At 69.8% G+C, this 57,371-nt stretch carries 47 protein-coding genes and 1 pseudogene (2 of these 48 cut by a window edge); 20 read left to right on the top strand and 28 right to left on the bottom strand.

Annotated features, from left to right (window positions below; translation table 11 throughout):
- The 9 genes from ACWD3I_RS10720 to ACWD3I_RS10680 form a co-directional block, all read right to left on the bottom strand.
- On the bottom strand, positions 1-650 hold the 5' portion of the coding sequence (locus tag ACWD3I_RS10720) for an FkbM family methyltransferase (RefSeq protein ID WP_365393774.1). Its footprint begins 139 nt before the window's first position; 650 of the gene's 789 nt are visible here — the first part of the coding sequence; the start codon lies at positions 648-650; its stop codon lies off the left edge, out of view.
- Positions 647-856 (bottom strand): Trm112 family protein, encoded by a 210-nt coding sequence (locus tag ACWD3I_RS10715; RefSeq protein ID WP_266892872.1) that lies wholly within the window; start codon positions 854-856, stop codon positions 647-649. Before ACWD3I_RS10715 ends, ACWD3I_RS10720 begins: the two co-directional genes overlap by 4 nt.
- A complete protein-coding gene (locus ACWD3I_RS10710; RefSeq protein ID WP_365393892.1) occupies positions 853-1,761 on the bottom strand; it encodes a hypothetical protein in 909 nt (302 codons plus the stop codon). The genes ACWD3I_RS10715 and ACWD3I_RS10710 overlap by 4 nt, the downstream gene beginning before the upstream one ends.
- A 23-nt stretch (positions 1,762-1,784) precedes the next feature.
- A complete protein-coding gene (locus ACWD3I_RS10705) occupies positions 1,785-2,540 on the bottom strand; it encodes a class I SAM-dependent methyltransferase (protein ID WP_365393773.1) in 756 nt (251 codons plus the stop codon).
- Complete coding sequence (locus ACWD3I_RS10700) at positions 2,537-3,883, bottom strand: condensation protein (protein ID WP_365393772.1); 1,347 nt, start codon at positions 3,881-3,883, stop codon at positions 2,537-2,539. Before ACWD3I_RS10700 ends, ACWD3I_RS10705 begins: the two co-directional genes overlap by 4 nt.
- Complete coding sequence (locus ACWD3I_RS10695; protein WP_365393891.1) at positions 3,880-8,082, bottom strand: DUF3367 domain-containing protein; 4,203 nt, start codon at positions 8,080-8,082, stop codon at positions 3,880-3,882. Before ACWD3I_RS10695 ends, ACWD3I_RS10700 begins: the two co-directional genes overlap by 4 nt.
- Positions 8,079-8,819, bottom strand: a complete 741-nt coding sequence (locus tag ACWD3I_RS10690; RefSeq protein ID WP_365393771.1) for a class I SAM-dependent methyltransferase — start codon at positions 8,817-8,819, stop codon at positions 8,079-8,081. The genes ACWD3I_RS10695 and ACWD3I_RS10690 overlap by 4 nt, the downstream gene beginning before the upstream one ends.
- Positions 8,816-9,967 carry a glycosyltransferase family 4 protein gene (locus ACWD3I_RS10685; RefSeq protein ID WP_365393770.1) on the bottom strand — a complete coding sequence of 384 codons (1,152 nt, stop codon included), beginning with the start codon at positions 9,965-9,967 and terminating at the stop codon, positions 8,816-8,818. The genes ACWD3I_RS10690 and ACWD3I_RS10685 overlap by 4 nt, the downstream gene beginning before the upstream one ends.
- 199 nt (positions 9,968-10,166) lie before the next feature.
- Positions 10,167-11,144, bottom strand: coding sequence for a DUF3068 domain-containing protein (locus ACWD3I_RS10680; RefSeq protein ID WP_365393769.1), 978 nt, complete (start codon positions 11,142-11,144; stop codon positions 10,167-10,169).
- Between the two features lie 173 nt (positions 11,145-11,317).
- On the opposite strand from ACWD3I_RS10680, the gene ACWD3I_RS10675 reads away from it, so the two are divergent.
- A complete protein-coding gene (locus ACWD3I_RS10675; RefSeq protein WP_199924585.1) occupies positions 11,318-11,470 on the top strand; it encodes a hypothetical protein in 153 nt (50 codons plus the stop codon).
- Positions 11,471-11,482: 12 nt separating this feature from the next.
- Entirely contained in the window at positions 11,483-12,706 is a 1,224-nt protein-coding gene (locus ACWD3I_RS10670) for a helix-turn-helix domain-containing protein (protein ID WP_365393890.1), read from the top strand.
- Positions 12,707-12,724: 18 nt separating this feature from the next.
- On the opposite strand, the gene ACWD3I_RS10665 is transcribed toward ACWD3I_RS10670, so the two are convergent.
- Both ACWD3I_RS10665 and ACWD3I_RS10660 read right to left on the bottom strand, forming a co-directional pair.
- Positions 12,725-14,005, bottom strand: coding sequence for a TerD family protein (locus ACWD3I_RS10665; protein WP_365393768.1), 1,281 nt, complete (start codon positions 14,003-14,005; stop codon positions 12,725-12,727).
- An 82-nt stretch (positions 14,006-14,087) separates the two neighbouring features.
- Positions 14,088-16,136: a TerD family protein gene (locus ACWD3I_RS10660; RefSeq protein WP_365393767.1), complete on the bottom strand. Its 2,049-nt coding sequence runs from the start codon at positions 16,134-16,136 to the stop codon at positions 14,088-14,090.
- A gap of 251 nt (positions 16,137-16,387) precedes the next feature.
- On the opposite strand from ACWD3I_RS10660, the gene ACWD3I_RS10655 reads away from it, so the two are divergent.
- Positions 16,388-17,161: an IclR family transcriptional regulator gene (locus tag ACWD3I_RS10655; protein WP_365393766.1), complete on the top strand. Its 774-nt coding sequence runs from the start codon at positions 16,388-16,390 to the stop codon at positions 17,159-17,161.
- Positions 17,158-18,015, top strand: coding sequence for an SMP-30/gluconolactonase/LRE family protein (locus ACWD3I_RS10650; protein ID WP_365393765.1), 858 nt, complete (start codon positions 17,158-17,160; stop codon positions 18,013-18,015). Before ACWD3I_RS10655 ends, ACWD3I_RS10650 begins: the two co-directional genes overlap by 4 nt.
- A 19-nt stretch (positions 18,016-18,034) precedes the next feature.
- Here the strand turns inward: ACWD3I_RS10650 and ACWD3I_RS10645 are convergent, their stop codons facing one another.
- From ACWD3I_RS10645 to ACWD3I_RS10635, 3 genes are read right to left on the bottom strand one after another with little or no spacing between them, the layout of a single operon-like run.
- Complete coding sequence (locus ACWD3I_RS10645) at positions 18,035-19,438, bottom strand: NAD(P)/FAD-dependent oxidoreductase (protein WP_365393764.1); 1,404 nt, start codon at positions 19,436-19,438, stop codon at positions 18,035-18,037.
- Complete coding sequence (locus tag ACWD3I_RS10640; protein WP_365393763.1) at positions 19,431-20,660, bottom strand: MAB_1171c family putative transporter; 1,230 nt, start codon at positions 20,658-20,660, stop codon at positions 19,431-19,433. Before ACWD3I_RS10640 ends, ACWD3I_RS10645 begins: the two co-directional genes overlap by 8 nt.
- Complete coding sequence (locus ACWD3I_RS10635) at positions 20,657-21,247, bottom strand: toxin-antitoxin system, toxin component family protein (protein WP_365393762.1); 591 nt, start codon at positions 21,245-21,247, stop codon at positions 20,657-20,659. The genes ACWD3I_RS10640 and ACWD3I_RS10635 overlap by 4 nt, the downstream gene beginning before the upstream one ends.
- Before the next feature lie 236 nt (positions 21,248-21,483).
- Between ACWD3I_RS10635 and ACWD3I_RS10630 the strand changes: the two genes are divergently transcribed.
- From ACWD3I_RS10630 to arfA, 5 genes are all read left to right on the top strand, one after another.
- Entirely contained in the window at positions 21,484-22,833 is a 1,350-nt protein-coding gene (locus ACWD3I_RS10630) for an extracellular solute-binding protein (protein WP_365393761.1), read from the top strand.
- Positions 22,830-23,768 (top strand): carbohydrate ABC transporter permease, encoded by a 939-nt coding sequence (locus ACWD3I_RS10625; RefSeq protein ID WP_365393760.1) that lies wholly within the window; start codon positions 22,830-22,832, stop codon positions 23,766-23,768. Before ACWD3I_RS10630 ends, ACWD3I_RS10625 begins: the two co-directional genes overlap by 4 nt.
- Complete coding sequence (locus ACWD3I_RS10620; protein ID WP_365393759.1) at positions 23,765-24,622, top strand: carbohydrate ABC transporter permease; 858 nt, start codon at positions 23,765-23,767, stop codon at positions 24,620-24,622. Before ACWD3I_RS10625 ends, ACWD3I_RS10620 begins: the two co-directional genes overlap by 4 nt.
- Entirely contained in the window at positions 24,619-25,590 is a 972-nt protein-coding gene (locus ACWD3I_RS10615; protein ID WP_365393758.1) for an arabinan endo-1,5-alpha-L-arabinosidase, read from the top strand. The genes ACWD3I_RS10620 and ACWD3I_RS10615 overlap by 4 nt, the downstream gene beginning before the upstream one ends.
- Before the next feature lie 67 nt (positions 25,591-25,657).
- Positions 25,658-27,169 (top strand): arabinosylfuranosidase ArfA, encoded by a 1,512-nt coding sequence (gene arfA, locus ACWD3I_RS10610; RefSeq protein WP_365393757.1) that lies wholly within the window; start codon positions 25,658-25,660, stop codon positions 27,167-27,169.
- A gap of 4 nt (positions 27,170-27,173) precedes the next feature.
- Here arfA and ACWD3I_RS10605 read toward each other — a convergent pair whose 3' ends face one another.
- Entirely contained in the window at positions 27,174-28,304 is a 1,131-nt protein-coding gene (locus ACWD3I_RS10605; protein ID WP_365393756.1) for a hypothetical protein, read from the bottom strand.
- Positions 28,305-28,317: 13 nt separating this feature from the next.
- Positions 28,318-31,266 (bottom strand): glycoside hydrolase family 35 protein, encoded by a 2,949-nt coding sequence (locus ACWD3I_RS10600; RefSeq protein WP_365393755.1) that lies wholly within the window; start codon positions 31,264-31,266, stop codon positions 28,318-28,320.
- 92 nt (positions 31,267-31,358) lie between these two features.
- Here ACWD3I_RS10600 and ACWD3I_RS10595 point away from each other — a divergent pair, with 92 nt between their 5' ends.
- Positions 31,359-31,817 carry an RrF2 family transcriptional regulator gene (locus ACWD3I_RS10595; RefSeq protein ID WP_365393754.1) on the top strand — a complete coding sequence of 153 codons (459 nt, stop codon included), beginning with the start codon at positions 31,359-31,361 and terminating at the stop codon, positions 31,815-31,817.
- A gap of 127 nt (positions 31,818-31,944) precedes the next feature.
- Positions 31,945-32,853: a sulfite exporter TauE/SafE family protein gene (locus tag ACWD3I_RS10590; RefSeq protein WP_365393753.1), complete on the top strand. Its 909-nt coding sequence runs from the start codon at positions 31,945-31,947 to the stop codon at positions 32,851-32,853.
- Positions 32,854-32,898: 45 nt separating this feature from the next.
- Here the strand turns inward: ACWD3I_RS10590 and ACWD3I_RS10585 are convergent, their stop codons facing one another.
- Positions 32,899-33,771: an intradiol ring-cleavage dioxygenase gene (locus ACWD3I_RS10585; RefSeq protein ID WP_365393752.1), complete on the bottom strand. Its 873-nt coding sequence runs from the start codon at positions 33,769-33,771 to the stop codon at positions 32,899-32,901.
- A gap of 226 nt (positions 33,772-33,997) precedes the next feature.
- Here ACWD3I_RS10585 and ACWD3I_RS10580 point away from each other — a divergent pair, with 226 nt between their 5' ends.
- Complete coding sequence (locus ACWD3I_RS10580) at positions 33,998-34,648, top strand: DUF4360 domain-containing protein (protein WP_365393751.1); 651 nt, start codon at positions 33,998-34,000, stop codon at positions 34,646-34,648.
- A gap of 93 nt (positions 34,649-34,741) precedes the next feature.
- Here ACWD3I_RS10580 and ACWD3I_RS10575 read toward each other — a convergent pair whose 3' ends face one another.
- A complete protein-coding gene (locus ACWD3I_RS10575; protein WP_365393750.1) occupies positions 34,742-35,407 on the bottom strand; it encodes a DUF4232 domain-containing protein in 666 nt (221 codons plus the stop codon).
- A gap of 219 nt (positions 35,408-35,626) precedes the next feature.
- Positions 35,627-36,394: an intradiol ring-cleavage dioxygenase gene (locus ACWD3I_RS10570; protein ID WP_365393749.1), complete on the bottom strand. Its 768-nt coding sequence runs from the start codon at positions 36,392-36,394 to the stop codon at positions 35,627-35,629.
- A 220-nt stretch (positions 36,395-36,614) separates the two neighbouring features.
- Between ACWD3I_RS10570 and ACWD3I_RS10565 the strand changes: the two genes are divergently transcribed.
- Positions 36,615-37,355 carry a class I SAM-dependent methyltransferase gene (locus tag ACWD3I_RS10565; RefSeq protein ID WP_365393748.1) on the top strand — a complete coding sequence of 247 codons (741 nt, stop codon included), beginning with the start codon at positions 36,615-36,617 and terminating at the stop codon, positions 37,353-37,355.
- 106 nt (positions 37,356-37,461) lie between these two features.
- On the top strand, positions 37,462-38,814 hold the full coding sequence (locus ACWD3I_RS10560; protein WP_365393747.1) for a DUF3500 domain-containing protein: 1,353 nt from the start codon (positions 37,462-37,464) through the stop codon (positions 38,812-38,814).
- Positions 38,815-38,858: 44 nt separating this feature from the next.
- Here ACWD3I_RS10560 and ACWD3I_RS10555 read toward each other — a convergent pair whose 3' ends face one another.
- Positions 38,859-39,281 carry a hypothetical protein gene (locus ACWD3I_RS10555; RefSeq protein ID WP_365393746.1) on the bottom strand — a complete coding sequence of 141 codons (423 nt, stop codon included), beginning with the start codon at positions 39,279-39,281 and terminating at the stop codon, positions 38,859-38,861.
- 218 nt (positions 39,282-39,499) lie between these two features.
- Here ACWD3I_RS10555 and ACWD3I_RS10550 point away from each other — a divergent pair, with 218 nt between their 5' ends.
- Positions 39,500-40,468 carry an arabinan endo-1,5-alpha-L-arabinosidase gene (locus tag ACWD3I_RS10550; protein ID WP_365393745.1) on the top strand — a complete coding sequence of 323 codons (969 nt, stop codon included), beginning with the start codon at positions 39,500-39,502 and terminating at the stop codon, positions 40,466-40,468.
- Positions 40,450-41,883, top strand: coding sequence for a family 43 glycosylhydrolase (locus ACWD3I_RS10545; RefSeq protein WP_365393744.1), 1,434 nt, complete (start codon positions 40,450-40,452; stop codon positions 41,881-41,883). Before ACWD3I_RS10550 ends, ACWD3I_RS10545 begins: the two co-directional genes overlap by 19 nt.
- Before the next feature lie 61 nt (positions 41,884-41,944).
- On the opposite strand, the gene ACWD3I_RS10540 is transcribed toward ACWD3I_RS10545, so the two are convergent.
- The 8 genes and pseudogenes from ACWD3I_RS10540 to ACWD3I_RS10505 all read right to left on the bottom strand — a co-directional run bounded on the left by ACWD3I_RS10540 (position 41,945) and on the right by ACWD3I_RS10505 (position 52,167).
- Positions 41,945-43,540, bottom strand: coding sequence for a pyridoxal phosphate-dependent aminotransferase (locus ACWD3I_RS10540; RefSeq protein ID WP_365393743.1), 1,596 nt, complete (start codon positions 43,538-43,540; stop codon positions 41,945-41,947).
- A gap of 179 nt (positions 43,541-43,719) precedes the next feature.
- Positions 43,720-44,769 (bottom strand): annotated as a pseudogene (locus ACWD3I_RS10535) (aldose epimerase family protein); the annotation flags it as partial.
- Positions 44,770-44,832: 63 nt separating this feature from the next.
- Complete coding sequence (mmsB, locus tag ACWD3I_RS10530) at positions 44,833-46,077, bottom strand: multiple monosaccharide ABC transporter permease (protein WP_327716893.1); 1,245 nt, start codon at positions 46,075-46,077, stop codon at positions 44,833-44,835.
- Positions 46,074-47,624, bottom strand: coding sequence for a multiple monosaccharide ABC transporter ATP-binding protein (gene mmsA, locus ACWD3I_RS10525; RefSeq protein ID WP_365393742.1), 1,551 nt, complete (start codon positions 47,622-47,624; stop codon positions 46,074-46,076). Before mmsA ends, mmsB begins: the two co-directional genes overlap by 4 nt.
- A 44-nt stretch (positions 47,625-47,668) precedes the next feature.
- Positions 47,669-48,775, bottom strand: a complete 1,107-nt coding sequence (chvE, locus tag ACWD3I_RS10520; protein ID WP_365393741.1) for a multiple monosaccharide ABC transporter substrate-binding protein — start codon at positions 48,773-48,775, stop codon at positions 47,669-47,671.
- Between the two features lie 140 nt (positions 48,776-48,915).
- Positions 48,916-49,884 (bottom strand): hypothetical protein, encoded by a 969-nt coding sequence (locus ACWD3I_RS10515; RefSeq protein WP_365393740.1) that lies wholly within the window; start codon positions 49,882-49,884, stop codon positions 48,916-48,918.
- A 121-nt stretch (positions 49,885-50,005) separates the two neighbouring features.
- Positions 50,006-51,010, bottom strand: a complete 1,005-nt coding sequence (locus tag ACWD3I_RS10510; protein WP_365393739.1) for a zinc-dependent alcohol dehydrogenase — start codon at positions 51,008-51,010, stop codon at positions 50,006-50,008.
- Entirely contained in the window at positions 51,007-52,167 is a 1,161-nt protein-coding gene (locus ACWD3I_RS10505) for a mandelate racemase/muconate lactonizing enzyme family protein (RefSeq protein ID WP_365393738.1), read from the bottom strand. Before ACWD3I_RS10505 ends, ACWD3I_RS10510 begins: the two co-directional genes overlap by 4 nt.
- Before the next feature lie 340 nt (positions 52,168-52,507).
- On the opposite strand from ACWD3I_RS10505, the gene ACWD3I_RS10500 reads away from it, so the two are divergent.
- The 4 genes from ACWD3I_RS10500 to ACWD3I_RS10485 all read left to right on the top strand — a co-directional run.
- The gene (locus tag ACWD3I_RS10500) at positions 52,508-53,527 is read left to right on the top strand and encodes a LacI family DNA-binding transcriptional regulator (protein WP_365393737.1); all 1,020 of its coding nucleotides are present in this window, start codon (positions 52,508-52,510) and stop codon (positions 53,525-53,527) included.
- Between the two features lie 144 nt (positions 53,528-53,671).
- The gene (locus ACWD3I_RS10495) at positions 53,672-54,676 is read left to right on the top strand and encodes an ABC transporter substrate-binding protein (protein ID WP_266892963.1); all 1,005 of its coding nucleotides are present in this window, start codon (positions 53,672-53,674) and stop codon (positions 54,674-54,676) included.
- 847 nt (positions 54,677-55,523) lie between these two features.
- Complete coding sequence (locus ACWD3I_RS10490; protein ID WP_307031385.1) at positions 55,524-57,062, top strand: sugar ABC transporter ATP-binding protein; 1,539 nt, start codon at positions 55,524-55,526, stop codon at positions 57,060-57,062.
- Positions 57,059-57,371, top strand: partial view of an ABC transporter permease gene (locus ACWD3I_RS10485; RefSeq protein WP_365393736.1) — the beginning only. The gene runs 773 nt beyond the window's last position; the window shows 313 of its 1,086 coding nt (coding positions 1-313); the start codon lies at positions 57,059-57,061; the stop codon falls past the right edge of the window. Before ACWD3I_RS10490 ends, ACWD3I_RS10485 begins: the two co-directional genes overlap by 4 nt.

Raw genomic sequence — 57,371 nt, 5'->3', positions numbered from 1 at the left:
TGGTGGGCCTCCAACGGGAAGGCGCTCAGCCGCACCCAGTCGCGGCCCGGCAGCACCCAGCCCTCGTAGCCGAGCAGGGACAGATACGTCACCACCGGGGCGATCGGCTGGATACGGGACTCCAGCTCGATGAAGAGGGCCGGGCGGTCGCGCGTCAGGATGCCGGTCGCGCCGCGGAGGACCGCGAGCTCGCTGCCGTCGACGTCGACCTTGACGAAACCGACGTCCTTGAGGCCGAGTTCGTCGAGGGTGATGCAGCCGACCGAGAGGGCCTGGGCGTGGATGTCACGGCGGACCAGGGAGGAGACGCCCCGGTCGCCCGCGTCACGCGCCGGCAGCCACAGGCGGGCCTGGCCGGGGCGTTCGGCCGCGGCGGCCTGGACGACCCGGACGTTGGGCGGGGCGGTCGCCGCGAGAAGCCGGGCCAGGTGGGGGACCGGTTCCACGGTCACCACCCGGCGTGCCCGCCTCGACAGCCGGCGCGTCCACGGGCCGTACCAGCCGCCGACGTCCACGGCGGTGCCGCAGCCGGCCGGGCACAGCTCGCCGAGTCGCGCCAACTCCGGTTCGAAGCGCGGGTACACGGCCCGGGCGACGGCGGCGACCAGCCGGGTGGGCAGCAGCGGGGCGACCTTCGCGGCCAGGGTCATGGGCTCATCCGCTTGAGCAGTTCCTCGTGTTCGTCGTCCGAGACCTGTTCCCCGGACGACGGCAGCAGCTGCGGGATGCCGTCCACCACCGGGTAACGGCGGTGCAGGCGCGGGTTGTAGAGGACCTCGTCCGGTACGACGAGGTGCAGCGGACCCTTGTCGAGCGGGCACGCCAGTATCTGGAGCAGCGGGTCGTCGGGTTTCATGGGGGTGTCAACTCCTTGGTACCGATGGGGGGTTGGGCGGCTCTCCGGTCGTGCTTGGGCATGGACAGCAGCACGGAGACGGCGAGGGCGGTGCCGGCCAGCCGCAGCGCGAGCCGCAGCGGGTCGTGCGGCAGCGCCTCGCCGAACGACAGCGTGCCGAGCACCGCTGTGAACAGACAGGTCACCGTCGTGCACACCGGGACGATCAGTGAGGCCCGGCAGCGCTGGAGCGCGGCCTGCGACATGACGAGCCCGAACGCGCCGGTGAAGAGGAGGAGATACGGATAGGGGGAGCGAAGGAGGTCGATGACCGCTCCTCCGAGGCCGCTCGACGTCAGATAGCTCGACACGCCCTTGATGGCGAGCGAGCTCACGCCGTACAGCAGGCCCACCGCCACGCCGTACTCGACGCCGGTCGTCGGCATCCGGTGCCGATGGCAGGCGCGGCGCTCGGCGGACCCGTACAGCCACACGCCCGCCGCCAGCGACGGCACGCACACCAGCAGGATCAGCGGGTACGGGGCGGCCTGGCTGACGGTGTCCGCGCGCTCGTCCAGCGACAGGACGACCATCAGCAGTGCGGCGAGGATCGCCCCGAGGGCGTACCGCTCGCGCCCCGTCGTCTCCTCGCCCAGCAGCCGCGCCGACAACAGGACCAGCAGGACGAGACCGGAGACGAAGATGCCCTGCGCGGCGGCGATCGGCAGGGTCCGGTAGACGATCAGCTGTGCACCGAACCCGGCGAACAGCGCGAGCGAACCCCCGATCCACAGCGGGCTGCCGAGCACCAGCCGCAGCAGCCGGGCGGGTTGCCGGATCGACACCTCGGGCAGGGAGCTGAGCGCCCGTTTCTCCAGGACGAAACCGATGCTGTACAGGGTGTTCGCCACCAGGGCCGCCGCCACTCCCCACCACATGGCCAGGCCCCCTAGGTCTTCCGCGCGTGCAACAGCAGGATCGAGGCGAGAGACGGTCTGCGGCACGCCAGCCGGTCGAGCGGCCGCATGGGACGCGGTACGCCGTGGAAGGGCGCCCCTTCCAGTCGTACGACCGTGAAGCCGGCCGCGGCGACGAACTCCCGCAGCGCACGGGCGGTGTAGAGCCGCAGATGCCCCACCACCTCCCGGCCCGGGCGGCCGTGGATGGCACGCAGGCTGACCTCGGAGAACACCGGCTGCACGCCGGCCAGCAGCAGGGCACGGTTGTACCAGGCGGCCAGGTTCGGGGTGGACAGCATGAGATGGCCCCCCGGGCGCAGGACCCGGCGGATCTCGTCCAGTGCCGAGTCCGGGTCGACGAGATGCTCGATCACCTCGCTGAACAGCACGGCGTCGACGGACTCGGCGCCGAACGGCAGCCCGCCGTCGCCGAGTTCGCCGCGGACCGTGTACGGCAGCCGGGTGCGGGCGCGGCGCAGGGCGTCCTGGGACCAGTCGACGCCGACGAGACGGTGGCCGGGGAGCAGGGGGGCGGCGACCGCGGCGGCGGTGCCGTCGCCGCAGCCGATGTCGAGGATGGTGTGTGCGCGCTCCGCCGTCAGGGCCTCGGCCAGCATGCGGGCCTGGCGGAGGCTGCGCGGGGTGCCGGAGGCGACGGGGACGGCGGGGTCCTCGTAGAAGTCGCGCAGCTCGGGCGGCCTGGCGGGGGCGGTCCGGGAGGTCTGGGAGCTCTGGGCGGTCGTCATCGCTGGTCCACGTCCGTCGTGTGCAGATAGTGCTCGAACAGGTCCCGCAGATGGGCGCCGTCGCCGTGGCTGAGCAGGGCGCGCGACCAGCGCAGGGCGAGGTGGAGCCGGCCGGCGGTGGAGGCGGTCGTGACCGTGAGGCCGCGGGGCATCCGGGCGGGCGCCGAGAACCACACGGCGTGCGCCCGGCCCGCCTCCTCGCCGAAGTCCAGGGGGTACGGGATCCGGCCGATGTTGCTGAGAAGCGTGGTGGACGTCCAGGGCCCGGCCGCTCTGCGCAGACCCCGGGTCAGGGCGGCCCGCCAGGCCACGGGGGTGACCGGGGCGGTGAGCAGGGTGGCGCCGCGGCCGAGTTGGGGGCGCGGGAGGGACTTGAGGGCGCGGGTCCGGGTCGCTGTGCGCTCCAGCAGACCGGGCAGGTCGGTGGTCGTCAACTCGTCCGGTGAGAAGGGGACTTCGACGAGCCGCGTGCCGTTTCCGATCGGCATGCTCGTGTCGCGGGGGCGGTCGTCCACGGGCATGGTGATGCGCAGGGGGCGGGGAGCGGTGCCGTGTTCGCGGTTCCAGTGGGCGATGGTGAGGGCCGTGGCGACCATGAGCTGGTCGTTCACGGTGTAGGGGGCGCCCTTGGGGCGGTGCGGGAGGGGGAGTTCGGTGACGAGCATGCCGTTGCCGGGGGACGGCTCGGGGGCGCCGGGCGCCACGCGTGCGGGCGGGGACCAGTTGGAGGGGGTGTCCGCGGGGTCCTGCCGGATCTCGGCGGTGCGGACGGGCGGTGCGGCGGGGCTGTTGTCGCGGCCGCCGTAGAGCTCGGCGGCGGTGGCGAGGACGCGGAGGCAGGCGGGGCCGTCCAGCGCGGTGTGGTTGATGGTGAGGAAGAGGACGGTGGAGTCGCTCAGCCGGGAACTCGGCCGCTGAGCCTGCGTCCTCCCCCATCCCACGACGTCCGTCGCCTCGCTTCCCTCCGCCCGTCCCGCCCCCTCCACCACCTCCAGCCGGATCGGCGGCGAGTCCGTCAGCGGCGGTGCCGTCGTCAGCGCCCGGGTCCGTGCGTCCCGCAACGCGTCCCTCCCCGGAGCGGGGAAGGTGACCACCTCCACGTCCGGGCGATCGGTCAGCTCCCACTCGTACCGGCGCCGGTACCACGTGCCGCGCGCCTCCCTCATCAGGATCCGCGGATGCCGCAGCAGCGCGTCATGGAACGCCTTTCGCAGCCCCGCCGGGTCGAGACGCCCGGGCAGATGGACCTCGATGTGGACCGTCTCCGGCTCCTCCTCCTGGAGGCAGTGCCGGGAGACCTCGTCCACGACCGGGAACGGGATGCGCGCGGGTGCCGTGGTCATGCGGGTTCGCCCCCTTCGACTTCGGGCAGCTGTCGCGTCGGCGCCTCCGACTCGGGTGGCGTCCCCTCCGCCGTGGGCTCCCGCACGCTCACGACCGCCGCGAACAACCCGATCAACGCCAGCAGTTGGGCCGTATGACCGAAGGCGCCGTGCCCCGCCGCGACCGGCTCGCCCGCCCCGGTCGCGGCCGCGATCCCCGCCCCGGCCAGCGCCACGAACGCGATCGGTACGAGCCACTCGTGCCGCCGGTGCGCCAGCAGCGCCAGCGCCGGCACCAGCAGGGCGAACCACCCGGCGATCAGCACCCCCACCACCGTGAGCGCGACCGTGCCCAGCCAGAGACCCGGCGGCGGCGGAAGGACCTGCGGCTCGTCGGGGTTGGGCGAGCGCCGGCGCCACAGCACCAGGCCCACCAGGGCCAGCAGCGCCACACCGCTGGCGATCAGCGCCGCGTCGTAGGTCGTCGCCGGCTCGTACGACAGTTTGACGTCGCCGCCCGCCCCGGCCGGGATCCGCCAGGCCTGCTGCCAGCCGTCGAGCCGTACCGACGACAGTTCCTTGCCGCCCAGCGTGGCCTTCCAGCCGTCGTTGTAGTTCTCGTACGTCGTCAGATACATGGCCGCACCGGAGCCGACGCTCACCTCGCGGCGGTCGCCCAGCCAGTCCCGGATCCGAAGGTCACGGCCGGTGGCGGTGGGTTCCGCGACCGTCCCGCGGGTCAGGGTGACGTCGGTCAGCGTCAGCGGCCCGGCGTCCCCCGCCTCGACCTGGTGCGTACCGGAGCCGAGGTCCAACTCGGCGTCCGCGCGCTCCTCTTGGCAGAGCGTCACCTCGACGGGGCGGCGCTGGGTGAGGTCTCCCACCGTCCCCTTCACGCTGGTCCGGTAGAGCTCGCGGTCCACCGACACCACCGGCCCCTCACCGCACGGCAGCGAGAACTCCCGGTCGCTGCCCGGCTGGGGCGTGCGATAGGAGGCGTCGGGCGTCTCGAGTGAGGGGATGTAGGCCTCGGTCAGGCCCACCGGCAGTCGTAGATCCTCGTCGACCATCGGGTTGTAGAGGGTCAGCGGTGCCGTCTGGGTGATCGTGATGTCGAGGCGGTCGGTGGTGATCGCCGGGAAGCGGACCCAGCCGTTCTCGTCGACGCCGGCGATGGTCGCGCCGTCCGGGGAGCTGATGTTGACCTCGGTGGGACGCGTGGACAGGCCGCCCGCGGGGGCCAGCACCAGTTCGCTGACGGGCTGTTTGCCGTCCCAGCGCAGATGGATCGTCGGCCGGTCGCCCGCGATCCACGCCGTCGTCAGGTCGCCGTCGGTGAGGTTGCGCGCGGACAGACCGACGCCGAGGGCCGCCGTGGAGTCGGCGGTGGCGATCACGCGGTGATCCTGGCCTTCGGGTGCGATCTCGTAGAGCAGCCGGTCGAGTTGCTCGCCCGGCACCGGGACCGCGTTCGCCCGGATCGAGTACGTCCCTCCCGTGGCCGTCGAGAAACGCCGGTGCAGGCCCGACTCCATACCCGTGGCGGACAGGCCCGTGGGGTTGGCCGTGCGGTGCAGGGAGATCAGCTCGGCACCGGCGTTCGTGTCCTCGGCGTCGGTCGGCAGCTTGAGCAGCCGGGTCACCTGGACGTCCGGCAGGGTGATCTCGGAGAAGCCGGCGCCCAGCAGCCCGGTGCGGCGTTCCGCCGAGTCGAGGATCGTCAGCTTCATCCAACCGGTGGCTCCGGGCGGCGACTTGATGGTCTGGGTGCTGCCGTCGGAGCGCAGGATGGTGGTCTCGGACCCCTTCTCGGTCTCCACCCGCACCTTCGTCGCCGCCGACCGCACGCTCTCCTGCGGCAGCGGTGTCACCTTGAACGACGACGGCATGTCGTACGCGTCGTCCGAGAACGCGATCCGCAGCCACTGTCCGTCCGCCGAGCCCAGCGCACCCTCCGCCCAGGCGGTGTCCGGGTTGCCGTCGAAGGCGTTGACCGGGTCGTACTGCGGAAGATGGAACAGCCAGTTGCCGTACGAGGACGCCGACACCGAGCGGGCGCCCCGCAGTTGGGCCACCGTCTGATGGTCGAGGCCCTTCGTCGGCAGGATCTGGTGCGGTTTCTCGCCCGCGTCCTCCGCCGCCTCGGGGGCGTTGCGTTCGTTGCTGGTGTACGTGTACGAGGTGTTGGCGTTGACCAGTCCGAACCGGGTGTCCGCGCGGCGCAGTCCGTCGCCGACCACCTGGAGCGGCGGGGTCCCGACGCCGGGGTGGTTGTCGCCGGTCAGCACGGTCGGCCGGCCGCGCAGCTCGGTCGCGAGCGGCAGCAGGGACTCGGGGCCGCCGGAGACGACGGCGGTGTCGGCGACCGGCAGCAGCCCGGCGTGCCCGGGGCGCGGTACGGCCTCGGCCGGCGCGTAGATCTCCACCGCCCGCTGCCTCGGGTACAGGCCCTCGACCGCGAGGGGGGCGTCCTGGATGATCCGGCCGCCGGTCATGATCGGGCCGAGGCCCTTCATGCGCTGGTAGCCGGACTCCTCCAGGGTCCGCTTCACCGTGGTCGTCGGCACATAGCCGATCTGGTCCGGGTCGAGGTCGTTGCGGACGACGACGTAGTAGATGCCGGAGCGGCTCAAGTAGTCGGCCAGGCCCGGGACCTCGCCGCCGCTCATCAGGGCCTGCTCGACGGCGTCCATCGCGCGGCGGTTGCCGGCGGTGCCGAAGGGGACGTAGTCGCGCTGCGCCCAGCGGGACTCGGCGACCACGTCGAGCGGCTGGTCGATGGTCGAGCCCCAGGTGTAGATGCCGTGCGCGGTCGCCGGGACGACCAGGGCGCGGGAGTCGGGCGAGGCGTCCTTGAGCCAGGCGGCCGTCGCCTTCCAGTACTTGGGGATCTCCTGGAAGGAACCCGGGTTGAGGATCGAGCCGTTGAGATAGGGCCACATCAGACCGGGAAGGATCAGCACCGCCGCGATCAGCGGCGCGAACCGGCGCCCCCGTACCGGTCGGGCGCCCCGCGTCTCGGCCGCGACCCCCACCAGATGGGCGAGGCCCAGCACCAGCGCCAGCGCCATCCCCGTCTGGAACTTGTAGATGTTCCGGAACGGGACGAGCCCGCCGTTCAGCCAGTCCTGCGCCACCCCGTGGAAGGGCGCCCCGAAAGCGCCGCCGTATCCGGCGAGCAGGATCGGCACGACCACGATCACGGTGAGCGTCAACCAGCGCCGCTCCGGCATGTCCCGCCGGGCCAGCCCCGCGAGACCGAGGCCGGCCGCGAGCGTCGAGCAGACGATGACGACCACCGAGGCCGCCACGGTCCAGCCGGCCGGCAGCCAGGCCTCACCGAAGTGCAGATACGCGACCCAGTTCCCGGCGCCGCGCAGCGCCTCGGTCGCCGCCATGGTCTCGGTCGTGGTCTGTGAACTCTCCACGTACGGAAGGAAGTTCTCGCCGTAGAAGCCGAGCAGCAGCAGCGGGATCCACCACCAGGCCGTCGCCAGCACCAGGCCCGGTACCCACCAGGCGATCAGCTTGCGCTGCCGTGGCCCGGGCGGGCGGGACAGCAGATAGAGCCCGACCGGGAGGAGGGACGCGAGGGTCGAGGCCGCGTTCACACCGCCCATGAACGGGATGATCACCGCCGAGCGCAGGGCGGCGACCCGGGCGCTGTACCGCTCGTCGACCAGCGGCAGCAGCACCCACGGCAGGACGGCGCCGGGCAGCGCGGCCGCCGACGTCGAGCCGATGACGATGGTGAACACCGGCCACAGCGCGTAGGCGACGGCGGCGAGCAGCCGCGAGGCGCCGCTGCCGATGCGCAGCCGCTCGGCAAGCCGCAGGGCGCCCCAGAAGGCGACCGACACGATGAGCGACATCCACAGCCGTTCGGCCAGCCACACCGGCAGCCGTACGGCGTCGGCCAGCCAGTAGAACGGCAGCATCGGCCACAGATAGCCGGTGTACTGGTCGGAGATCCCGCCGAACCCGCCCTGGTCCTGCCACAGCTGGCCCAGGTCGGAGAAGAACCGGCCCGGGTCGACGGTGACCCCGAGCTTGGTGTCGAAGGTCTGCCGCCCCGGGTGCACCGCCAGGAACAGCACGAACACCACGGCCCAGAACCCCAGCAGCCAGCGCCGCGACCGCGGGCCCTCCGGCGGGCCCGACATACGCGCGGTGGAGGGTACGGCCGCCGGGGGAGGGGCCTGGACCGTGGACGTCGTCATCGTGGACACCGCCGGAGGATGAGGAGGAGGTTCCAGGTGGCGACCTCGCGGATACCGGGCGCCTTGACGACGGTCTCCGCGAGGAACGGCCAGTAGCGGGAGCGCGCCGAGACCACCCGCACGTCGTTGCGGGCGCGCACCTGCCGCAGGGTCGGGCCGATGTGCACGGCGAACAGGTTCTCGCCGAGGGTGTGCTTGGCGGCCTTTCCGGTACGGCGCCGGTAGCGGGCCCGGGCCCGCTCGGCACCCAGGTAGTGCCAGGGCGCCCACTCGTGGCCGCCCCACGGGGACAGCCAGTTGGTGAACGACAGATAGATCAGCCCGCCGGGCCGCGTGACCCGTACGAGCTCACTGACGAAGGTCTGCGGATCGGCGACATGCTCCAGCACGTTGGAGGAGAAGGTGACGTCCGCGACCCCGTCGTACAACGGCAGCAGGTATCCGTCGGCGATCACGGCCCCGTCGGTGGGCTTGGGACCGAGTTCGGTTACGTCGGGTTCGAACAGGTAGGCATGGGCTCCCCGCCTCCGGAACTCCTCGGTGAAGCACCCGCTGCCGCCACCGACGTCGACGACCGTACGGCCGGTGACGGGTCCGTCGTAGGCCTCGACCTGGTCGACGGAGTCGCGGGCGAGGAGCGAGTAGCAGTGCTCGGGGTCGTCCTGCTCATGGAGGAAGGCCCGGAAGAGGGCGACCGACCTGCGTATCGAGGGGTCCTTGAGGCCAGTGCCCGTCATGGCGCCCAGCTCCTCACCGCCTCGGCGGCGACCGCGCGGAACTGTCTGACCGTCCGGTCCCAGCGGTAGCGGGCCGCCTGCTCCCGTGCCGCCTTGCCCATCAGTTCCCGGCGCTCGCCGGAGAGGGTGAGCGTGCACCAGGCCGCCGCGAACGTGGACTCGCCGTGCGCCAGCACACCCGTCTCCCCGTCCACGACGGAATCCCGCAGACCGGGTACGTCGAAGGCGATGGTCGGAGTTTCACGGGCGGCCGCCTCGGTCACGACCAGACCCCATCCCTCCACCGCCGACGGATGCAGCAACAGCCACGCCGCACAGAGCAGCCGGTGCTTCTCCGCCTCGGACACGTGGCCGGTGAACTCCACGCCGGGACCGGCCAGTTGCTCGAGTCGCTCCCGTTCGGGGCCGTCGCCGACGATCAGCAGCCGGCCGCCGGTCACCGGCCGTACCCGCTCCCACAGCCGTAGCAGCAGATCGATGCGCTTGTACTCGACGAGCCGGCCGACGGCGACGAACAGCGGTTCGGGGGAGCGGTCCGCGCGCGGGCCCGGCTCCTCCACTCCGTTGTGCACGACACGGATACGGTCCCGCTCGACGCCGATCCCGCGCAGTGCGTGGGCCGTCGAGGGGGACACGGCCACCAGCAGACTCCGGTGCTGCGCACCGGTCAGCGCCCAGTGCTCGAGTCTTCGGCCGAGGCGCGCGGCGGGGGCCATCGGTCCGCCGAACCGCATCTTCCACAGATCGGTGTGCACATGGTTGACCAGGCACAGCGTGGGACCGCGGTGCCAGACGGGCGCGAAGTACGGCATCCCGTTGCAGACCTCGACCAGCAGATCGCAGTCGCCGACCTGGCGGGAGAAGGCCGAACGGGCACGGAGGAAGTGACCGAGTTCGCCGCCCGCGGAGACGACCCGGTAGTCGCGGTACGACGCGGGACCGCCGCACAGCAGGGTGACCTGGTGGCCGAGCCGGGTGAGGCCGTCGGCGAGCCGGTCGACCAGGAGCTCGGAGCCCCCGGCGGCCGGGTTGTCCAGATCACGATGGGCAAGGAAAACGATTCGGCGCGGGGGTGGGGGGAGCGCCGAGGGGTGCTGCGACGCCCGGGGAGAGACGGCGTGCAGCGAGGGTGGTACGTGCTGGGGCATGTGCGCTCCAACTCGTCTCAGGGTGCGGAACTTTGAGCGTGGGGGAGAGCTTTACGTTCCTGTGGGGGGTTTGAGTGCTTCCTGCGAGGGTCATGTGGGTGGACTGTGCTCGGGTGGGGGTGGACAGTTTTCGCCCACCCGTTCGCCGTGGCTACTCACCCAGGTGACAATTTCCGGCCTTATTAGAGCTGACGTCCAGTCACATCGTGAGCGGGGAACCGGGCGTATCGGATGAACCGGGATGCCGCCTCCCGCGTACCACCAAAACGGAACCGGCCACCACCAGGACGAACCCCAGCACAGCCGCACCGATCGGTACCGTCTCGCCGATCGCCTTCAGTTGACCGCTGTCCTGCTCGGCCTTCTTCACCGCGTCCTTCTGCGTCGCGGTCGTGAAGGCGATCTTCTCGCTGTCCAGCAGCACCACCGCGTCCTTCTTGGCGCCCGGCGCCCGCAGGGTCCGCTTCGGGCCGGTCTGCGCGTAGATCACGCGGCCGGTGCGCTGGTCGACGACCAGTTCGAACCCGTGGTTGGAGTACCACTCCTCGGCCAGCACCTGCGGGCTGTCCGGCCGGCCGACGAGGCTGCCCGGCACCATCCGGGTGCCGACCTTCGTCGGGGTGACCGTGCCGGTGAACCGGTAACCCGTGTACCCCTGGACCTTCCTGGTATCCCGGTAGGTCAGCACGATGGTGTTGCCCAGGGTGTTGTCCCACCACTGGTAGGCGCGTTTCTGCACGTCGAAGGGGAACTTCAGATAGGCCTCGCCCTCGATGTACGGCGTCTCGCCGCAGCAGTGGACGGGCTTGGTGGTCCTGCGGTCCATGACCCAGCGGTGCGGTGTGAAGTCCAGCGCGTCGTGCGGATCCGCGGCCGGCAGGGTCTTGTCGGTGTCGACCGTGGTCGTCACGTCCCAGACCGCGTCACCGCTGCGCTCGCTGTCCTCGACGTTGCCGCGCACCCGCTGGGTGACGGTGATCGTCTGGCCGTCCACGGTCTCGACCTTGTCGGTGTCGAAGACGCTGCCGGTGCCCTTGTAGACGGCGGTCTGGTCGATGTCGATCGGGTTCACCGCGGCCCGTGGGGTCACGTACCACGCCAGCATGGGCGCCAGGACCAGCAGAAACGTGCCAAGTCCCAGCAGAATCAGGGAGAAAGGAGAGGCTGTACGGCGCATCCGGGTACTCCTGGGGCGTGAGGGTACGGAGTTCGGGCCGCTCTATGGGCCGGGAACCGTAGGCCGCCCTTGACGGAGTGTCAATGTCTTGTCGACACTGGGGCGGACAGACAGGGTGGAACGCCGGGGTGGGGACAACCGCCGGAAAGAGCCACTGAAAGGCTGACCCTGCGATGTCCAGACTGCTCGCCGCCGCACTCACCGTCGTGGCCGCCGCCGCGCTCGCCGTGGGGGCCGCGTTCGGCATCGTCGCGCTGCTCGAAGCGACGCCCGACCAGCCGAACACGCCCTTGATCACGTACGAGCAAGCAGGTCAGGGGAGTTGAGCCGTGACGGCGGTGACTTCCCGGTCGGCCTGGCTCGACGTACCCCGGCTCCAGGTGCGCCGGTTCGCGGAGATCGCGATGGCGGAGGCACCGGCGCTCGCCGAGGAGATCCTGCGCGAGATCCGCCGCGAGTACCCCCATCTGCCCGTCGTCCTCGACGAGTCGGGCGAGCCGATGGCCCTCGTCGGCATCCGCCGCGCCATCGAGGTCTTCGTCCAGCACCTGGAGACCGCGGAGGGCCGCCCGTCGGTCCCCCCGGGTGTCTTCCAGGAGTTCGGCCGGGGCGAGGGGCTGAACGGCCGCAGCCTGGACTCCCTCCAGGCCATCTACCGCATGGGCGTACGCCTGGCCTGGCGCCGTTTCGCCGAGATCGGCCAGCGCGTCGAGATCCCGCCGCCGGCGATGTACGAACTCGTCGACGCGGGCTACGAGTACCTCGACGGCCTCGTCGACCAGTCGGTCCGCGGCTACGCCGAGGCGGCGGCCCGCCAGGCGGGCGAACGGCTCCGGCTCCAACGCCGCCTGATGGAACTCCTGTTGGTCGAACGCCACCGGCACGGCGACCCCGCCGAGGCCCTCACGGAACGCGCCGCCCGCATCGGCTGGCCGCTCCCCGAGAGAGTCGCCGTCGGCGTGCTGCTGCGCCCGGCACGGGAGGCGGTACCGCCCGCGGTCGGCCAGGGGGTGCTCCTGGACATGGAGTACGAACTGCCTCGCATGGTCGTCCCCGAACCGGACGCGGCGGGTCGCCCCGAACTCCTCCATCGCGCCCTGACCGGCTGGTCCGGCGCGATAGGACCCCCCGTTCCGCTGGCCGACGCCGCGAAGTCGCTGCGCTGGGCCGAGGCAGCCGTACGCCTGATGGAACGCGGTCTGCTGCCGTCGGGCGAGGTCCTGCACTGCACGGAGCACACGGAGGCACTGGTGCTCCTGCAGCCGGAGGAACTGATCGACGACCTCGCGCTGCGCTGCCTGGCCCCCCTGGCCCACTGCGGCCCGACCCACGGCCGCCGCCTCGCCGAGACGTTACTGGCCTGGCTGGAGACGCGTGGCGGAGCCCCGGAGGTGGCCGCCCGGTTGGGCGTTCACCCTCAGACGGTCCGCTACCGCCTCCGTCAGATCCGTGAGCTCTGGGGCGCGGAGATCGACGACCCGGACCGGCGCTTCGAGCTGGAACTGGTGCTCAGGGCGCAGCGGTTGAGGGGGGTGCTGGGGGAGTCGCCGGACAAGCCCTAGGAGCGACTCAGGAGCACCTCAGGAGTCGGACCGGCGTTTGAACTCCACCGGCCCGGCGTTCATCTGGATCGTGCCGTCCACGTGCAGGAACGGACGGCGTTCGGTCATGCGGCTGCTGTACGCCTCGACATGGCGGATCGCCGCACCGTCGGGAGCGGTGAAGTCGACGAGGGCGATGGCCACCCAGAAACGGGTCGAGGTGTTCTCGAAGAGCGGCACGGTGACGTTGGACCCGCGGCCGTCGTCCACGACGACCTTGGCGCCGAAGCTCTTGAAGGAACCGAAGCCGTTGCTGACGGCGGAGTAGGCGCACAGCAGGACATAACCCTGCTCGTCGGGCCGGACGATGCGGACCGTCTCGCGGCCGGGGGTACGGGAGTCGCCGTCGAGCTGGACGTAGGGCGGCTCCTTCAGGGAGCCGAGGTTCTTGTAGTAGACGACGTCCGAGTCCTTGGTGACGGGACCCTTCTTGACGAAGGTGCCCGGATCCCGTGGTCCGCGCTGGGCCTTCGAGGCGGGCACGAACAGGGCGTACAGGTCCAGGTCGGCGCCCTGGCGGCGCCGCTTGTCGCTGCCGCCGTCCCATTCCAGGGTCACGGTGACGACCAGCTCGCGGTCCGACTTGTCCAGACTGATCGAAACCTGGCCGCCCTTGTCCAGGCTGACCTTGCCGAGCGGGGGTTTGACGAGACTGGCCGGTGCCGGAGCGGGTGACTGTGCCGGTGCCGGTGCCGGTGCCGGTGCCGGTGACTGTGACTGTGGGGGAGGCATCTCGGCCTCCGGCTCGGACACATCGATCCCGAAGTCCGCGGCCAGCCCCGCCAGTCCCTCGGCGTACCCCTGCCCGATGGCCCGCAGCTTCCATCCGCCGCCTCGCCGGTACAGCTCCACGAGCAGCACCGCGCGCTCGCCGTCGGTCAGCGCGGGCGCACGGAAGACGACGGGATCCCCTTCGGGCTGATGGGCCCGGACGGTGACCTCGTCGACCTCACGGAAGGTACGGGCGGCGTTGTCGGGATCACAGCTGCCGACCAGCACGACCCGGTCCACGTCCGCGGGCAGCCCGGCCGGATCCACGACCACCCGCTCGGGCCCGGAACCATCGGCACCGACATGCCGCACGGCCCCGTCCTCACCCGAGGGCTGGTTGTAGAACACCAGATCCCCATCGGACCGCACCCGCCCGTCCGCCCCCACCAGCAGCGCGCTCAGATCCACCGGATCACCCACGGTGTGCAACTCGGCGGTCAGCGGTCCGGAGCCCACCACGGTGTTCCCGCCCTTGAGAAGCTCAGGCACAGCGACTCCCCCACCCTTCGACGTGTCGTCACCCTGTCACATCGGATCGGGAAGGGAAGAGGGGGCGCCGGGGGCTCTTCGGTCAGACCGGTTCCTTCTGCGCGGCACGTCGGGGGGCCGGCTGGTCCAGGTGGACCACCACCGTCGTGTAGAAGCGGTGCACGGCGTCGTCGACGCTGCGGATGAAGCCGGACTCGGTGTTGCCCCGGGTGCTGCCCATGCCCTTGAGGAGGGACAGCCGGAAGCCGGTGATCTGCGTGCCGTTCTTCGGCAGCAGGTCCGCGGGTTCCGGTCGGAGCCGTTCCAGGGTGCCGCGCGGGCCGGCGGCGTCGCCTTCGACCAGGGTCTCCACGTGCAGGTCTGCCGGGGCCTCGCCGAGGCGGCGCATCAGTCGCTTGGCCCAGGTGAGGGGATAGCCCTGCTCCGGCGCGGGGACCTCGACGGAGGTGCGCAGCCTGCCGGTGCGCAGATCTGCGCCGATGGTGAGCAGGCCGGGTGCCTGTTCGACGCGGAGCTCCGCATGGAGCCGGCCTTCCAGGCACAGCCGGTCGGCCAGCTGGATCCGGCGGGTCCCGTGGTCGGTGCCGCGTCTGACGCGCTGGGTGGGCAGGACCTTCTGCCCGAGTTCGCCGCCGAGCCTGAGGCACACCTGGCGGATGAGCCGCTCCCAGCTCTCGACCACTTCGAGGGCCCGCGGATCGCCCTGGCAGAGGGTCTCGTCGTTGATGCCGTTGCGTACCGGCACCCAGGCGGAGCCCATGTTCTGGAAGCCGTGGCAGCCGGAGTTCTCGTGCTGGAGATAGTGCAGCAGCTCCTGGAGCAGCCAGGTGCGCGCCGCGTTGCCGACCCCCTCGTGCCGGATCAGCAGCTGTGCCTGATGGGCCACCTCGGCCCAGGACAGATGCCAGAGCGCCACCTGGTGCTTGCGCCGGCGGTCGATCCTGACGTCGACCAGAGGGCTGCCCTCCAGCGCGACGTCGTTCGACACCGTGATCACGGCCTCGTAGCCGCGCCGGGCGGCGATGTCCATGTAGGCCTGCACCTGGTCGGCCTTGAGGGCGTTGCCGTTGGTCTTGGTCTCGACGAGCGCCGTCCACAGCTTGCCGGCCCGCTCGATGCGGATCACTCCGTCGGGCCGCCGGGGTGTCTCGCCGTGCGGCAGCGAGACCTCGGTGAAGGTCTCCATACGGCCGGAGGGCGCGCCGAACGCGGCGGTGAGCCGTCTGCCGAACCGCGGTACCTGGGTCATCACCGACAACAGCACCGAGGTGGCGCGCATCTCCCGGTCCCGGTCGCTCTTCAGAGCGGAGAGCGGGAAGAGCCGGGCGGGCCGCCAGGAGTCGTTCTCCGCCAGGGACTTCTGCGGCGCGCTGGGCGGTGCGGCCCTCTTCTTGGCGGTGCGGGGCCGGGCGGCCGGTTTGCGCGGTCTGGTCTCGTCGGCGGAGCGGCGGGGCGCCGGTACGGCGTCCAGCGCGGCCGCCGGTTCCGGTTCGGGGGCCGGGTCCGGCGACAGGCCGGGCGGCTCGGCGTTCGCGGCCGGTTCCGGCGTCGCCGTGAGCGTCGTACCGTCCACGTCCTCGTCGGCGGGTTCCGCCTCGTCGTCGATGTCGACCCCGAAGTCCGTCGCCAGCCCTGCCAGCCCCGAGTCGTACCCCTGTCCGACGGCCCGGAACTTCCAGTCCCCTTCGCGGCGGTACAGCTCGCCGAAGATGATCGCGCTCACCTGGCCGGGGTCGCCGATGGTGAAGCGGAGGAGGCTCTCGCCCACCGCGTCGGACAGGGTCACGCGGAGGTCGTCCAGTTCCCCGAAGTGCGCGTCGCCGTAGCGGCTCGCGGCCACGACGACACGGTCGACCTCGGGTGCCACCACGGTCAGGTCGAAGCTGATCCGGTCCTCGTTGCCGTCCTCGGTGGGCGTCTTGTCCAGCAGGTGCACGCTTCCGTCGGCGGCCACCGGGTTGTTGTAGAAGTAGAAGTCCGCGTCGCTGCGGACCTTGCCGTTCGGGCCCAGAAGCAGGACGGACACGTCCGCGTCGCCGTCACCGCCCTGGCTGCTCCAGCCCAGGCTGACGATCACCGAGCCGGTGTTCTCACTCAGGGCCGACAGGGCAGTGTTCGACCCCTTGGTCATTTCGTGCACGAGATCCCCCCAGGAACCGCATCCCCCAAGACACGCCACGCAGTGTGACGTGTCACACACGAACACAGTAGTACCGGCACCTCGCACCCGTACGCTTCCTGCCGAAACGGGACGGTTGCGCAGCGCGTAGTCTGCAGGCCCATTGCCCAGGGAAACGCGGTATGGCTAGCCTGTGTTCGTTATCCCGATCGTCTGTTGAAATTTCGAACAGATGCCTAAGACGCAAAGGGAGGGGGCTGGACGTGGGACGTCTTGTACCTGCCGTGACCCGGGCTCTCGACATTCTCGAGCTCTTCCTCGACGGGGACGGCACGCTCTCCGCCCCCGACATAGTGCGCAAGCTGCAGTTGCCGCGCACCACCGTGCACGAGCTGGTGACCACGCTCGCCGCGCGGTCGTACATCGTCCCGGTGCCGGGTCAGCCGGGACGTTACCGGCTCGGAGTGCGGCCGTACCAGCTCGGCAGCCGGTACGCCGAGCAACTCGACCTCGCCGCCGAGGGGCAGCAGGTCGCGCGGTCCGTCGCCGAGACCTGTGACGAGACGGTGCACGTGGCGATCCTGGAGGGCACCGACGTCATCTACATCGCCAAGGTGGACTCCACGCATGCGGTGCGGATGGTGTCCGCCGCCGGGCGCCGACTCCCTGCCCATTGCACCTCCGTCGGCAAGATGCTGCTCGCCTCGCTCCCCGAGCCGGAGCTGAGCTCCCGCATCCCGGACTCGGCCGAGCTGATCCGGATGACTCCGAACAGCATCACCGAACCGGGCGCCCTGCGCGAGGCCCTCGCCCACATCCGCGAGCGCGGCCTCGCCGTGGAGAGCCGTGAGTCCAACCCGGACGTCTCCTGCGTGGCCGCCCCGGTCCGCGACCGCACCGGCCGGGTGGTGGCCGCGCTGTCCATCTCCGTGCCCATGATCCGCTGGAGCGACGAGCGCCGCGACGAGCTGGAGCAGCTCGCCGCGAAGGGTGCCGCCGAGCTGTCCGAGCGCCTCGGTCACCGGAGCGTGGGATGACCTCGAAGACGTACGACTACGAGGTGGCCGTCCGCGCCGAGGCGTCCCTCGGCGAGGGCCCCACCTGGGACCCGGCGCGGAACCACCTCGTCTGGCTCGACATCCTCGGCGCCCGGATCAACACCTACGACCCCGTCTCCGGCCACCGCACGGTCCGCGTCACCGACCAGCACGTCGGCGCCGCCAAGCCGCGCACCGGCGGCGGGCTCGTCCTCAACCTGCGGGACGGCGTCGCCCTCCTGGACGCGGACGACTCCTTCCGCTGGCTGCACCACGAGCCGGTCCCCGGCCGCCGCGCCAACGACGCCGCCGTCGCCCCCGACGGTTCGCTGTGGGCGGGCACCATGCGCTACGACGAGGCGCCGGGCGGCGGCACCCTGTCCCGTCTCACCGGCGACGGCTCCTTCGAGACCGTCCTCGACGACGTCGCGGTCAGCAACGGCACCGGCTGGAGCCCCGACGGCCGCCGGATGTACTACATCGACTCACCGACCCGCCGCGTCGACGTCTTCGACTTCGAGGCGGGGCGCCCCGTGAACCGCCGTCCCCTCGTCGAGATCGAGGAGGGCGCCGGCTTCCCCGACGGCCTCACCGTCGACGCCGACGGCTGTGTGTGGGTGGCGCTGTGGGACGGGGGAGCGGTGCGCCGCTATACGCCGGAGGGTGCGCTGGACCGGGTGATCACCCTCCCCACGCCGAGGGTGACAGCGTGCGCCTTCGGCGGTGCAGACCTGACCGACCTGTACATCACGACGGCGACGGTGGGCTTGGAGGCACCGCACCCGGTGGCGGGTTCACTGCTGGTGGTGCCTGGCGCGGGAAAGGGTCTGGAGCAACCGGTCTTCGCCGGTTGAGCGGACCCGCCCAGGGGCGCTACTGCAGCCCCACCCTCTTCAACTCCTCAGCAGTCAAAGGCGGCGCCGCCAAAGGGGCCTTCAACGGCCCCACCGCCGCCGCCAGCAACACCGACGGACTCAGCAACACCTCCGCCCGCCGCTCCAACGACGTCACATCCGTCACGCGGCGGGCGATCCGCCCGTTCCCCGTGGCCGTGAGCATCAGCCGGTCCACGTACCCGGCCAGCAGCCGGTCCCGCAGCGTCGGCCCGTTCTCCGTCGCCCCCGGGTAGAACACGTCCTGCCCCGTCGCCAGATCCCACGCCGCCCCCACCGGACGGGCGACGGCCTTCTGGACCCGCCGGGACAGCCCGGGCGAACCCCACCCATGACGCGCGGTCAGCTTCCGCAGGAGAAGCGCACTCTGCGCACCGACCGCCAGGCCGTGGCCGTACACCGGGTTGTACGCGGCCAACGCGTCGCCCAGCACCGTGAAGTTGTCGGGCCAGGCCGCCATCCGCTCGTAGAAGTACCGGCGGTTGACCGTGGCGCGGGTGACCGCCACCTCGGACAGTGGCTCGGCCTGCCGCAGCAGGTCGCCGATGAGAGGGTGCCGCAGCTCCTCGCGGGCGAAGCGGACGAAGTCGTCGGCGGCGCCGGAGGGTTCGCCGCCCCGTGTGCCGTTCACCGTGACGATCCAGCGGCCGTTCTCGATGGGCAGCAGAAAGCCCGCCCGGCCCGGGACGCCGGCGTGCGGGTCGGGCTGCACATGGACGACGGGGAAGCCGCTGCGGGCCTGTTCGGGCGCGAGGTAGAGCCGACTGGCGTACGCGAGGCCGGAGTCGACCTTGCGCTCCCGCGGCGCGGGCAGTCCGAGTTCCGTCAGCCAGCGGGGCGCTCCGGAGCCCCGGCCGGTGGCGTCGACCACCATGCCCGCCCCGATGGTGCGTTCACGGCCGTCGTGCTCCCGCACCCGGACTCCGGTGACCGCCTCCGGCGTGCCCGCGAGGCCCAGCACCTCGGTGCCGGCGAGCACTTCCACCCGCCCGTCGGCCAGGACCTGTGCGCGGACCGTCGCGTCCAGCAGGTCCCGCCCGGCCAGGATCACGTGGTGGGACTCGGGCCAGCGCCGGAACCAGCCCTGCGCCGAGTAGCCGACGATGTCCGTGGTGATCGGCGCCCGTCGCGCCCCCGCCTCCCGGAGCACCTCGGAGATGCCCGGCAGCAGCTCCTCCATGGCCCGCACACCACCCGACCACAGCATGTGGGCGTGCCGGGCCTGCGGCAGACCCCTGCGCGGCTCGGGGCCTCCGGGCAGTACGTCCCGCTCGACGACCAGGACGCGGTCGGCGAAAGCGGCGAGCGCCCGTGCTGCGAGCATGCCGGTATGGGATCCCCCCAGGACCACGGCGGTTCTGGCGGGGGAGGGACTCTCACTCATGCGCGGACATGCTCTCTGCCGGGACGGCCGCACGGGTGCGTACCGCCTTGATCTCGTCGGGGCTGCGCAGGGCCTCGGACACGGCCTGGATCTCCTGCAGCAGATAGGTGGTGTCGGGGACGCTCGCGTCGTCGGCGTCCGGAGAGCCCGGCTCGCGCTCCATGGCGTCCAGGATCGTCACGGCCGCCGCCAGCGCCTGGGCCCGGCCGCGCTCGAGACCGAGGGCCAGGGCGGCGTCGTAGGCGCGGTCGCGCAGCTCGTCGTCGAGGTGGCGGGAGAGTTGCAGGAGGGCGTCGCGGATGAGTGTCTCGCGGCGGATCAGCCGCATCTCGAGGGTCGCCCGCAGCGCGAAGGGCTCACGGCTGCCCGTGACGCCCCGCATGAGCCGGGCCAGGGGTTTGAGGCCGCGGTGCCGGCGGCGCAGCCACCACCGCTCCTGGAGGTACTGGCCGGCGTGCGGCACGATGAAGCCGGTCGCGACCAGGGTCGCCGCGATGCACGCGGCCGACGGCGCGATGTTGGTGTTCAGCCAGTCCAGGTCGTGTCCGGTCCAGCGGGCGACGACGGCCGTGAGCTTGGCGACGCTGAAGAGCAGGTTCGTCGCGAAGCCGACTCCCAGGAACCTCAGCCCCCAGCGCAGCCAGCCGTCGAGACCCGCGGTGCGGATCCAGTTCCAGACGAGCCGGGACGTGACCAGACTGGCCGCCATGTGCGCGAACAGGTAGAGGAGGATCGCCTCACGCATGAACGGCGTGCCGGCGTAGTAGGTGTCCAGGTCCCGGATCTGTTCCACGGGCACGTCGGCGAGGGCGAACAGCACCCACAGGGCGACCACGACACCCGCGTAGACGGCGACCACCCACCGGGTCGCGCGGCGTGTGTGGGCGTGGCGCTCGGTGCGGCCGTTGCGCCAGTGGACCACCAGCAGCAGCCATGACGCGCAGAGCGCGGTGAGCAGCGAGTACACCCAGGGCGCCGCGATGTTCGGCACACCGGTGACCCGGTTGGTCCAGGAGATGGTGCTGGGGGCGGCGAAGACGAACACCGCGCAGGCGAACAGCAGCAGGCCGCCGACGGCCCGCAGCAGCGGGTCCCGCCAGAGCTTCAGGATGCTGGGCAGTTTGATCACCAGGGCCGCGGTCAGCACCACGGTGGGGAGCCAGAAGGAGACGTACACCCCGCTGAGGAGGTTGCCCTGCGCGAGCGGACCGGCGTGTGTCACCGCTCCGTGCCTCTGCGCCCGCGGTACCCCATGGACCGCTCCATCCCGTTCAGGGACGCCCTGCCGCCGTGGCCCGACAGATAGGGCCGGAACGCCGCCGCCAGCCGGTGCCCGAAGTCGTCCGCCTCCGCCTCGTCGGTCTGGCGGGAGCCGTCGCGGGCGGCGACGGCCAGGGCGTCCTTCCAGTCGGGGCCGCCGGCCAGCGCGCGGGCGGCGGCCTGGCCCACCCCGTGCCGGTGCCCGGCGTTGAGATGCCACAACTCATGGCCGAGGATGACCAGTTGCTGCACTGCCTCGGCCCGTTCCTCGACGATGACCAGGTCGAATTCGTGGAACTCCACGCACAGGCCGGTCACCTCGATCTCGTCGGGGAACCGTTCGAAGCGCAGCTCGACGGGCCGCCCGTCGCGGCGCGCGCTCATCTCCTCGCACAGTGCCCGGCACACCTCGTGCACACCGGCCGGGGGAGTGGGCCTGGCCCGCAGCGCGGTGTCGAGTTCGACGGCGAGCCGGCGCATCGCGGACCCGGTTCTCGCGCGCCGCAGCGCCGCGGCGACCCGCCCCGCCCTCGTGCGCGCGATGTCCATCGATCCCCCTTCTCACCGCTGTCCGACAGCCCGTCCGAGCGTACGCGGCGAGAACTGTCCACGTCATGCGATCCGGTGACCGTTCGTACAAGTGAGAACTACCGCTCGCGGTTCTGGAAATCCTGTCCGGACCATTGACTAGAAAGCGCTTCCTATCTACGGTCCCGTTCGAAGTTACGAGCACCTAACGAGATATCGAACCGAACGGACCTCTTCTCCGACTGTAAGGGCAGGCAATGGGACGACCTGACCTGAACCGCAGGCAACTGCTCGCCGCCGCAGGCGGGTTGGCCGTGGCCGGCAGCTTCGGCTTCGCCGCGCTCGGCACCGGCGCCGACGCGCTCGCCTCCGACGCGGACACCCGGGTGCGCTACTGGAACCTCTTCAGCGGCGGCGACGGAGCCAACATGATCGCGATGCTGGACTCCTTCCGGAAGGAACACCCCGACATCGCGGTCAAGGACTCCACCCTCCAGTGGGGCAACCCCTTCTACACCAAGCTCGCCATGGCCGCCGCGGGCAACCGCGCCCCCGAACTCGGCGTCATGCACGTGGGCCGCGTCGCGGGCTTCTCGCCGGGACGGCTCCTGGACCCGTGGGACGAGGCACTCCTCGCCCGGTACGGAGTACGCAAGGCCGACTACAACCCGGCGCTGTGGAACCGCGGTGTCATCGACGACAAGCTCTACGCCCTCCCCCTCGACGTCCACGTCCAGCTCTGCTTCTACCGCAAGGACGTCCTGAAGAAGGCGGACCTGCTCGGCGACGACGGCCGGATGATCCCGGTCGGCTCCACCGACGAGTGGTTCGACGTCCTGAAGAAGGCCAAGCAGGTCCAGAAGAAGGGCCTGCAGACCGTCGGCCTGTGGACCAACGACCAGAACTTCCAGTGGTGGTTCTTCGTCGCCTTCTACACCCAGCTCGGCGGCCGCTGGTTCAACGACGAAAACACCGAGGTGCTCTTCGACGCCGACAAGGCCACCCAGGTCCTGGAGTTCCTCCGGCAACACGTCACCGACGGCTACGTCATCCCCGGCGCGCCCACCGGCGAGCAGTTCATCAACGGCGCCCCGTTCACCTGGGAGGGCAACTGGTCGGTGCCGGTCTTCTCCGGCGCGGAACTGGACTACGGCGCGACCCCGCTGCCGCCCGTCTTCGGCAAGCCCGCCACCCACGCCGAGTCGCACGCGTTCGTCCTGCCCCACCAGTCGGGCCGCGGCGGCGCCACCAACGAGGCCGCGCACGAGCTCGCCGCGTACGTCGTCACACACGCCCAGCAGTGGGCGGCCGGCGGCCACATCCCCGCGTACACGCCGACGCTGTCCACGGCCGCTTACCAGAAGCTCGAACCGCAGAACGAGTACGTGAGCGCCATGGACCACCAGGCCACCGAGCCCAAGGTGTGGTTCGCCGGCTCCACCGGCGTCCTCGCCCAGGACCTCGGCCCCGTCGTCGTCTCCTCGACCATGGGCTCCGCCCAGCCGGCCGCCGTCGCACAGCGGATGAAGTCCCGGCTCACCAAGCTCCTCGCCTCGAAGAACCCGATGGACGGCAGGACCGCCGCGCAGGGAGGTACGGCCGCATGACGACCAGCGCTCAGACCGTCGTCGCGCCGGCGCGGGCGAGGACCGCCACCGCCACCGCGACCGTCCGCCGCAAGCAGGGCTTCCAGCACGGGGGCTGGTTCATCGCCCCGTTCCTGGTGCTCTTCGTGCTCTTCGTGGTCTGGCCGCTGCTGCGCGGCCTCTACCTCAGCTTCACGGACGCCAACATCTCCGGCGAGGGCGCGAGCTTCGTCGGCCTCGACAACTACCGCGAAGCCCTCAACGACCAGGCGATGTGGGACGCGCTCGGCCACAGCGCCTGGTTCACCCTCCTCGTCGTCCCGTGCATCACGATCCTGGCGTTCCTGCTCGCGATGCTCGCCCACCACATCGAGCGCGGCAAATGGCTGTGGCGGCTGTGCTTCTTCGTCCCCTTCCTGCTGCCCTCGACGGTCGCCGCCAACATGTGGCAGTGGCTCTTCACCCAGGGCATCGGCCTGTTCAACGAGACCTTCGGCCTCGACACCCCCTGGCTGACCGACAAGTCGTACGCGATGCTCGCCATCGTCATCCAGACCCTGTGGTGGACGGTCGGCTTCAGCTTCCTGCTGTACCTCGCCGCGCTCCAGGGCATCCCCGACCACCTCTACGAGGCCGCCAAGCTGGACGGCGCCAACGCCTGGCACCGCATGGTCCACATCACCCTGCCGATGCTGCGCCACATCACCGGGCTGGTGATCGCGCTCCAGATCCTCGCCTCGCTCCAGCTCTTCGACCAGGCCGTGGTGATGATGGACTTCGGTCCCGGACCCGAGCTCAGCACCCGCTCCTTCGTCCAGTACACCCTCGAACAGGGCTTCACCAGCTACCGCGTGGGCTACGCCTCAGCCATGTCCATCATCTTCTTCGTGATCATCGCGGCCGTCGCCCTCGGACGAATGGCACTGCTGCGCAACCGTGAGGAGGGCACCCGATGAGCACCACCGAGATACGGCTCAAGTCCCGCAAGCCCTGGACGCCCAGCCAGATCGTCCTCACGGTGATCGGCGCGGCCGTCTCCGCCGTCTTCGTGGCCCCGATCGCCGCCACCCTGTTCACCTCGCTCAAGTCCGAGGCGGAGGCGGCCGAGATCCCGCCGCACTGGCTGCCGAAGGTGTGGACGGTCCAGGCCTGGAAGTCCCTCTGGGAGACCGGCAACATCGGCAACTGGTTCATCAACTCGCTGGTCGTCTCGGTGTGCGTGACGACCATCGTGCTGGCGGTGAGCGCGCTGGCCGGATACGGCTTCGCCCGCACCGAGTTCCGCGGCAAGAACGTCCTGATGGGCGTGGTGATGGCGGGCCTCATGGTGTCTCCCGCGGTCCTCGGCGTACCGCTGTTCACCACGGTCCAGCAGATGGGGATGGTCGACACCTACTGGGGCATGATCCTGCCGCAGTGCGCGCCCGCCGCGATGGTCTACATCCTCTACAAGTTCTTCCAGGGCATCCCGCGCGAACTGGAGGAGGCCGCGTTCATCGACGGCGCCGGCCGCTGGCGCGTCTTCTTCACGATCGTCGTCCCGCTCGCGCGGCCCTCCCTGGCGGCGGTGGGCATCTTCACCTTCATCGCCTCCTGGAACAACTTCCTGTGGCCGTACATGGTCACCAACAACCCCGACCTGATGACCATGCCGAACGGCATCGCGACCGTCATGAACTCCTACGGCATCCAGTGGGCCCAGCTCATGGCCGGCGGTCTGATGGCGGGCCTGCCCCTGATCGTCGTCTTCGTCTTCTTCCAGCGGCAGATCGTGGCGGGCGTCGCCCACACGGGATTGGCGGGACAGTGAGAGCGCCCAGAGCGTTGACGGCCCTGCTCGCGGCGCTGTTCCTGGCGCTCCTGCCCAACACGGCGTACGCACAGCCGAGTTACCCGGACCCGCAGCCCGTCACCGGCCAGCAGATCATCCACGATCCCACCGTCATCCGCCTCAAGTCCGGCGGCTACGTGGCCTATTCGACGGGTGGGGTCATCGGCGCCCGCCTGTCCAAGGACCGCAAGCACTGGGCCGACTCCGGCAACGCCTTCGCCGAGCCGCCGAGTTGGTGGTACGAGTACAACGACACCGGCGACCCGTGGGCACCGGACATCTCCTACCGGGCCGGCAAGTACTGGCTGTACTACGCGGTGTCGTCCTGGGGCACCAACCACTCCGCGATAGGCGTGGCCACGTCACCGAGTGCCCTCCCCGGCACTTGGACCGACCACGGCAAGGTCTTCTCCTCCGAGCGCACGGACACCTGGAACGCCATCGACCCCGCCCTGATCAAGGCCGACGGCAGACTGTGGATGTCCTTCGGCTCGTACTGGACCGGCATCCGCATGGTCGAGCTGGACGCGAAGACCGGCAAGGCGGTGCCGGGCACGACCGTCCACCACCTGGCCACCCGCCCGGACGCCCCGTACGCGGTCGAGGGCCCGTACATCGTGAAGCACGGCCGCTACTTCTACCTCTTCGCCTCGTACGACGCGTGCTGCTCCGGCGTGAACTCGACCTACAAGATCAAGGTCGGCAGGTCTACGTCGGTGACGGGCCCCTACGTCGACAGCACGGGCAAGCCGCTGCTGGAGGGCGGCGGCGACCTCTTGCTGGAGGGCCATGGCAGGTATGTCGGCACGGGTGGCCAGTCGGTCTTCAGGGACAGGGGTCAAGATTGGCTGGCGTACCACTATTACGACGCAGAGGACGAAGGCACGCCAAAGCTGGGCCTGAACAGACTGCACTGGACGAGAAACGGCTGGCCAATCGTGGCCTAGGGGCGGGGGGAACTGCGCGACAAGCCCCCACACACCCGCAGACGACACACAACCTCGAAAGGCAAACATGAGCACCGCCCGCTTCACCCTCGACCCCGCCTTCACGGTAGGCCAGGTCAACCCCCGCCTGTTCGGCTCCTTCGTGGAACACCTCGGCCGCTGCGTCTACACCGGCATCTTCGAGCCCGACCACCCCACAGCGGACGAGGACGGCATCCGCACGGACGTCCTGGAACTGGTCCGCGAACTCGGCGTAACCGCCATCCGCTACCCCGGCGGCAACTTCGTATCGGGCTACAAGTGGGAGGACTCCGTAGGCCCCGCCGAGGACCGCCCCCGCCGTCTCGACCTCGCCTGGCGCTCGACGGAGTCCAACCGCTTCGGCCTCTCCGAGTACATCGCCTTCCTGAAGAAGATCGGCCCCCGGGCCGAGCCGATGATGGCCCTCAACCTCGGCACCCGCGGTGTCGCCGAGGCCCTCGAACTCCAGGAGTACGCCAACCACCCCGCCGGCACCGCCCTCGCCGACCTCCGCGCCGCCCACGGCGACAAGGAGCCCTTCGGCATCAACGTCTGGTGCCTCGGCAACGAGATGGACGGCCCCTGGCAGACCGGCCACAAGACGGCGACGGAGTACGGCCGTATCGCCGCCGAGACGGCCCGCGCGATGCGCCAGATCGACCCGAACGTCGAACTCGTCGCCTGCGGCTCCTCCAGCCAGTCCATGCCGACGTTCGCCGAGTGGGAGGCGACGGTCCTCGCGGAGACGTACGACCTCGTCGACTACATCTCCCTGCACGCCTACTACCAGCCCGAGGACGGTGACATCGACTCCTTCCTGGCCTCCGCCGTCGACATGGAGTCCTTCATCGAGAACGTGGTCGCCACCGCCGACCACGTGGGCGCGAAGCTCAAGTCCAAGAAGAAGATCAACCTCTCCTTCGACGAGTGGAACGTCTGGTACATCTCCCAGTGGCACGAGATCGAGAACTCCGGTGAGCGGGACTGGGCGGAGGCTCCCCGCCTCCTGGAGGACAACTACAGCGTCACCGACGCCGTCGTCTTCGGCTCCCTCCTCATCGCCCTGCTCCGGCACGCCGACCGCGTCACCGTGGCCTGCCTCGCCCAGCTGGTCAACGTCATCGCGCCGATCATGACCGAGCCGGGCGGCCCGGCCTGGCGGCAGACGACGTTCTTCCCGTTCGCCCAGGCCGCCGAGTACGGCCGCGGCGAGGTCCTGGACGTGCGGGTCGACTCCCCGACGTACGAGACGAAGAAGTACGGCGAGGCCGACCTGCTGCACGCCACCGCCGTGCGCGCCGAGGACGGCTCGGTCACCGTCTTCGCGGTCAACCGCAGCCGGACCGAGGCGTTGCCGCTCGAAGTCGCCCTGGGCAGCCTGAACCTGACGTCGGTCGTCGAGCACAGCGTCCTCGCCGACGCCGACCCGGACGCCAGGAACACCCTCGCCGAGCCCGAGCGGGTCGCCCCGCACACGGTCGAGGGCACCGCGCTGACCGCCGGCACCCTGACCGCCGTACTCGAACCGCTGTCGTGGAACGTGATCCGGCTGGCCTAGAAGCTCATCGCTCGACATACACCTGCGCGGGCGGATACGGCGAGGCGGAGTTCGTGCCGACGGACCAGTACCCGCCCGCACCGGGCACGGACGCGAGTCCGCTGAGCAGCACGGGAGCCGAGGACAGCGGGCCCCGCTCGCTGACCCACGCGCCGCCCTCCCAGCGGAGGTAGTGCGCGCGGGTCTGGTCCCAGAAGTCCCAGCCCGCGATGCGGTCGGGGCCGCCCTGGGCGTCGGCGACGATCGCGGTGAGCATGCCGACGGTGAACGGGGTGGCGGCGTGGGTCCACGCGCTGCCGTCCCAGTGGCGGAGGGTGACGGACGGCGGTTTGCCGGGCGGGCCGCCGACGCCGTAGTCGTAGCCGGTGAGCCAGACGTCGTCGGCGGTGACCGGGAGCAGTCCGGTGACGGAGGGGCGCAGTCCGGCAGGGGTGGGGAGTTGGGTCCAGGTCTCGCCGTCCCAGCGGGCGACGAGTGCGGCGTCGTACACCCAGACATCGCCGTCGGGTGCCACGCGGACGCCGGCCGCGGCATGGGTCGGCGGGGTCGGGGGCGGGGTCACCCAGGTCCAGCCGTCGTCCCCGCCGTCGCCGCGCAGCAGTACGCAGCCGTCGCTGTTGCGGCCGGACAGCCAGACGCGGTCCTTCGCGTCCAGCGTCACCCCGGTCAGGCTCGTCCCGTACGCCAGGCGCCCGGCGAAGAGGGACTCCTGCCAGGTCGTCCCGTCCCAGCGCAGCAGACGGGCGACGCCGCCCGTGTCGGTGCCGACGGCCCAGGCGGCGCTCGCCGAAGCGGCGACCGAGCTCAGATAGCCGCCGGTGAGCCCGAGGTGGGTGAGATCGAGACGGGTCCACGCGCTGCCGTCCCACACCAGGGCGAGCGGCACTCCGCGCGTGCCGCCGTTGCGGCCCTCCTCGCCCACGGCCCACGCGAGGTCCGGTCCCGCGGCCGCCACGCCGAGGAGTTGGGCGGCCGGGGTGCATACGGGGGCCGGGACGGTCTGCCAGTCGTGTGGGCCCACGACCCGGGGCGCCGCGGGCTCGGTGGCCCCGGTGGCTGTGCCGCCGCTCGACGAGACCAGCCCGATCCCGGCCCCCGCCCCGACCAACCCGCAGATGAATCGCCGTCTTCGCACGAGGTTCTCCTCCTCAGACGTTCTCCACTGTCACTCCGCCCGCCGTCGCGCCCAGCAGTGTCAGCCGTATGTCCTTGGGACCCGCCTCCGTCGTACCGTCCGAGATGACCGCCAGGGCAAGGGAGTTGCCGCCCCTGGTGCGCAGGACGCCGTTCGGCAGGACGAAGGTGTGCTGGGGGCCGACGTCGTTGATGTACTGGCCCATGTTCCAGCCGTTGAGGAAGATTTGCACCCGGTAGGCACGCTTCCGATCGTCGTCGAGGGTGAGGGCGATCGAGGCGTCGACGCCGGGGTCGACGGACAGCCGGAAGGACGTGCGGTACCAGGTGACGCCCTGCCGCCGTTCCTCGCGCGGCAGCCGCACCGACTCCCAGTCGCCGTCGTCATGGCCGGGCAGATGCCAGCCCTCCCGCTCCCCGTACAGACCGCCGTTGTTCAGCGGCCCGCGCACCGGATCGGCCGCGGACGCGCCCTGAAGCCGCCAACTCACCTTCGGCGAGGCGCCCTTGAACCGTACGGCCGTCAGTCCCCGGGCCGCCTTGTGCGTGTCGAGGGACTCGCCGTCCATGGCGTGCTGCATCCGCCGGACGAGGACCGACAGCACATGCTCGTCCCGCTCCCTCAGCTGCTCCGGCACCGCGAAGTCCGCCGTGTCCGTCCAAGTGCCCTTCCGGGCCGTCTTCTTGTCCGGGACCGGCATCCGGTGGGTGCCCAGCGGTTCCCCGTCCAGCCAGGCCATCAGGAGGCCCTGGGTGCCGGTGCTGTAGGCGAGAGAGACCGACTTCGTGTCCTCGGCGTCGGTGAGGCGGCCGCGGTACCAGACGTCGCCGTAGTGGAAGCCGTAGTCGTCCGCGAAGAGCACGGGCTGTCCCTCGGGCACCGGGGTGGTGCTGAACGAGCTCTCCTTGTCGGCCTGTTGCCACGCCGAGTCGTCGAAGTCCGGCGCGGACTCGGGGTTCTCGGTGCGCCGCCGCCAGCCCTTGTCCAGCGCGGGCAGCGACACGGCGCCCACACCGGGTAGGGGCTTCAGGGCGATGAGGCTGTTGGTGGCGCTGACCCGGGTCGGTACCGGCTGTCCGTTCCAGGTGACCTGGCCGATACCGCGCGGCCCCCACACCTCCAGGCCGGTCACCGCGGTCGTGTCACCGGTGAGGTGCACGGTGGAGCCCTCCAGGGTGACGGACCGCACCAGCGACGGGCCGTACACCAGCACCGTCCCGGACGGGGTCTCGTACGACCACAGCCGCAGCGCGGTCTCGTCGTCGGCGAAGAAGATCAACAGCGGGCGCCCGGAGCCGCCGTTCTCCACCTTCACGCGGGCCAGCAGGCCCACGCCGAGCGGGGCGGTCACCCGCAGCAGGCCGCGGTCGTAGATCCACGCCGGTTCCGCGTCCAGCCGGGTCGCCGTCGGCTCGTCCGGGCACTCCAGGACGACCTGGGCCATGTCGCCGTGCCGGCCGGAGAAGACGGCGATGTCCTGCCGCCCGGCGGCGACGAACATCGCGAGCTGGGCGGTGGCGTACCTCAACGTCCGCCGTCCGAGCTTCAGTTCGGTGGTGATCAGCCGGGCGTCATGGGCCGGGACGGTCATCGGCACCTCGATGCCGGCGTCCGGCAGGGGTACGGAGACGTCCTCGGCGGAGTCGTTGCGCACGACGTAGACATGGGAGCCCGTGTCGCGGTTGGTCAGGTGGTACACCTTCAGCCGGTCGTCGGGCGACGGTACGTCCTTCGCCCGGTCCAGTTTCGCGAAGTCCGGGACCTGCCGCAGCAGATGACCGAGCTGGTGCATCGGGGCGAGCTTCGCCGTCTGCCGGCGCCCCTCGTCGATGGCCGCCCCGTAGTCGTACGACGTGTAGACCTGCGGCGCGGGCAGCCAGCCCCACGAGGTGCCGCCGAACGTCATGTAGACGTTGTGCAGCGTGATCCCGTTGGCGAGGTTGGTGAGATGGAAGCGCCGCTCGTACGCCGCGTCCCGGGTCCGCCGAGACTCCTCGTACCCCTTGCCGCCGAACGCCGCCCCGCCCCACGGATCGGGCCGGCCGCCGCCGAACTCCGGAAGGAAACCAGGGGTCCTCGGGCTGGCCTTCGCGGCCCGCGCCGGCTGGGTGCCGAAGCGCCCCCAGTCCTGCGGGACCTCGTCAGGCTCCGGATACCCGTCGAAGCCGTACAGCCAACTCCCCTTCTCCCCACCGGTGTCGAACGACCCGGGCACCCAACGCCCCTCGCGGGTCTTGTCGTTGTGGAAGAGGGGTACGTCGATCCCGTCCGCGCGCACCTTCTTGTACAGGTGGGACATGTACGCGCGGCCGTCCGCGCCGGTGACGTCGTACGCGTTCTCGATCTGGTAGAGCAGGACCGTGCCCTTGCCCTTGGTGTGGAGATGCCGGGCGGCGATCGCGTTCACCCGCGTCAACCACTCGTCGGCGTACGACAGATAGGTGGGGTCGGCGGTCCTGGCCCTGCCCTCGGTCGCCGTCAGCCAGCCCGGGAAGCCGCCCGCGTCGACCTCGGCGTTGATGTACGGGCCCGGGCGCAGGATCACGTACAGGCCGGTCTCGGCGGCCGTGCGCAGGAACAGGTCCAGGTCGCGGACGCCCGTGAAGTCGTATTCACCGGGCGCGGGGGAGTGGAGGTTCCAGGCCACGTAGACGCTCACCGCGTTGTAGCCGTGCGCGCGCATTTTTTGCAGCACGTCCCGCCACAGCGACGGGCTCGGCAGCCGGAACGGATGCATCTCGCCCGACCACAGGACCAGCCGCCGCCCGTCGACCAGCAGCGAATAGCGGTCGAAGCCGACGGTGTGCGCGCTGCCGTCGGCGGTGGGCGGGCTCGGTGGAGGGCCCGTGGGCGCGAGTCCGGGCGCGGCGGAGGACGGCAGCGCACCGCCACTGCCGGTCAGCGCCAGGCCGAGCGCCGTCGTGCCGGCCAGTGCGCTGAAGGTTCGTCTGCTGAGCTCCACGCGAGCGTCGCCTCCTGTTGTGCCTGCGTTTCCCGGGACGCGAGGGAGGGACCATTCTCCATGCCCGGCGGGGCACGCCTCACAATGGCCCTATGAGGATCTCGGCACGGGCGGACTACGCGGTACGAGCGGTACTCGAGCTCGCCGTACGACAGGGCGACGGTCCGGTGAAGGCGGAGGCCATCGCCACCACCCAGGACATTCCGCACAAGTTCCTGGAGGGCATCCTCGGTGACCTGCGGCGGGGCGGTGTCGTCGACAGCCGGCGCGGGGGCAACGGCGGTTACCGGCTGGCCCGTGACGCGGCGAAGATCACGATCGCCGATGTGATCCGGACCGTGGACGGACCCATCGTCTCCGTCCGAGGTGAACGACCCACCGAACTCGCCTACACCGGTTCCGCCCAGCCGTTGCTGCCCCTGTGGATCGCGCTGCGGGCCAATGTGCGCCGCATCCTGGAGGGCGTCACCATCGCCGACATCGCGGCGGACGCCCTGCCGGGGCCGGTGCAGGCGCTGGCGGCGGAGCCGGCGGCGTGGGAGAACCCGTAGGTCCCCTGTCTGTGAGTGCGCTCATCCGGGTCTAAGGCTGTCCTCAGTTTGACGCCCTACCGTCGCGTCCCGTCCATCCCTACCTCCCCGGTGGGAAACCCAGGAAACGACGGACGGGACCTCCCCCATGCGCACGCTGATACTGCTCGCCCTCGCGGGCCTGGGCGCCCAGCTCGTGGACGGCAGCCTCGGCATGGCCTACGGCGTGACCTCCACCACCCTGCTCCTCGCCATGGGTACGAGTCCGGCCGCGGCCTCCGCGACGGTCCATCTCGCCGAGATCGGTACGACGCTGATGTCCGGCGCCTCGCACTGGCGCTTCGGCAACGTCGACTGGAAGGTCGTCGCCAGGATCGGCGTCCCGGGCGCGGTCGGCTCGTTCCTCGGCGCGACGGTCCTGTCGTCGTTGTCGACCGAGGTCGCCGAGCCGGTGATGTCCCTGATCCTGCTGGGTCTCGGCCTGTACGTCATGTCGCGCTTCACCTTCCGGGGCCTGCCCAAGGGGAACCTCGGCAAGCCGCTGCGGAACCGGTTCCTGGCCCCGCTCGGCCTGGTCGCCGGCTTCCTCGACGCGACCGGGGGCGGCGGCTGGGGGCCGGTCGGTACGCCCGCGCTGCTGGCCAGCGGGCGGATGGAGCCGCGCAAGGTGATCGGCTCGATCGACACCAGCGAGTTCCTGGTCGCCGTCGCCGCGAGCCTGGGCTTCCTCTTCTCCCTCGGCTCCCAGGGCCTCGACCGGTACTGGGTCCTGGCCTTCCTGCTCGGCGGTCTGGTCGCCGCCCCGGTCGCCGCCTGGCTGGTCCGGCTGGTCCCGCCGCGGGTCCTGGGCTCCGCGGTGGGTGGCGTCATCATCGTCACCAACGTCCGTACGCTGCTCAAGAGCGACTGGATCGGCGCGAGCGGTTCGGTGAGTGCCGTGGTGTACGTCGTCCTCTACTCGGTGTGGGCCGCCGCTCTGACGTACTCGATCCGTGCCTACCGTCAGGAGAAGGCAGCGGGGACCGAGCACGCCGAGCGGCAGCCCGTCGGCGCCTGATGGTCGGCTTCCGGCCGTCAGTGCGCGACCCTCAGCGCCTGACCGTCAGTCGCTGTTGACGCCCACGGTGAGGGTCGCCCTGTAGCCGTCGGACACGTCGGAGCCCAGCGCGGTCAGGGTCAGCAGACCGGAGGAGGCACCGCCGTCGTCGTAGATGCCGTCGTTCTCCAGCAGGGTCTCCTGGGTGGTGTTCGCGGTGTACGGCGAGGTCGCCTGGATCTCGGTGTTGATGTCCTGGTCGAAGAAGAGCTGACCGGTGTGGATGACCTCGCCGCCGGTGTACGAGTCGTCGGTGAGCGTGACGTCCGTGTGCACCCGCATATGGACGTGCACCGCGTGCGAGACGTAGTGCCCGGGCCAGATCGAGGTGATGCTGCACTCGCCGTTCTCGTCGGTCAGCTGACCGCCCCGCAGGAACGTGCCGTTGTCCTCCTCCGTGTGGCCGTTGCCGCCCACGAAGCCGGAGTACTCGCCGAGGTGGTCGCAGTGCCAGATCTCGACCAGGGCGTCGGCGAGCGGGGCGCAGTCGTCGGCCACGTCGACGACGGTGAAGGTGTACTGGACCTCGAAGCCCTCCTTGTCCTCGCGGATGTCCTCGCGGACGAGGGCACCTTCGAGGGAGTACGGGCCCTCGGTGACCTCGGCGTTGAGCACGCACACACTGCTGGTCGCCGAAGTGGAGGCCTCGGTGGAGGCGGAGGCGGCGCCGGTGGTGGCTCCCTTCGTCGGTTTGTCGCCCCTGCCCGGGTCGGCCGAGGCGAGACCGGCGGCCGCGAGGCCGCCCGCCACCGCCACGGTGCCGCCGCCGATCAGGACACGGCGGCGCTGGAGGCCCTTGTCCCTACGGTGCCGGCCGGGCTGCTGCTCGTCGTCGTGCCCGGTGTTCTGCTCGCTGTGGTGCTCGTGGTTTCCCGTCATGTCGAGCGAAGTTAGGGGGCCAGCTGAAGAAATCCTTAATGTGCGGCTGTGAATGAGCTGGGAACGGATTCGTCAACAGCCCCTTATTTCCGCAGAGTTCAGACACTGTGAAGAAACTGTGAAAAGCGCACCTGTGAATGGCTTGAGTTCGACCTGACCGCGAGGTGTGTCTCTCCCTACGGTCCGGGGTGCAACCAACCACCCCCCGACCCTTCAGGGAGAGACCATGGCTGGTGGACTCCTGCTGGGCGGCGCGCTCGCCGCTCTGCTCACCACCGCACTGCCCGCACAGGGCCCGTCCGACGGGTTCGAGGACCCGCCGCCGGACAAGATCGTCATCAAGGTCGCCACGGTGAACGGCTCCGGCTGTCCGGCCGGTACGACCGCGGTCGCCGTCTCCGAGGACAACACGGCGTTCACGGTGACGTACAGCGACTACCTCGCCCAGGCGGGCGGCAACTCGGACCCGACGGCCTTCCGCAAGAACTGTCAGCTCAACCTGATCGTCCATGTCCCGCAGGGCTTCACGTACGCCATCGCCAGCGCCGACTACCGGGGCTTCGCCGCCCTCCAGTCGGGGGCGAGCGCCACGCAGAGGGCGTCGTACTACTTCCAGGGCTCACCGAACACGGCGTCCCGGTCGCACCCCTTCAGCGGCCCGTACAACGACAACTGGCAGGCGACGGACACCACCGACTGGGCCCAACTGGTATGGGCGCCCTGTGGAGTTCAGCGCAACTTCAACATCAACACCGAGCTGCGGGTCAGTGCGGGGACGAGCTCCGCGAGCAAGGTCAGCTTCATGACGATGGACTCGACGGACGGGGACATCAGCACGGTGTACCACATGGCGTGGAAGGAGTGTCCGGAGTCGTAAGGCGGCCGTAGAGCAGTCGTAGGGCTGTAGTGGAAAGGCTCTCCCCGTGTCCCGCTGTCGGTGGCGGGACACGGGGGAGTCATTCCACGGGCGTCAGGACTGTGTGACGGGGCGCATGGCGAGGCCCTCGGTGCCCTGCCAGTGGCTCACCCACTGGCCGTCGTCGGCGGGGAACGAGTCGACGGGCATGGGGACGTCGACCTCGGGGCCGGCCTCGCTTTCGCCGCCGGGGCTCCCGAGACCGAGCTTCATGGACGTCACGTCGTAGGTGTCCATGTGGCCGCCGGTCGCCAGCAGTCCGGCATAGGCCTTGTCATCGGGAGCGAGCGTGATGGGCTCCCCGGAGTCGGTCTCCTCCTTCACGGGGGCCGGTCCCTGCGCATCGCCGAGCGTGACCACGGGAGCGCCCTGGACGTCGCACTTGCCGTCGCCGGTGTTGGTGACGGTGAGGAGGATGTACCGGGCGTCCTCGCCTTCGCCGGGTTGGTTCGTGGCGGAGACCGAGAGGTCCTCGATGGTGCACAGAGGGGTCTCGGAGCTGTCCTCGCTCTGCTCGGCGCCGCCGCCCGTGTCCGCCGAAGCGGTCGGGCCCGACGTCGCCGAACTCGTCGCGCTCGGCGGGTTCGAGGACCCGGCCGCGTCCGACGTGCCCGGCTCACACGCCGTGGTCGTCAGCAGCGCGGCCGCCGCCACGACGCCGAGCGCGTAGGGCTTCCAGGCTCTGCGGTGCGTACGGTTCCTGCGGGCAGGCATGCTCATGGTGTCCCCCGTGATGCGCTGTGATCGGCCGCTGCCGACTGGCGACGACCAGCAGAGTGTGCCTCGCGAACCACGCTGACCTCGCATGTCGCGCACGTCTGTTGCCGATCAGGTACAGGGAAGGGGCCGTTCCGTCGCGGCCGGGATGGGGAGACACGGCACGACGGCCGTCCCCTTCGCAGGTACGGGGAACGGCCGCCGCGTTACGCGCCTACAGGGTCAGCGCTCGATACCGAGGGTCAGGGTCCCGGTATAGCCGGCCGACGGTGAAGTACCCAGTGCGGTGAGGGTCAGGAGGCCGGAGGCGGCGCCTCCTTCGTCGTAGATGGAGTCCTGGGCGAGGGTGGTGCGGGTGACCGTGTTCGCCGAGTACGGCGAGAGCGCGCCGACTCTCGCGGTGATCGTCTCGTCGAAGAAGAGCTGTCCGGTGTGGAGTTCGGTGCCGCCGGTGAAGGAGCCGTCGGAGGTGAGGGTGACGCCGGTGTGCACCTTGACGTGGATGTGGACGCACCGGCCGCGGTACCAACCGGGGTAGACGGTCGTGATGTTGGCGACGCCACTGGAGTTGGTGAGGACGCCGCCGCGCAGGAAGGTGCCGTTGTCGGGCTCGTTGTGGCCGTTGTTGCCCACGTAGCCGGAGTACTCGCCGAGGGCGTCGGAGTGCCAGATCTCCACGAGGGCGTTGGGGATCACGGCGCAGGTGTCGTCGTCGACGACGGTGAGGGCGAGGTTGAGCCGGAAGCCGGTCTTGTCCTCGCGGATGTCGGCGCGGACGAGCGCGCCGTCCAGGTAGTAGGGGCCTTCGGTCATCTCCTTCGTGAGGGTGCAGACGGCCGCGGCGGCGACGGGGGAGGTGTCGGCCGCGTCGGCTGTGGGGGCTTCGGGCGCGGCGGTGGTCACGGCGAGAGCGGCTGCCGTGGCTCCGGTGGCGATCAGTACGGTGCGGCGCCCGATCGGGGTGGGGGTTGCTTCCGAAGTGTCTGTCATGAACACGGCACCGTAGGAAGGGATGCTGTCGGCGGGCTGTCAGTTCGGCAAAGTGACAGGGCGTCAAGTTCCTTGTCGGTCAGGGATTTCGGGGATCGCTTGTACGCGAGGCCGGGGCGCGGGCCGGATCTTTGTGGGTTCTGCCAGTAAGGCCGTCCGCCGGGGCTCGTAGAGACTGCCGAGGCCGAGGACATCACGAGGCTTACGGGAGGACGTCGCGATGAGCGTGCAGCCGTACGACGGGATCGGTGAGGCGTTCGAGGGGTTCAAGTCCCTGCCGCTGACGCGGTACGGGGAGGTGCCGAGCTTCCTGGGGCTGGTCGGGGACGTGCGCGGCAGGTCGGTCCTCGACCTGGCCTCCGGGACCGGGTTCTACAGCCGGGAGTTCAAGCGGCGCGGGGCGGCGGAGGTGCTCGGCATCGACATCTCCGGTGAGATGGTCGCCGCGGCACGGAGGTTCGAGGAGCGCGAGCCGCTGGGGGTGCGGTACGAGGTGGGCGATGTGGCTGAACTCCGGCCCCTTGGGCGGCGCTTCGACATCGCCACGGGGGTCCAGCTGCTCGACTACGCCCAGGACATCACCGCCATGGAGCGGATGTGCCGCAACGCGCACCGGAACCTGAAGCCCGGCGCCGAGTTCTTCGTGCTCGCCCAGAACCCGGACTACGGCATGGACGACCCGGCCCTGTCCAAGTACGGCTTCCGCTGCGAGTCCACCGGCGAGGAGGCCGAGACCGGACCGCGCGTACGGATCACGGCACTGCTCGACCCACCGATCTCGTTCGTCGCGACCTGCCCGCGCCGCGAGGTCTACGAGTCCTGTCTGCGGGCGGCCGGCTTCGACGAACCGACCTGGATCCCGCTGGAGATCCCCGACGCGGGCCTGCGTGAGTTCGGTACGGACTTCTGGACGGACCTTCTCGCCGCACCGCCGCTGGAGATGTTGCGCTGCCGGGCCTGACGAGGGGGCGGGCGGCCGTGACCGGCGGCCGCCTGCCCGGGACGCCCACGGGGAACTCACAGGCTTCCCCCATGGGCGCTTCAGGTCGGTCACCGAGTTTGGGCTCATGCACGGACACCGACCCCGCACTCCCGAAACCGAACGCAGTCGCCGCTGGTTCATGAACAAGGCGCTGCTCGCCGGTGGAGTCGCCGCGATGGCGACCATGACCGGATGTTCCTCGAGCTCCTCCGACACCGCGAGCTCCGGTTCCTCCGCCGCCCCCAGCGGCATGCCCTCCGGCGGCCCCGGGGGAGGGGGCGGCGGAGGCATGGGCCCCGGCGTCTCCCAGACCAAGTACGCGGACGTCGTGGGCGTCACCACCGACGGCGAGGTCGTCGAGGACCTGTACTCGATCCACTCCACGGACGTCTCCACGGACGCGCTGGTCAAGGCGGCGCAGGCATTCTTGGACGGCCTCTCCGCGAAGGAGCGCAAGTCCTGCACGTTCGACATCGACGCCGACGAGTGGACGGCGTGGAGCAATGTCGACGGCTACGACCGCAAGGGCGTCCGCATGGGCGACCTGACCGAGAAGCAGCGCGACCTCGGCTACGCACTGCTCGGCAAGGCACTCTCCGCCGACGGTCTCACCCAGACACGCGGCATCATGAAGCTCAACGCGTTCCTGGGCGACTCCAACGGCGGCAACCAGAAGACGCTCACCGAGGGCCACTACTTCTTCACCTTCATGGGCACCCCGTCGACCACCGAGCCGTGGGGCTTCCAGTACGAGGGTCACCACGTCGCCATCAACTACTTCGTCCTGGGCGACCAGGTCGTGATGACCCCCACCTTCATGGGCTCGGAGCCGACGACGGCCACCTACAAGGGCGAGAAGATCACCCTCTTCCGGCCGGAGACCAAGGCCGGCCTGGCCATGGTGCGCTCTCTCACCACCGCACAGCGCGCCAAGGCCGTCTCCTCGCAGTCGAACGGCAACGAGGACATGAAGGCCGGTGCGGGGCAGGACAACCTCAAGCTCGCCTACGAGGGAGTGCCCGGCTCCGACCTCGGCTCCGCACAGCAGAAGAAGCTGCTGGACCTGGTCCGCGTGTACGTCGGCTATCTCGACGAGGGCCACGCCGAGGTCAAGATGTCCGAGGTGGAGGAGCATCTGGACGACACGTACTTCTACTGGATGGGCGAGACGGAGGACGACTCCGCGTTCTACTACCGGGTGCACAGTCCGGTCGTCCTCATCGAGTACGACGCCCAGGCCCCGCTCTTCTACAAGGGGGACACCACGTCCGCGAGCCCCAGCGCCTCCGCGAGCTCCGACGGCGGCGGTCCCGGCGGTGGCATGGGCATGGGCGGCGGTACGCCGTCACAGGAGCACATCCACACCATCGTCCGCACGCCCAACGGCGGTGACTACGGCGTGGATCTGCTGAAGCTGCATCTGGAGAACGACCACTGACACACCGGTGCCTCCGGCCCGTGGGACCGGAGGCACCGCATGGCTCAACCGTTCTTGGCGCAGGCCAGTATCCAGCTGCCGTACGTGTCCTCGACGTAGCTTCCGTTGTCGACGAGGCCGGCCCGGAAGTAGAAGCAGGCGTCCTCGTCGAAGTTCGTGTTGTAGACGAAGGCGTTGTCGTAGTCCCAACCGGTGTAGCCACCGGTGTAGTTGACGTTCACCTTCGTGTGGCTCGTGGAGGGCGTGCCCGTCGTGGGGTTCGTGTACTGGAGCCGTACGCCCTTGCCGTCGACGTCGACGTCGAGGATCCGGAAGACGTCACCGTCCCGGCTGAAGCCGACGATTCCACGGGCGCCCACGGTGACGGCCTGGTCGTCGATGGTGGCGGCGAAAGTCGAGGTGGCCGTCGCGACGGTGATCGCCGCCGCGGTGACGACGGGGATGGCGACGTGTCTGAATCGGAGCATGCCGGTATCTCCTCGCAGGGCAGGGGGGGTGATGCGGGAGACGTTCGCGTGACCCCCACAACAGGGACGGACTATGCCCAATATTTGATCTTTGTACAAGACTTCTTTACCGGCGGCCCCTGTGAACGTCGGGACTGTTGACGCGCAAGTGGTTCGATTCTACGGTCCGTCCGAAGCTCTGATCAGTGATCGGAATATCGAACGGAAGGAACGTCAGCGTGAGCCGCACCTCCCGCAGGACCGCACTTCTCGCCGTCCCCGCCGCCTTACTGCTGGCGCTGGTCCCCTCCACCGCCTCCGCGTACCCCAACCCCGGGACGGTCACCGGCGCCACCGTCGTTCACGACCCGACGATGATCCGCACATCGGCGGGTCGCTACCTGCTCTACGGCACCGGTGGCGGACTCGGCTACAGGACCTCGACGGACCGGATCGCCTTCTCGGCCGGGAGCGACGCCTTCACGGCCAAACCGAGCTGGTGGTCGTCGTACGCCACGGAGGCGTGGGCACCCGACATCTCGTACCACGGTGGCAAGTACCTGATGTACTACGCCGTCTCGACCTTCGGCTCCAACAAGTCGGCCATCGGGCTCGCCGGTTCGACCACCGGGCTGCCCGGCTCCTGGACCGACTACGGCACGGTCTACACCTCCACCACGTCGAGCGACTACAACGCCATCGACCCGAACCTGTTCGTCGACAGCGACGGCAAGTGGTGGCTGTCGTTCGGCAGTTGGTGGACCGGGCTCAAGATGATCCAGATCGACCCCGGCACCGGGAAGCAGCTCTCCTCCAACACCACCCGGTACTCCATCGCGTCCCGCCCCACCGGGACCAAGGCCGTCGAGGCGCCGTACATCGTCAAGCGCAACGGCTACTACTACCTCTTCGCCTCGTACGACACCTGCTGCGCCGGCACCAGTTCCACGTACAAGGTCAAGGTCGGCCGCGCCACCGGCGTCACCGGGCCGTACTACGACAAGAACGGCGTCTCGATGATGAACAACGGCGGGACGCCCGTCCTCGAGTCGCACGGGCGGTACATCGGCCCCGGCGGACAGTCGGTCATGAGCGACTCCGACGGTGACCTGATCGTCTACCACTACTACGACGGCAACGACAACGGCACCCCCAAACTCGGCATCAACCTTCTGAACTGGAGCAGCGGATGGCCCGTCGCCTACTGACCCTGCTGGCCGCGCTGGTCCTCGCCCTGTCGCTCGGGCAGTCCTCGGCGAACGCGGCCTCGTTCGCCAACCCGATCAAGACGCAGAAGGGCGCCGACCCCTGGATCTCGTACTACAACGGCAACTACTACCTGCTGACGACGAGTTGGACCAACGTCATCACCATGCGCAAGTCCGCCACCCTGGGCGGCCTCGCCACGGCGCCCAACATCCAGGTGTGGACGGGCGACGCCGCCTCGCGCTGCTGCAACATCTGGGCGCCCGAAATGCACTTCATCAACGGCAAGTGGTACCTGTACTACGTCGCCGGGCAGGACGTCTCCGACTACAACCCCACCCAGCGCACCCACGTCCTGGAGAGCGCCGGGTCGGACCCGACGGGCCCGTACACCTACCGGAACCAGCTCAACTCCGCCTGGATGCTGGACCCCACGGTCGCGACCGTCAACGGCCAGCTGTATCTGTTCGGCAGCGCGAGCGGCGGCGGCACGCAGAACATCGTCGCGGCCCGGATGTCCAACCCGTACACCCTGGCCACCGGCTTCTCCACCGTCTCGACGCCGACGTACGACTGGGAGCGCAACGGCACGGTCAACGAGGGCCCTGAGATCCTCCAGCGGAACGGCCGGACCTTCCTCGTCTACTCCGGCAGCGGCTGCTGGACCCCCGACTACAAGCTCGGCCAGCTGACCCTGACGGGCTCCGATCCGCTGGCGGCCTCCTCCTGGACGAAGAAGTCCACACCGGTCTTCCAGCGCAACGACTCGGCCGGCGTCTACGGCCCGGGCCACAACGGCTTCTTCACCTCACCCGACGGCACCGAGAACTGGATCGTCTACCACGCCAACGACTCCGCCTCAGACGGCTGCGACAACGGCCGTACGACCCGGGCGCAGAAGTTCACCTGGAACGCCGACGGCACCCCGAACCTCGGCACACCGGCAGCGCTGGGCGCGAGCATGACGGGCCCCTCGGGCGAACCCTCGGCCACCTCCACGACGTACACCATCACCAACCGCAACAGCGGCAAGTGCCTTGATGTCGCCGGGAGTTCGACGGCCGACGGCGCCAACGTCCAGCAGTACACCTGCGGCGGCGGCAACAACCAGAAGTGGCGCATCGAGGACCAGGGAGACGACACCAGCCGTCTCGTCAACGTGGCCACCGGCAAGGTCCTGGACACCGCCGACTGCTCCAGCGCCGACGGCGCCGACCTGCGCCAGTGGACGTGGCTGAACAACACCTGCCAGCGCTTCCGCTTCGTGGTCACGGACAACAGCTGGGTGAGGATCGTCAACCAGGCCACGGGCAAGGTGGCGGACGTGGCGAACTGCTCGACGGCGGACGCGGCGGACGTACGCCAGTGGACCTGGCTGAACAACACCTGCCAACAGTGGCGCCTAAACCCGGCTTAGGGCGTCCCACCCAGGGGCGCGGGGAACTGCCCGACCAGCCCCCACGACCCCCAGTCGCCCCTCAACCGGTCTGCCCCATCCCCGCCGCGTTGGGCCAACTCTGAGCCTGGGCGTTGGGCCACCCCGACGCGGGGGCGGGCGTCAGCCCGTTCGTCCCCCGCACCTGCGCCGCGGTGAGCCCACCCCGTGCCGGAACCCCCGGCGGGGTGGGCCCCTGAGGCGCGGCGAACGGCGACGGAGCCGCAGCCGCGGCCGCCGGTGCGACCGGCATCTGCGCGGCGGCCGGCATGGGCGCGGGCATGGGCGTGGGCATCGGCATGGGCGTGGGCATCGGCGTGCCGTACCCGTTCGACTGGTCGTAGGCAGCGGCGGCAGCCGGCATCGGTACGCCGACCGGCATCGGAGCGGCAGCCGGCATCGGCTGAACCTGCGGAGCAAGCGGCGCCCCCGCGCCGTTCGTGGAGCCGACCAGCCGGTCCACGGCCGCCGTACCCGAGCTGTAACTGGTCCCGTTTGCCAGCTCGGGCACGGCGGCTCCCCTCCTGGTCCCGTAGAGCACCTGTTCCAGGCCGGACACCAGGCGACGGACGTCCACCTGGGGGCGCACCACGAGTCTCAGGAAGCGGCTGGACGAGCCGATCTTGTTGCCGCACTCGCGGACCAGGATCCGGTGCTCGGTGAGCAGTCGGTCCCGGACCACGGTGCCTTCGGCGCCCACGGGGAGGCGCACGAAGAGGAAGTTGCCCTGCGAGGGGTAGACGGTGAGACCGGGCAGCGAGGCGAGCTGGCTCGACATGTCCAGCCGGTCCCGGTAGACCTGCTGAAGGCTCTGCGCGTACTCGGCGCCGTGCTCCTTGAGCATGAACACCACGTACTCGGCGAAGGCATTGAGGTTCCACTTCGGCAGCATCGAGCGGACCCGGCCGGCGAGCGACGGGTTGGCGACCATGTAGCCGAAGCGGATGCCGTGCAGACCGAAGTTCTTGCCGAGCGAGCGCAGGACGATGACGTTCGGGCGCAGCATGGCCTCCTGCACCACCGACGGCTCCGCCTCCGCGTCGGCGAACTCCAGGAAGCTCTCGTCGATGACGATCAGGTCCAGATCCGCCATCGCGTCCATGAACTGCACGATCGCGTGCTTGTGCAGGAAGCCGCCGTCGGGGTTGTTCGGGTTGCAGATGACGGCCGCCCGGGTCCCCCGGGCCCGGATGAACTCGGCGTACTGCGCGAGGTCCAGGGCGAAGCCGCTGGACTCCTGGAGCGGGAACATGTCGACGCGCTTGCCGGTCTCCATCGGCTGGTCGGTCCAGCGGCCGAAGGTGGGGACGGGGATGGCGAGGGACTCACGGACCAGCAGGTGGTCGATCCAGGTGATGAGTTCGGTCGAGCCGTTGCCCATCGCCACGGCCTGCGGCGGAAGTTGGAGCAGATTGCACAGCTCGGACGTGATCGTGTCGGCGCTGCTGGGGTAGTACGTGATGATGTCGCGGAGGCGGCTGGACATCTCGTCCCACATCCCCGGTGTGGGGAAGTACGGATTGACCGGAATACAGAAGTCGATCGGGCCCGCCCCGTCGCCGGCCGCCCGCGTCAGCGCCGCCATCGAGGGGCTGTGTGCCGCGGTGGCTCGGAACAGCGAGGTGACGTTCTCGGCCATGGAACCTCCGTATGGGGCGGACCCGGTGGGGACGACCGGGACCGTCGTCTTTAGGTGGCCCGCGCGGGGGAGCACGGGCCGCCCATACATACGAAGGCTGCGGTGACGCTGTTCAACCGCTGAGAAATCGGTAAGAAGTTGTGTGTTACCTGTGAAGAAGTTTCACAGGTGGCGCGCCGTCACGCGTGGAACGAGTGAATCGTCGTCGTGCGGTACGTCTCGCCCGGCCGCAGCACGGTCGACGGGAACGACGGGTGGTTCGGGGAGTCAGGATAGTGCTGTGTCTCCAGGCACAGCGCATCGCCCTGACGGTAGCTGCGTCCACCCGGTCCGACCAGGGTGCCGTCGAGGAAGTTGCCCGAATAGAACTGCAGCCCCGGTTCGTTGGTGGCGATGCTCAGGGTGCGGCCGGAGGACGGGTCGTGGAGGGTCGCGATCTGCTCCGGCTCGGCCGTGACGCCCTTGTCCAGCACCCAGTTGTGGTCGTAGCCCTTGGCGGCGAGCAGCTGCGGGTGCCCGGCGCGCAGGTCCCGGCCGATCGGCTTGGTCTCGCGGAAGTCGAAGGGGGTGCCCTCGACCGGGGCCACTTCACCGGTCGGGATCAGACCCGGGTCGGTGGGTGTGAAGCGGGACGCGGCGAGCTGGAGCTCGTGGTCCTCGATCGTGCCGCTGCCCGCCCCGGCGAGGTTCCAGTAGACATGGCTGGTGAGGTTGACGACCGTCGCCCTGTCGGTGGTGGCCTCGTAGTCGATGCGCCAGTCGCCGTGCTCGGTGAGGGCGTACGTCGCCGTCACCCGGAGCGTGCCGGGGTGGCCCATCTCGCCGTCGGCGGAGGTGTAGGACAGGCGCAGGCCGACGTCGGTGCCCTCGGTGAACGGCTCGATGTCCCACACCCGCCGGTCGAAGCCCTCGGCGCCGCCGTGCAGGCTGTTCTCGCCGTCGTCCACGGACAGTTGGTACGTCTCGCCGTCCAGGGTGTAGCGGCCCTTGCCGATGCGGTTGCCGTAGCGGCCGATCAGCGCCCCGAAGTACGGGCTGGCGGCGACGTAGTCCTCGATCCGGGCGAAGCCGAGGGAGACGTCGGCGTACCGGCCGTGCCGGTCGGGGACCTCCAGGGACTGCACGATCCCGCCGTAGGACAGGACCTTCAGACGGGTGCCGCCGTTCTCCAGCGACCAGCGGTGGACCTCGGTGCCGTCGGCGAGCTCGCCGAAGAGTTCCTTCACCGGTGCTTCTCTCCTCCCATGGGAAGGGCCCCGCCTTGCGACGGGGCCCGATCCGGTCGGTCCGGGTTACGAACCGGACTTGCGCTTGTTCCAGACGTCGAAGCCGACCGCGGCCAGCAGGGCCATGCCCTTGATGACCTGCTGCCAGTCGGAGCCGACGCTGAGGAGGTTCATGCCGTTGTTCAGGACGCCGAGAACGAGACCGCCGATGATCGCACCGAGGACGGTGCCGACACCACCGCTCATGGACGCGCCGCCGATGAACGCCGAGGCGATGGCCTCGAGTTCGTAGTTCAGACCCGCCTTCGGGGAGGCCGCGTTCAGTCGCGCGGCGATCGCCAGACCCGCCAGGGCCGCGAGCGCGCCCATGTTCAGGAAGACGAGGAAGACGACCTTCTTGTCCTTCACGCCCGACAGCTTCGCCGCCGGCAGGTTGCCGCCGATCGCGTAGATGTGACGGCCGAAGACGGCGTTGCGCATGAGGTAGCCGTATCCGACGACCAGTCCGCCCAGGATGAGGAGGATGATCGGCGCGCCCTTGTAGCTGGCGAGCAGCATCGTGACGACGAGGACCGCGGCGACGATCGAGACGAGCTTCAGCAGGAAGAGGTTGCGCGGCACCACGTCCAGGGCGAACTCCTGCTGGCGCTTGCGGTCCCGGATCTCCTGGAGGACCACGAAGACGATCAGGACCAGGCCGAGCAGCAGCGTGATGTTGTGGTAGTTGGTATCCGGGCCCGTCTCCGGCAGGAAGCCGTTGCCCATCTTCTCCAGGCCGCTCGGGAACGGGCTGAGGGTCTGGCCCTCCAGCAGGATCTCCGTGAAGCCACGGAAGATCAGCATGCCGGCGAGGGTGACGATGAACGACGGTATGCCGAGATACGCGATGAAGAACCCCTGGATGCCGCCCGCCACCGCGCCGACCACCAGGCTCAGCGCCACCGCGACCGGCCACGACACGTTGTGCTGCACGGTCAGCACGGCCGCGAACGCGCCCACGAACGCCGTCAACGAGCCGACCGACAGGTCGATATGGCCCGAGATGATGACCAGCATCATGCCGATCGCGAGGATCAGGACGTAGGCGTTCTGGAGGACCAGGTTGGAGACGTTGCGCGGCTCCAGCAGGACGCCGTCGGTCCAGACGGCGAAGAGGGCGACGATCAGGCCGAGGGCGATCAGCATGCCGTACTGGCGCATGTTGCGGCGCAGGCCGTCCAGCATCAGCTGCAGCAACCCGCTGTCGGAGGACGGTCCTCCGCTCTTGCCGGGCGGGACCACCGCCGGGCTCTTGGTCACGTCGGTGCTCATCGGGTTACCTCTTTGTCCTTGGTCATCTGGCGCATCAACGATTCCTGCGAGGCCTCTTCCCGAGAGAACTCGCCGGTCAGCCGTCCGGCGGCCATCGTGTAGATGCGGTCGCACATGCCGAGAAGTTCCGGCAGCTCGGAGGAGATGAAGACGACCGCCTTGCCCTGGGCGGCCAGCTGGTCGATGACGGTGTAGATCTCGAACTTGGCGCCCACGTCGATGCCACGCGTGGGCTCGTCCAGGATCAGCACATCGGGACCCGCGAAGATCCACTTGCTGAGGACGACCTTCTGCTGGTTGCCGCCGGACAGCTTGCCCACCGGCTCGAAGACGGTCGGCGCCTTGATGTTCATGGTCTTGCGGAAGCCCTCGGCGACCTTCCGCTCCTCGTGCTCGTCGACGATCCCCCGCTTGGCCACCTTGCCCAGCGCGCTGAGCGAGATGTTGCGGTTGATGGTGTCGATGAGGTTGAGGCCGTAGTGCTTGCGGTCCTCGGTGACGTACGCGATGCCGTGTCCGACCGCCTCGGAGACGGTCTTGGTACGGATCTCCTTGCCGTCCTTGAGGACCGTGCCGCCCGCGTGCCGGCCGTAGGAGCGGCCGAAGACGCTCATGGCGAGTTCGGTACGTCCCGCACCCATCAGGCCCGCGATGCCGACGATCTCCCCGCGCTTGACGTTGATCGACACGTCGTCGACCACCTTGCGCGTCTGGTCGATCGGGTGGTGCACGGTCCAGTCCCGGATCTCGAGCGCCGGAGCCTCTTCCGACTCGCCCTCGTACGCGGTGCGTTCGGGGAAGCGGTGGTCGAGGTCGCGGCCGACCATGCCGGAGATGATCCGGTCCTCGCTGGTCTCCTTGGCCGTCACGTCCAGCGTCTCGATCGTCTGCCCGTCGCGCAGGATGGTCACCGAGTCGGCGACCTTGCGGATCTCGTTGAGCTTGTGGGAGATGATGATCGAGGTGATGCCCTGCTTCTTCAACTCCAGGATGAGATCCAGGAGTTTGCCGCTGTCCTCGTCGTTGAGAGCCGCGGTCGGCTCGTCGAGGATGAGCAGCTTCACCTTCTTCGAGAGCGCCTTGGCGATCTCCACGAGCTGCTGCTTGCCCACGCCGATGTCGGCGACGCGGGTCTCCGGGTGGTCGCTCAGACCGACCCGGCGCAGCAGCTCACTGGCGTGCCGCAGGGTCTCGCGCCAGTCGATGAGCCCGCCCTTGGCGTGCTCGTTGCCGAGGAAGATGTTCTCCGCGAGGGAGAGGTAGGGCACCAGCGCGAGTTCCTGGTGGATGATCACGATGCCGTGATGCTCGCTCGCGCGGATGTCCTTGAACTCGCAGCGCTCCCCCTCGAAGAGGATCTCGCCCTCGTACGTGCCGTGCGGATGGACGCCGGAGAGCACCTTCATCAAGGTGGACTTGCCGGCGCCGTTCTCACCGCAGATGGCGTGGACCTCGCCCTGCCGGACGGTCAGCGTGACGTCCGAGAGCGCTTTGACACCGGGAAAGGTCTTGACGATCGAGCGCATTTCCAGGACGGGTCCCGCCATGGTCGTGCCTTCCAATCTCTGTTCTGTCTACAGGCGGCGCAGGACTACTTGAGGTCGCCCTCGGTGTAGTAACCGCCGTCGACCAGGACCTGCTTGTAGTTGCTCTTGTCGACGCTCACCGGCTTCAGCAGGAAGGCGGGGACGACCTTGGAGCCGTTGTCGTAGGTCTTGGTGTCGTTGGTCTCCGGCTTCTTGCCGTTGAGGACCGCGTCGACCATGCTGCCGGCGACCTTGGCGAGCTCACGGGTGTCCTTGTAGACGGTCTGCGTCTGCTGGCCCGCGATGATCGACTTCACCGAGGCGAGCTCGGCGTCCTGGCCGGTGAGGACCGGCAGCGGCTTGCTCTTGGTGCCGTAGCCGTCGGACTTCAGCGCCGACAGGATGCCGATCGAGATGCCGTCGTACGGCGAGAGCACCGCGTCGACCTTCTTGCTGGAGTACGACTTGGTGAGGATGTCGTCCATGCGCTTCTGCGCCGTGGCGCCGTCCCAGCGCAGCGTGGTGACCTGGGTCAGGCCCGTCTGGCCGGACTGGACGACCAGCTTCTTGCTGTCGATGTACGGCTTCAGGACGCTCATCGCGCCGCCGAAGAAGTACTTGGTGTTGTTGTCGTCGTTGGAGCCGGCGAACAGCTCGATGTTGAAGGGGCCCTTGCCCTCCTTCAGACCGAGCTTCTCGACGATGTAGTTGGCCTGGAGCTCGCCGACCTTGGTGTTGTCGAAGGACGCGTAGTAGTCGACGTTGGCCGTGCCGAGGATGAGGCGGTCGTAGGCGATGACCGGGATGTTCGCCTCCTTGGCCTGCTGGAGCACGCCGTTGAGGGACTTGTTGTCGATCGCCGCGACGATGATCGCCTTGACGCCCTTGGTGATCAGGTTCTCGATCTGCGAGACCTGGTTCTCCGGGTCGTCCTCGCCGTAGACCAGGCTCGTCTTGTAGCCCTTGGCCTCCAGGTCCGCCACGACGTTCTTGCCGTCGGCGATCCAGCGCTCGGAGGACTTGGTCGGCATCGAGATGCCGATGGTGCCGCCCTTGGCGCTGCCCGATTCCTCCGCACTGCCTCCTTCGCTGTCCTGGCCGCAGGCGGACAGGGTGAGAGCGAGGACGGCCGAGGTGGCTATGGCGGAGAGTGCGGCTCTGCGGTTCAGCATGATCATCTTCCTTGATGTTCTAGAGGCCATGGGCGATCCGGCGGTGCGGGCGCCTGTCGGTGGTGCGGGTCGACCGAGAGAAGTTGTGTCGGAGTCTGTGTGACTCCGTGGACTTCTGTGAAGGGGCGTTGTCCGGAACGTTATGCAGGCGTTTCGAATCGCTTGAGCGCGCCGGGCAGTCGCGAGCCGAGCGGCGCCATGTCGCCGTCCGCTCCATGCCGTGCGAGCAGGTCCAGGGCAAGCCGTCCGCGCCGCACTCTTTCCTTGGCGGTGGACAGCGTGAGCTCGCGCATGTGATGCCCGTACGGGTAGATCCCGGGGGCCTTCGACAGGCCGAACTTCAGATAGAGCGGTGCGCCGCGCCGGATCAGCTCGGCGACCTCGTACATCCGCACATAGCCGCCGAGGTCGTCGGGGGCCTCGATGTACATGTCCATGGGAGCGCCCGACACCCGCCGGATCTCGGTGAGGTGATCCAGCGTCAGGTCGCTGGGCACGTTGATCGAGTCGCCGCCGAGGTTCTCGTAGACGGCGTACGCGGCCGGGTTCACCGGGCCGATCAGCGCCGACACCTTGAGGGTCGTGTCCGCCGGTATGATCCCGGCGACCCGCGCCCGGTGCAGCGCCCACAGCACACCCTCGTCGGCGATCAGGAGGCACTTCACGCCCAGCTCGGTGGCGCGGACGGCGTCCTCGATGCACCCGGCGACCGCGTCGTGCCCCCGGGCGCGCAGCCCGCCGCCCCGGGAGTCGGTCCGGGTCGAGCCGCCGATGTCCCAGGTGCCGCGGGGACCGGTGAACAGGCAGAGCTCGATGTCGCGCTCGGCGGTCGCCTCCACCATCTCGGTGATCTCGGCGTCGGTGAGCATCCACACGCCGCTGCCCTGGCTGACCCGGTGCACCGGCACATCGAGTCGCGAGGACTCCTTGAGGACCACGGCGAGGGCCTCGGGACCCTCCACCGAGGGCACTTCGGTGCGCCAGCGCCCGCCCCCGGGGAAGGAGTGCGGGGAGGCGTCGGCGGGATCGTGCGCGGGCGCGTCGAGGCCGAGCGCAGCGAGCGCCTGCTCACCGGGTCGTCGGGCCGCGCTGGCGGTGGTCTCGGTCACAAGCTGTCCTTCAGGTTCGATATTTCGGACGAGGATCGCGGCTCTGGATGAAGAAGGCCTTGGGTGTACGCCGGTACGAAGTCGTCAGGTACCCCGTACCGGCGTACGGCTCAGCGGTGTGTCATGGCCGGAGGAGGACCTTTCCGACCTTCGGGTCGCCGGACCCCACCAAGTCGATGGCCTGCGCAAACTCATCCAGCGCCAGCTCGTGCGTGACGAGCGGCAGCGGATCGAGCAGCCCGGCCCCGAAGACCCGCACGGTGTGCGCCCAGGCGTCCGGCGGCGCCCCGAAAACGGTGTGCACCTCCAGCTGCCGTACGACGAGGTCGGTGGGGTCGAGGCCGTCGGCACCCGGCGCCGGGATGCCGGTGAGGACGAGCCGGCCACCGCGTCTGAGCAGCGCGGCCGCGGTGTTCGCGGCGGACGCCGATCCGGCGGTCTCGATGACGACGTCGAAGTCGTCGGGCAGCTCCTGGTCCCGGGTGCGGAAGTCGGAGGCGCCGAACTTCTTCGACAGCTCCGCACGGTCCGGGCGGGTGCCGACCACCAGCAGCTCCGAAGGCGAGCCCGCCTTCAGGAACTGCACGGCGAACATCCCGAGCGTCCCCGTGCCCACCACGGCGACCCGCTCACCGGGTCGCGCGTTCGCCTTGAGCGCGGCGGCCGCGATGCACGCGGCGGGCTCCAACAGTGCCGCCGCCGTCAGGTCGGCGTCGTCCGGGAGGGCGTGCAGCAGCCGGGCCGGCAGGGTGAGCGTGGTGGCCATGGCACCGGGCTGGGTGAACCCGGTCTCCTCGTAGCCGGCCGTGCACAGCGTGGTCTCGCCCTCGTGACAGCGGTCGCAGACCTGGCAGTTGCGAAAGCCCTCGCCCACCACCTTGCGGCCGATCAGCGAGGCCGGAACCCCGGAGCCCACCGCCTCGACCGTGCCCGACCACTCGTGGCCGGGGGTGAGCGGGTAACGGACGTACCCCTCGGGCCGGTTGCCCTGGTACACCTCGCGGTCGCTGCCGCAGATGCCGACCGCGTGGACGCGGACCAGGGCCTCCCCGGCGGCGGGCTCGCGAGGGGTGTGCTCGACGAGCTCGTGCTCGCCGGGCGCCCCGATGACGACGGCCGTGCTCACTTCTCGGCGCCCTTCGGCTTGCGCTGCTCCCAGCCGTCGGCCCACAGGTCGAAGCGGGCCTGCTGCTGCGGGAACTCGGCGGCGGCGTCGACGTCCAGCTCGACGCCGAGACCGGGGGCGTCCGAGAGATGGAAGTAGCCGTCCACGACCTGCGGGGCGCCCTTGACGACCTTCTTGATGTCCGCGTCGGCGAAATCGTTGAAGTGCTCGAGGATCTTGAAGTTCGGCGCGGTGAAGCCGACCTGGAGCGAGGCGGCGGTCAGGACCGGGCCGCCCACGTTGTGGGGCGCGACCAGCATGTAGTGGGTCTCGGCGGTCGCGGCCAGCTTCCGGGTCTCCCAGATGCCGCCGATGTGACCGACGTCGGGCTGGATGATGTCCACGGCCTGGCTCTCGAAGAGCTCGCGGAACTCGATGCGGTCGTGGATCCGCTCACCGGTGGCGACCGGCATGTCGACCTTGGCGGCGACCTTCTCCAGCGCCTTCAGGTTCTCCGGCGGCACCGGCTCCTCCAGCCACGCGGGCTTGAAGGGGGCGAGGTCCCGGGCCAGGCGCACGGCGGTGGCGGGGGAGAACCGGCCGTGCATCTCCAGCATCAGCTCGGCCTCGGGGCCGATGGCGTCCCGGACGGCCTCGATGAGGGAGACGGCGTACATGCTCTGCTCGTGGTCGAGCTCGAAGTGCCCGGTGCCGAAGGGGTCGATCTTGAGCGCCTTGTACCCGCGCTCCATGACCCCCTGGGCGGCCTTGTGGTAGGCCTCCGGGGTGCGCTCCGTGGTGTACCAGCCGTTGGCGTACGCCTTGACCTTGTCGGTGACCTTGCCGCCGAGCAACTGCCAGACCGGGACGCCCAGGGCCTTGCCCTTGATGTCCCAGCAGGCCATCTCGATCACGGCGATGCCGGACATCACGATCTCGCCGGCCCGCCCGTAGTCGCCGTACTTCATCCGCTTGACGAGGTCCTCGACAGCGAACGGGTCCGACCCGAGAATGTGGTTGGCCTCTGCCTCGTGCAGATAGCCGAGCAGAGCGTCGGTGTGGCCCAGCATGCGGGTCTCGCCGACTCCGGTGAGTCCCTCGTCGGTGTGCACCTGGACGTAGGTCAGGTTGCGCCATGGCGTCCCGACCACGTGCGTGCTGATTCCCGTGATGCGCACGTCAGCTTCTCCCTAGACTTTCCAGCTTGTTCGAAATTTCGGCTCACGTTCGAAATGCTGGCCCGACCGTAAGGACGACCCGGTCGGGGTGTCAATGGGTCGGGTGGTCGAACGGCGTAACGGTTTTGGTGACGCGCACAACCGTCCGACATCACGACTGTCCCAGCCAGGCGCGTTATTCAACCGTGACACCTTCACTGCTGCAGCCCTCTTGACCGCCATGAATTGTTAGCGCTCACAATGACCTCCGCATTCACCGATCGATGCCGGCCGGCATCCGAGGAGGTACGAGCATCGTGTCGGTGGTGCTTTCATCAGTGATCGCCAGGGGGGTGTGACCGTGAACCACTTACAGCTCCGGCCGCCCACCATGGCCGACGTGGCACGCCTCGCCGGCGTGTCCCACCAGACCGTGTCCCGGGTGCTGGGGGACCACCCCAACGTCCGGGACGAGACACGGGCCAAGGTGCTGCGTGCGATCGAGGAGATGGGCTACCGCCGCAACTCCTCCGCCCGGGCCCTGGTCACCCGGCGCACCCGGACCCTGGGTGTGGTCGCCTCCAACACCACGCTCTACGGACCGGCCAGCACCCTGTTCGCACTGGAGGACGCGGCACGCGCCGCCGGGTACACCGTCTCGACGGTCAGTCTGCGCAGGCTGGCGGTGGAGACGCTCTCCGAGGCCCTGGGCCATCTCAGCGAGGGCGGGGTGGAGGGGGTCATCGCCCTCGCTCCACAGCGCTCCGCGGTCGAGGCCCTCGCCGAACTCCGCCATCCCTTCCCGGTGGTGGCCGTGGGGACCGGGTCCGGCGCGGAGATCCCCAGCGTCAACGTGGACCAGCAACTGGGTGCACGCCTGGCCACCGGCCATCTGCTGGCCGCCGGCCACCGTACGGTCTGGCATCTCGCCGGGCCCGAGGACTGGCAGGAGGCGGCCGACCGGGAGACCGGCTGGCGGGCGACCCTCGAAGCGGCGGGCATCGAGCCGCCGACGCCGCTGAGGGGGGACTGGAGTCCGCTTTCGGGCTACCGTGCGGGCCAGGAACTGGCCGGCTGGGTGGGCCGTGGACTCACCGCCGTCTTCGTCGCCAACGACCAGATGGCACTGGGGGTGTTGCGGGCGCTGCGTGAGGCGGGCGTGCGCACTCCCCAGGACGTCGCGGTGGTCGGCTTCGACGACATCCCGGAATCGGAGTTCTTCGCTCCACCGCTCACCACCGTCCGGCAGGATTTCGCGACGGTGGGCAAGCACAGCATCGCCCTGCTGCTGGACCTCATCGAGGGGCGGGCCGACTCCGGGGCTCTCGGAGTCGCCATCGAACCCCATCTCGTCGTCCGGGCCAGCACCGCTCCCGACTGACACGGCACCACGGAACCAAACGGTCGCAATTCGTACACCAGTGTGACCGATATTTCGAATAATGATCGACAGGCTGGACGCAGTGAGTCGGTCCCCGCGAGTAACAGCGGTCCTCCCCGGACCGGCTCTTCAAAGGAGAAGAACATGCTCAACAGAAGGAACTTCCTCACCGCGGCGATCGGCGTTGCGGCGGCAGGCACCCTGGCCGCCTGTGCCAAGGAGGACGACAGCCCCAGCGACTCCGCCGGCGGCGGCAGCAAGACGATCACCCTCGGCTTCTCCCAGGTCGGCTCCGAGAGCGGCTGGCGCACGGCCAACAGCGACTCGGTGAAGTCCGCGGCCAAGGAGGCGGGCTACAAGCTGCAGTTCTCCGACGCCCAGCAGAAGCAGGAGAACCAGATCTCCGCCATCCGCAGCTACATCTCGCAGAAGGTCGACGTCATCGCCTTCTCCCCGGTGGTCGTCACCGGCTGGGACGCGGTGCTCAAGGAGGCCAAGGCCGCGAAGATCCCGGTGGTCCTCACCGACCGCTCGGTCGAGACCTCCGACGAGTCCCTCTACGTCACCCTGGTCGGCTCCGACTTCACCGACGAGGGCCGCCGCGCCGCCAAGATCCTCGAGAAGGTCATCGCGAAGGCCGGCCTCAAGGGCGACGTGAAGATCGCCCAGCTGGAGGGCACCACCGGTGCCGCCCCCGCCATCGAGCGCGCCAAGGGCTTCAAGGAGGTCATGGACGCCGACCACGCCGACGACTGGAAGATCGTCGTCAGCCAGACCGGTGACTTCACCCGCGCCGGCGGCAAGCAGGTCATGGCGGCCTTCCTGCAGTCCAACCCGGACATCAACGTCCTCTACGCCCACAACGACGACATGGGCATCGGCGCCATCCAGGCCATCGAGGCGGCCGGCAAGAAGCCCGGCAAGGACATCCTCATCGTCACGGTCGACGGCGTGAAGGACGGCTTCGTCGCGATGTCCGAGGGCAAGATCAACGCCATCGTCGAGTGCAACCCGCTGCTCGGCCCCCAGCTGATGGAGGTCGTCAAGACGGTCCACGACGGCGGCTCGGTCGAGCGCTGGATCAAGACCAAGGAGAGCGACTTCATGCAGGACCAGGCCAAGGCCGCGCTCCCCGACCGCAAGTACTGACCGCCCGGCGGCACCGACCGCCCGGGGGTGTCTGCCGATTGGCGGCGCCGACCGATTGGCGGTGCCTGCCGACTGGCGGTGCTGACCGGCTTGAGGTGTCTGCCGATTGGGGGCGCCTGCCGACTGGCGGTGCTTGCCGACTGGCGGTACTGACCCACCGGGGGTGCCGACCGAGGGGGGCGCCTGCCGACTGGCGGTGCTTGCCGACCGGGGGTGCCTGCCGACCGGGGGTGCCTGCCGACGGGGGTGCCTGCCGACTGGCGGTGCCGACTGATCGGCGGTGTCTGCCGATTGGGGGTGCCTGCCGACTGGCGGTGCCGACTGATCGGCGGTGCCGACTGATCGGCGGTGCCGACCGACCGGCGGTGCCGACCGACCGGCGGTGCCAACCGATCGGCGGTACTGACCGACCGGGGGTGCCGACCGACTGGCAGTGCCTGCCGACTGGGGGCGCCTGCCGACTGGCGGTGCTTGCCGACCGGGGGTGCCGACCGACCGGGGGTGCCTGCCGACTGGCAGTGCCTGCCGACTGGGGGTGCCTGCCGACCGGCGGTACTGACCGGCCGCGGTGCCGACCGATGGGGGCGCCGACCGACTGGCGGTGCCTGCCGATCGGCGGTACTGACCCACCGGGGGCGCCGACCGACTGGCAGTGCCTGCCGACTGGGGGTGCCTGCCGACCGGCGGTACTCAGCGGCCGCGGTGCCGACCGATCGCCGTATCGGCCGGCCGCGGTGATGACCGACCGCACCACCGGCGGGGAGCCTCCCGCCGCCGAGTACGTCTCGGCTCACGGAGGCTCCCCGCGGGCCCGAACCGATTGCACGAGTTCAAGAGGAGCGCTGCCATGGCAGAGCCGCAGCCCGTCCTGGAGATGACGGGCATAGTCAAGGAGTTTCCGGGGGTAAGGGCTCTGTCGGGCGTCGACTTCCGGCTCTTCCCCGGCGAGATCCACGCCCTGATGGGCGAGAACGGGGCCGGGAAGTCCACCCTGATCAAGGTGCTGACGGGGGTCTACTCCCTGGACGGCGGCACCATCACCCTCGACGGCAAGACCGTGCGGATCGGCAGCCCGCTGCAGGCGCAGCACGCCGGGATCAGCACCGTCTACCAGGAGGTCAACCTCTGCCCCAACCTGTCGGTGGCGGAGAACATCTTCATCGGCCGTGAACCCACCCGCGCCGGCCGCATCCAGTGGAAGCGCATGCGCAAGGAGGCCGCGGAGCTCGTCGACCGGCTCGGCCTCGACATCGACGTCACCGCGCCCCTGTCCTCGTACCCCCTCGCGGTGCAGCAACTGGTCGCGATCGTACGGTCGGTGGGCACCGGCGACAGCGACGGCTCGGGGTCCGGCACCAAGGTGCTGGTCCTGGACGAACCGACCTCCAGCCTCGACCGCGACGAGGTCCTCGAACTGTTCCGTCTGATGCGGCAGTTGCGGGACGAGGGCGTCGCGATCCTCTTCGTCTCGCACTTCCTGGACCAGATCTACGAGATCTGCGACCGCATGACCGTCCTGCGCAACGGCACTCTGGTCGGCGAGCACCTGGTGCGCGACCTCGACCAGGTCGGGCTGATCGAGCTGATGATCGGCAAGGCCCTGGACCAGCTGGAGGAGCTCCACGACCACCAACTCCACGCGGACGTCGGTGAGTCGCTGCTGAAGGCGGAGGGCCTCGGCAGGAGCGGCGGTATCGCCCCCTTCGATCTGGACATCAAGAAGGGCGAGGTCGTGGGCCTCGCGGGCCTGCTGGGCTCAGGCCGCACCGAACTGGCCCGGCTGCTCTTCGGCGCCGACCAGCCCGACAGCGGCAAGGTCACCATCGGTGGCAAGCAGGTGGCGATGAGCGCCCCGAACGACGCCATCGGCGCCGGGGTCGCGTTCTGCTCGGAGAACCGCAAGGCCGAGGGCCTGGTCCCCGACCTGACGGTCCGCGAGAACATCATCCTCGCCCTCCAGGCGTCCCGCGGCTGGACCCGCCCCATCCCCACCGCCCAGCGCGACGAACTGGTCGCCAAGTACATCAAGGCGTTGGACATCCGCCCTGCCAACCCCGAGGCCCGGGTGGGCCAGTTGAGCGGCGGCAACCAGCAGAAGGTGCTCCTCGCCCGCTGGTTGATCACCCAGCCGAAGCTGCTGATCCTCGACGAGCCGACGCGCGGCATCGACATCGGCGCCAAGACGGAGATCCAGAAACTGGTGGTCTCCCTCTCCGAGGACGGCATGTCCGTGCTCTACATCGCGGCCGAGCTGGAGGAGGTCCTCCGCCTCAGCCACACCATCGGCGTCCTGCGCGACCGCAAGCTGGTCGCGCAGCTCACCAACGGGCCCGAGATCACCACCAGCAAGATCCTCGAGACCATCGCGAGCGGAGAACAGCAGTGACCACCACCTCCCGCTGGCGAGCACTGACGCGCCACAACCTCTTCTGGCCGATCGTGGTCCTGGTGGCCCTGCTGCTCGTCAACGTCCCCTTCACACCCGACTTCTTCGCCATCCGCATGACGGACGGCCACCTCTACGGCAGCCTCGTCTCGATCGTGCTGTTCGGCTCGCCCCTCATCCTGGTGGCGGTCGGCATGACCCTGGTCATCGCGACCGGCGGCATCGACCTCTCGGTCGGCGCGGTCGTCGCCATCACGGGCGCGCTGACGTGCTCGTACATCAGCGACCAATCCGACCAGGACGCCCTGG

Source organism: Streptomyces sp. NPDC002817 (assembly GCF_053592055.1).
The sequence above is the reverse complement of the archived record's forward strand: the minus strand, read 5'-3'. Positions and strand labels throughout refer to the sequence as shown.

Excerpts from the sequence above, each read along its gene's own strand:
- ACWD3I_RS10570 (WP_365393749.1), bottom strand. The coding sequence starts at position 36,394 with ATGACAGACACTTCGGAAGCAACCCCCACCCCGATCGGGCGCCGCACC.
- ACWD3I_RS10700 (WP_365393772.1), bottom strand. The coding sequence starts at position 3,883 with ATGACCACGGCACCCGCGCGCATCCCGTTCCCGGTCGTGGACGAGGTC.
- ACWD3I_RS10695 (WP_365393891.1), bottom strand. The coding sequence starts at position 8,082 with ATGACGACGTCCACGGTCCAGGCCCCTCCCCCGGCGGCCGTACCCTCC.
- ACWD3I_RS10635 (WP_365393762.1), bottom strand. The coding sequence starts at position 21,247 with ATGGACATCGCGCGCACGAGGGCGGGGCGGGTCGCCGCGGCGCTGCGG.
- mmsB (WP_327716893.1), bottom strand. The coding sequence starts at position 46,077 with ATGAGCACCGACGTGACCAAGAGCCCGGCGGTGGTCCCGCCCGGCAAG.
- ACWD3I_RS10675 (WP_199924585.1), top strand. The coding sequence starts at position 11,318 with ATGTCCAGACTGCTCGCCGCCGCACTCACCGTCGTGGCCGCCGCCGCG.
- ACWD3I_RS10630 (WP_365393761.1), top strand. The coding sequence starts at position 21,484 with ATGGGACGACCTGACCTGAACCGCAGGCAACTGCTCGCCGCCGCAGGC.
- ACWD3I_RS10585 (WP_365393752.1), bottom strand. The coding sequence starts at position 33,771 with ATGACGGGAAACCACGAGCACCACAGCGAGCAGAACACCGGGCACGAC.
- ACWD3I_RS10575 (WP_365393750.1), bottom strand. The coding sequence starts at position 35,407 with ATGAGCATGCCTGCCCGCAGGAACCGTACGCACCGCAGAGCCTGGAAG.
- ACWD3I_RS10555 (WP_365393746.1), bottom strand. The coding sequence starts at position 39,281 with ATGCTCCGATTCAGACACGTCGCCATCCCCGTCGTCACCGCGGCGGCG.
- ACWD3I_RS10580 (WP_365393751.1), top strand. The coding sequence starts at position 33,998 with ATGGCTGGTGGACTCCTGCTGGGCGGCGCGCTCGCCGCTCTGCTCACC.
- ACWD3I_RS10560 (WP_365393747.1), top strand. The coding sequence starts at position 37,462 with ATGCACGGACACCGACCCCGCACTCCCGAAACCGAACGCAGTCGCCGC.
- ACWD3I_RS10705 (WP_365393773.1), bottom strand. The coding sequence starts at position 2,540 with ATGACGACCGCCCAGAGCTCCCAGACCTCCCGGACCGCCCCCGCCAGG.
- ACWD3I_RS10660 (WP_365393767.1), bottom strand. The coding sequence starts at position 16,136 with ATGACCAAGGGGTCGAACACTGCCCTGTCGGCCCTGAGTGAGAACACC.
- ACWD3I_RS10495 (WP_266892963.1), top strand. The coding sequence starts at position 53,672 with ATGCTCAACAGAAGGAACTTCCTCACCGCGGCGATCGGCGTTGCGGCG.
- arfA (WP_365393757.1), top strand. The coding sequence starts at position 25,658 with ATGAGCACCGCCCGCTTCACCCTCGACCCCGCCTTCACGGTAGGCCAG.
- ACWD3I_RS10650 (WP_365393765.1), top strand. The coding sequence starts at position 17,158 with ATGACCTCGAAGACGTACGACTACGAGGTGGCCGTCCGCGCCGAGGCG.
- ACWD3I_RS10645 (WP_365393764.1), bottom strand. The coding sequence starts at position 19,438 with ATGAGTGAGAGTCCCTCCCCCGCCAGAACCGCCGTGGTCCTGGGGGGA.
- ACWD3I_RS10595 (WP_365393754.1), top strand. The coding sequence starts at position 31,359 with ATGAGGATCTCGGCACGGGCGGACTACGCGGTACGAGCGGTACTCGAG.
- ACWD3I_RS10590 (WP_365393753.1), top strand. The coding sequence starts at position 31,945 with ATGCGCACGCTGATACTGCTCGCCCTCGCGGGCCTGGGCGCCCAGCTC.
- ACWD3I_RS10625 (WP_365393760.1), top strand. The coding sequence starts at position 22,830 with ATGACGACCAGCGCTCAGACCGTCGTCGCGCCGGCGCGGGCGAGGACC.
- ACWD3I_RS10545 (WP_365393744.1), top strand. The coding sequence starts at position 40,450 with ATGGCCCGTCGCCTACTGACCCTGCTGGCCGCGCTGGTCCTCGCCCTG.
- ACWD3I_RS10685 (WP_365393770.1), bottom strand. The coding sequence starts at position 9,967 with ATGCCCCAGCACGTACCACCCTCGCTGCACGCCGTCTCTCCCCGGGCG.
- ACWD3I_RS10490 (WP_307031385.1), top strand. The coding sequence starts at position 55,524 with ATGGCAGAGCCGCAGCCCGTCCTGGAGATGACGGGCATAGTCAAGGAG.
- ACWD3I_RS10565 (WP_365393748.1), top strand. The coding sequence starts at position 36,615 with ATGAGCGTGCAGCCGTACGACGGGATCGGTGAGGCGTTCGAGGGGTTC.
- chvE (WP_365393741.1), bottom strand. The coding sequence starts at position 48,775 with ATGCTGAACCGCAGAGCCGCACTCTCCGCCATAGCCACCTCGGCCGTC.
- ACWD3I_RS10715 (WP_266892872.1), bottom strand. The coding sequence starts at position 856 with ATGAAACCCGACGACCCGCTGCTCCAGATACTGGCGTGCCCGCTCGAC.
- ACWD3I_RS10680 (WP_365393769.1), bottom strand. The coding sequence starts at position 11,144 with ATGCGCCGTACAGCCTCTCCTTTCTCCCTGATTCTGCTGGGACTTGGC.
- ACWD3I_RS10690 (WP_365393771.1), bottom strand. The coding sequence starts at position 8,819 with ATGACGGGCACTGGCCTCAAGGACCCCTCGATACGCAGGTCGGTCGCC.
- mmsA (WP_365393742.1), bottom strand. The coding sequence starts at position 47,624 with ATGGCGGGACCCGTCCTGGAAATGCGCTCGATCGTCAAGACCTTTCCC.
- ACWD3I_RS10540 (WP_365393743.1), bottom strand. The coding sequence starts at position 43,540 with ATGGCCGAGAACGTCACCTCGCTGTTCCGAGCCACCGCGGCACACAGC.
- ACWD3I_RS10620 (WP_365393759.1), top strand. The coding sequence starts at position 23,765 with ATGAGCACCACCGAGATACGGCTCAAGTCCCGCAAGCCCTGGACGCCC.